Raw genomic sequence first — 55735 nt, 5'->3', positions numbered from 1 at the left:
CTGATCAGGAGTCATAGGGGTATAGCTCAATTGGCAGAGCGTCGGTCTCCAAAACCGAAGGTTGTAGGTTCGATTCCTACTGCCCCTGCCAGTCACCTGGCATAAAAAAAGCCCGCCAGACCTCTGGCGGGCTTCCGTGTCTTGTGAAGGCACAAGTTGCAACCGGAATGTGAAGAATGGCAGCGTCTCCGCAAATTGAAACTGTGAGCACAGGGGCAGACAAGGCCAAGCTGGCGCTGGTGGTCGCCCTGCTGGTGGCGGGCATTGCCGGCTTCTACCTGCTGGCCAAGCAGGGCGTGCTGGTCCAGTGGGCGATCCTCATCGTCGCGATCATCGCCGCTGCCGCCGTGTTCGCAGTGTCCGAGTCGGGCCGCCGCTTCACGGGCTTCGCGAAGGACGCCTGGAAGGAAGTCAAGAAGGTCGTCTGGCCCACCCGCAAGGAAACGCTGCAGATGACCGCCTATGTCTTCGCGTTCGTGCTGGTGATGGCCCTCTTCCTGTGGTTCACCGACAAGACGCTGGAGTGGGTTCTGTACGATCTGATTCTGGGCTGGAGGAAATAACATGAGTGACGCCGTCGACCACAACCTGTCTCCCGCACCGGCCCCCACGTCCTCTGCCAACCCGGACCTCCGCTGGTACATCGTCCATGCCTATTCGGGCATGGAGAAGGCCGTGGAGCGCAACATCACGGAGCGCATCCACCGCGCGGGCATGCAGGACAAGTTCGGCCGCATCCTCGTCCCGACCGAAGAGGTCGTGGAAATGAAGAACGGCCAGCGCAAGACGACCGAGCGGCGCCTGTTCCCCGGCTACGTCTTCGTCGAGATGGTGATGGACGACGACACCTGGCACCTGGTGAAGCACACCAGCAAGGTGACGGGTTTCGTGGGCGGTGCCAAGAACCGTCCCGCGCCTATCTCCGAGGACGAGGTCCAGAAGATCGTCAACCAGATCCAGGAAGGCACGGACAAGCCGCGCCACAAGGTCGAATTCATGGTGGGCGAGCTGGTCCGCGTGAAGGAAGGCCCGTTCGCCGACTTCAACGGCTCGGTCGAGGAAGTCAACTACGAAAAGAGCCGCGTGCGCGTCTCCGTCATGATTTTCGGCCGCTCCACCCCGGTGGAGCTCGAATTCGGTCAGGTCGAAAAAACCTGATCCGCACCCCAGGGTGCATCCTGCGCTTTTCCTGACTCGGCGCACAGAAGTGGAGTCATCAACCCCGGGGAGCCTGTTTCCAAGGCGCTATCACCCGTAAGGAGTCGCTATGGCGAAGAAAATCGTCGGCTTTATCAAGCTGCAAGTGCCGGCAGGGAAGGCCAATCCTTCTCCTCCGATCGGTCCCGCGCTGGGTCAGCGTGGTCTGAACATCATGGAGTTCTGCAAGGCGTTCAACGCCCAGACCCAGGGCGTCGAGCCCGGTCTGCCGCTGCCCGTGGTCATCACGGCCTTCGCGGACAAGAGCTTCACGTTCATCATCAAGACGCCCCCGGCGACGACCCTGATCAAGAAGGCCATCAAGCTGGAAAAGGGTTCCGCCAACGCCTTGAGCACGAAAGTCGGCAAGATCACCCGCGCACAGCTGGAAGAGATCGCCAAGACCAAGCTGAAGGACATGAACGCCGCCGACGTGGACGCTGCCGTCCGCACGCTGGCTGGCTCTGCCCGTTCCATGGGCGTTACGGTGGAGGGTCTGTAAATGGCTAAGCTGACCAAGAAGCAAAAGGCCCTGCAAGGCAAGATCGACAGCACGAAGCTGTACCCCTTCGCCGACGCCGTGGTGCTGGTGAAGGAAGCGGCTACCGCCAAGTTCGATGAGTCCATCGACGTGGCCGTGCAGCTGGGCATCGATGCGAAGAAGTCGGACCAGGTGGTGCGTGGCGCCGTGGTGCTGCCGAACGGCACCGGCAAGACGACCCGCGTGGCCGTGTTCGCCCAGGGCGCCAAGGCGGAAGAAGCCAAGGCCGCCGGCGCGGACATCGTCGGCATGGACGACCTGGCTGCCCAAGTGAAGGCCGGCGACATGCCGTTCGACGTGGTGATCGCCGCTCCCGATGCCATGCGCGTCGTGGGTACGCTGGGCCAGATCCTCGGCCCGCGCGGCCTGATGCCGAACCCCAAGGTGGGTACGGTGACGCCCGACGTCGCCACGGCCGTCAAGAACGCCAAGGCCGGCCAGGTGCAGTTCCGTGTCGACAAGGCCGGGATCATCCACAGCACGATCGGTCGCCGTTCGTTCGACAACGAGAAGCTCCAGGGCAACCTGGTGGCGCTGATCGAAGCCCTGAACAAGGCGAAGCCCGCCACCAGCAAGGGCCAGTACCTGCGCAAGGTGGCCGTGTCCTCGACGATGGGCGTCGGCGTCCGCGTCGATACCCAATCCATCTCGGCGGCCTGACGCCAACACGAGATCTTGAGGCGCCGCAAGGTGCCTCGGTGGTGGGCCGGCACAGCGATGTGCCGGGCCATCCAAGACCGCTGGTGTGCAGCCCCGGCTGCATTTAAATCCACGGAGCCAGCGCAGATGGCGATCCCGCTGCAGATGGAATTCAGTTCCGAAACAGTTGGTCGCTGCAACAAGAGCGCGCACGAGGGGTTCCCCGAGTGCGCATATGAAGGAGTAGACCTTGAGTCTTAATCGCAGTGAGAAAGAAGCGGTCATCAACGAAGTGACCAGCCTCGCCGCAAAAGCTCAAACGCTCGTGATCGCGGAATACCGTGGCATCACGGTGGCCGACATGACCAAACTGCGCGTTGACGCCCGCAGCAAGGGCGTGAGCCTGAGTGTTCTGAAGAACACCCTGGCCCGCCGTGCTGTGGCTGGCAGCCAGTTCGACGTGGTGGCTGACCAGATGACCGGTCCTCTGATCTATGGCTTCTCCGAAGACGCTGTGGCCGCCGCCAAGGTGGTGGCCGATTTCGCGAAAACCAACGACAAGCTGGTGATTCGCGGCGGCGCCTTCGCAGGCAAGGCCCTGGACGTGAACGGCGTGAAGCAACTGGCCAACATCCCTTCCAAGGAAGTGCTGCTGGCCCAGCTGTGTGGCTTGCTGATGTCGCCGATCTCCCGCACCGCCGTGGTGCTGGGCGCTCTGGCCGCAAAGAAAGGCGAAGGCGAAGCTGCAGCCGCTTGAGGTTTGCAGAATCGTCCCCCTCTTTACAACCAATTGTTAGGAAAAATTATGGCATTCGATAAAGACGCATTCTTGACCGCCCTGGACGGCATGTCCGTGATGGAACTCAATGACCTGGTGAAGGCCATTGAAGAGAAGTTCGGCGTGAGCGCTGCCGCCATGGCCGCTCCCGCTGCTGCCGGCGGCGCTGCCGGCGGCGCTGCTGCTGCCGAAGAGAAGACCGAGTTCAACGTCGTGCTGACCGAAGCCGGCGCCAACAAGGTGTCCGTCATCAAGGCCGTGCGCGAAATCACCGGCCTGGGCCTCAAGGAAGCCAAGGACCTGGTGGACGGCGCTCCCAAGAACGTCAAGGAAGGCATCGCCAAGGCCGACGCCGAAGCCGCTGTCAAGAAGCTGGTGGAAGCCGGCGCCAAGGCCGAACTCAAGTAATTCGGCTGCTTTGGCAAGGCTGGAGGCTCCGAAAAGGGCCTCCAGCCTTTCCGCGCTTCTGAGAGGCGCAATCTCGACAGAGCGCACCAGAAAGCAGGAGCGGCCCCCGGCCGCCCGATCCGCCTGCTTTCTAGTGTCTTCTGACAACCCGACAACAGAAGACGCCTTGGTTCGGGCGATGTGCAACGCATCGCCGTCCGCCATGGTTGGTAGTGGCCAACCGCCAAGCCCGCAAGGCAACGCCCCTTGTGGGGCACTCGTCGAAGACCCAGGACTCATGTCTTTGCCCGGAGATCTCATGGCCCCAACATCCACGTACAGCTATACCGAACGCAAGCGCATCCGCAAGAGCTTCGGTAGCCGCGACAGCGTGCTCGAAGTGCCGTACCTGCTGCAGATGCAGAAGGACGCGTACACCGCTTTCCTCCAAGCGGACCGGGCACCCCAGAAACGCACCAATGAAGGCCTGCAGGCCGCTTTCGACGCCGCATTCCCGATCGTCTCGCACAACGGCTTCGTCGAGATGAAGTTCGTGGAGTACAACCTGGCCAAGCCGGCGTTCGACGTGCGCGAATGCCAGACCCGCGGCCTGACCTTCGCCTCGGCCGTGCGTGCCAAGGTGCAGCTCATCATCTACGACCGCGAGTCCTCGACGTCGCAGTCCAAGGTGGTGAAGGAAGTGAAGGAGCAGGAGGTCTACATGGGCGAGGTGCCCCTGATGACCGACAAGGGCTCGTTCATCATCAACGGCACCGAGCGCGTGATCGTCTCGCAGCTGCACCGCTCGCCCGGCGTGTTCTTCGAGCACGACAAGGGCAAGACCCACAGCTCGGGCAAGCTGCTGTTCTCGGCACGGATCATCCCCTACCGCGGCTCGTGGCTGGACTTCGAGTTCGATCCGAAGGACATCCTCTACTTCCGCGTGGACCGCCGCCGCAAGATGCCGGTCACGATCCTGCTGAAGGCCATCGGCCTGAACCCCGAGTCCATCCTGGCGAACTTCTTCGTCAACGACAACTTCCGCCTGATGGACAGCGGCGCGCAGATGGAATTCGTGGCCGACCGCCTGAAGGGCGAAGTGGCGCGTTTCGACATCACCGACAAGGCCGGCAAGGTCGTCGTCGCCAAGGACAAGCGCATCACGGCCCGCCACACGCGCGAGCTGGAGCAGTCGGGCACGACGCACGTCAGCGTGCCGGAAGACTTCCTGATCGGCCGCGTGGTGGCACGCAACGTGGTGGACGGCGACACGGGCGAGATCGTGGCCAAGGCCAACGAAGAGCTGACCGAAGCGCTGCTGAAGAAGCTGCGCTCCGCCGGCATCAAGGACCTGCAGGTCATCTACACGAACGAACTCGACCAGGGCGCGTACATCTCGCAGACGCTGCGCATCGACGAAACGGTGGACGAGTTCGCCGCGCGCGTGGCCATCTACCGCATGATGCGCCCCGGCGAGCCGCCGACGGAAGACGCGGTGCAGGCCCTGTTCCAGCGCCTGTTCTACAACCCGGACACGTACGACCTGTCGCGCGTGGGCCGCATGAAGTTCAACGCCAAGATCGGCCGCGACGAATCGACCGGCCCGATGGTGCTGTCGAACGAGGACATCCTCGCCGTGGTGAAGATCCTGGTGGACCTGCGCAACGGCAAGGGCGAAGTCGACGACATCGACCACCTGGGCAACCGCCGCGTGCGCTGCGTGGGCGAGCTGGCCGAGAACCAGTACCGCACGGGCCTGGCACGGATCGAGAAGGCCGTGAAGGAACGTCTGGGCCAGGCCGAGCAGGAGCCGCTGATGCCCCACGACCTGATCAACTCCAAGCCGATTTCCGCGGCCCTGAAGGAGTTCTTCGGTGCGTCGCAGCTGTCGCAGTTCATGGACCAGACGAACCCGCTGGCCGAGATCACCCACAAGCGCCGCGTGTCCGCACTCGGCCCGGGCGGTCTGACGCGCGAGCGCGCCGGCTTCGAAGTGCGCGACGTGCACGTGACCCACTATGGCCGCGTCTGCCCCATCGAAACGCCCGAAGGTCCGAACATCGGCCTGATCAACTCGCTGGCCCTGTATGCCCGCCTGAACGAGTACGGCTTCATCGAGACGCCGTACCGCCGCGTGGTGGACGGCAAGGTGACGGACCAGATCGACTACCTGTCGGCCATCGAGGAAGGCAAGTACGTCATCGCCCAGGCGAATGCGACGCTGGATGCCGAAGGCCGCCTGACCGGCGACCTGGTGTCGGCCCGCGAAAAGGGTGAATCCACGCTGCTGTCCGCCGAGCGCGTGCAGTACATGGACGTGTCGCCCGCGCAGATCGTGTCGGTGGCCGCCTCGCTCGTGCCGTTCCTGGAGCACGATGACGCGAACCGCGCACTGATGGGCGCCAACATGTCGCGCCAGGCCGTGCCCGTGCTGCGTCCGGAAAAGCCCATGGTGGGCACCGGCATCGAGCGCGTGGCGGCCGTGGACTCCGGCACGGTGGTGACGGCGAACCGCGGCGGTATCGTGGACTACGTGGATGCGACCCGCATCGTGGTGCGCGTGAACGACGCGGAGGCCGTGGCCGGTGAAGTGGGTGTGGACATCTACAACCTCATCAAGTACCAGCGTTCCAACCAGAACACGAACATCCACCAGCGCCCCATCGTGAAGAAGGGCGACGTGCTGGCCAAGGGCGACGTGATCGCGGACGGTGCCTCCACCGACCTGGGCGAGATCGCCATCGGCCAGAACATGCTGATCGCGTTCATGCCCTGGAACGGCTACAACTTCGAGGATTCGATCCTGATCTCCGAACGCGTGGTGGCCGAAGACCGCTACACCTCGATCCACATCGAGGAACTGGTGGTGATGGCCCGCGACACGAAGCTGGGCGCGGAAGAAATCACGCGCGACATCCCGAACCTGTCGGAGCAGCAGCTGAACCGCCTGGACGAGTCCGGCATCATCTACGTGGGTGCGGAAGTGCAGCCCGGCGACACGCTGGTGGGCAAGGTCACGCCGAAGGGCGAGACCACGCTGACGCCGGAAGAGAAGCTGCTGCGCGCGATCTTCGGCGAGAAGGCTTCCGACGTGAAGGACACCTCGCTGCGCGTGGACCAGGGCTCCTCGGGCACCGTGATCGACGTGCAGGTGTTCACGCGCGAAGGCATCCAGCGCGACAAGCGCGCCCAGCAGATCATCGACGATGAACTCAAGCGCTTCCGCCTGGACCTGAACGACCAGCTGCGCATCGTGGAGGCCGACGCGTTCGACCGTATCGAGAAGCTGCTGAACGGCCGCGTGGCCAACGGCGGCCCGCAGAAGCTGGCCAAGGGCACGAAGCTGGACAAGGCCTACCTGGCCTCCGTCGAGAAGTTCCACTGGTTCGACATCCGTCCCGCCGAGGACGAGGTGGCCGCGCAGCTGGAGTCGATCAAGAACGCGCTGGAGCAGACCCGCCACAGCTTCGACCTGGCCTTCGAAGAGAAGCGCAAGAAGCTCACGCAGGGCGACGAGCTGCCGGCCGGCGTGCTGAAGATGGTCAAGGTGTACCTGGCCGTCAAGCGCCGCCTGCAGCCCGGCGACAAGATGGCCGGCCGCCACGGCAACAAGGGTGTGGTGTCGAAGATCGTTCCGGTCGAGGACATGCCCTACATGGCCGACGGCACGCCTGCCGACATCGTCCTGAACCCGCTGGGCGTGCCTTCGCGGATGAACATCGGGCAGGTGCTGGAAGTCCACCTGGGCTGGGCCGGCAAGGGCATCGGCCAGCGCATCGGCGACATGCTGCGCGACCAGGCCAAGGCGGCCGAAATGCGCACGTTCCTCGAAGAGGTCTACAACTCGCGCGGCCGCAAGGAAGACCTGTCGAAGCTGAGCGACGACGAGGTGATGGCCATGGCCGACAACCTGACCAACGGCGTGCCGTACGCGACGCCGGTGTTCGATGGCGCGTCGGAAGCCGAGATCAAGGACATGCTGAAGCTGGCCTATCCGGACGACATCAAGGAGCGCAAGGGCCTCACGGACAGCCGTACCCAGGCGTACCTGTACGACGGCCGCACGGGCGAGCGTTTCGAGCGCCCGACGACCATCGGCTACATGCACTACCTGAAGCTGCACCACTTGGTGGACGACAAGATGCACGCCCGTTCCACCGGTCCGTACTCGCTCGTCACGCAGCAGCCGCTGGGCGGCAAGGCCCAGTTCGGCGGCCAGCGTTTCGGGGAAATGGAAGTGTGGGCGCTGGAAGCGTATGGCGCTTCGTACGTGCTGCAGGAAATGCTCACCGTGAAGTCCGACGACGTGCAGGGCCGTACCAAGGTGTACGAGTCCATCGTCAAGGGTGAACACGCGATCGAGGCAGGCATGCCCGAGTCGTTCAATGTGCTGGTCAAGGAAATCCGTTCCCTGGGCCTGGACATCGAACTGGAACGTTCTTAAGTACTAGGAGATAGGGTTTATGAAGTCTCTACTCGACCTGTTCAAGCAATTCACGCCGGACGAGCATTTCGATGCCATCCGCATCGGCATGGCGTCGCCCGAGAAGATCCGTTCCTGGTCCTTCGGCGAGGTGAAGAAGCCCGAGACGATCAACTACCGCACGTTCAAGCCCGAGCGCGACGGCCTGTTCTGCGCCAAGATCTTCGGCCCGATCAAGGACTACGAGTGCCTGTGCGGCAAGTACAAGCGCCTGAAGCACCGCGGCGTGATCTGCGAGAAGTGCGGCGTGGAAGTGACCCAGACCAAGGTGCGCCGCGAGCGCATGGGCCACATCGACCTGGCCGCGCCCTGCGCGCACATCTGGTTCCTGAAGTCGCTGCCGTCGCGCCTGGGCCTGGTGCTCGACATGACGCTGCGCGACATCGAGCGCGTGCTGTATTTCGAAGCCTACGTGGTGACCGACCCCGGCATGACCCCGCTGAAGAAGTTCGGGATCATGTCCGAGGACGACCATGACGCGAAGCGCAAGGAATACGGCGACGAGTTCATCGCCAAGATGGGCGCCGAAGGCATCAAGGACCTGCTCGAAGGCATCGACATCGATCTGGAGATCGAGAAGCTGCGCGGCGACCTGACCGGCTCCGAAGTCAAGGTGAAGAAGAACGCCAAGCGCCTGAAGGTGCTGGAGGCGTTCAAGAAGTCGGGCATCAAGCCCGAGTGGATGGTGCTGGACGTGCTGCCCGTGCTGCCGCCGGACCTGCGTCCGCTGGTGCCGCTGGACGGCGGCCGCTTCGCGACCTCCGACCTGAACGACCTGTACCGCCGCGTCATCAACCGCAACTCGCGCCTGCGCCGCCTGCTGGAGCTGAAGGCTCCGGAGATCATCGCGCGCAACGAGAAGCGGATGCTGCAGGAGGCCGTCGATTCGCTGCTGGACAACGGCCGCCGCGGCAAGGCGATGACGGGCGCGAACAAGCGCGCGCTGAAGTCGCTGGCCGACATGATCAAGGGCAAGTCCGGCCGCTTCCGCCAGAACCTGCTGGGCAAGCGCGTCGACTACTCCGGCCGTTCCGTGATCACCGTGGGCCCGACGCTCAAGCTGCACCAGTGCGGCCTGCCGAAGCTGATGGCCCTGGAGCTGTTCAAGCCCTTCATCTTCTCGCGCCTCGAGCAGATGGGCATCGCCACGACCATCAAGGCCGCGAAGAAGGAAGTCGAATCCGGCACGCCGGTGGTCTGGGACATCCTGGAAGAGGTCATCAAGGAGCACCCGGTCATGCTGAACCGGGCTCCGACGCTGCACCGCCTGGGCATCCAGGCCTTCGAGCCGATCCTGATCGAAGGCAAGGCCATCCAGCTGCACCCGCTCGTCTGCGCGGCCTTCAACGCCGACTTCGACGGTGACCAGATGGCCGTCCACGTGCCGCTGTCGGTGGAAGCGCAGATGGAAGCCCGCACGCTGATGCTGGCCTCCAACAACGTGCTGTTCCCCGCATCGGGCGAACCCTCCATCGTGCCTTCGCAGGACGTGGTGCTGGGTCTCTACCACGCGACCCGCGACAAGATCAACGGCAAGGGCGAGGGCCTGATCTTCTCCGACACGGGCGAAGTCCAGCGCGCGCTGGATGCCGGCCAGACGGAGCTGCATGCCCGCATCAGCGTGCGCCTGACCGAATGGACCAAGGACAAGGCCACCGGCGAATTCGTGCCCTCGACCTCGCTGGTCGACACGACCGTCGGCCGTGCGCTGCTGTCCGAGATCCTGCCCAAGGGCCTGCCCTTCAGCAACATCAACAAGTCGCTGAAGAAGAAGGAAATCTCCAAGCTCATCAACGTGAGCTTCCGCAAGTGCGGCCTGAAGGAAACCGTGGTGTTCGCGGACAAGCTGCTGCAGAACGGCTTCCGCCTGGCGACGCGCGCCGGCTTCTCGGTGGCGATCGACGACATGCTGGTGCCCCCGCAGAAGGCGGACATCCTGGCACGCGCCGAAGCCGAGGTGAAGGAGATCGAGCAGCAGTACGTCTCCGGTCTGGTGACCTCCGGCGAGCGCTACAACAAGGTGGTGGACATCTGGGGCAAGGCCGGCGACGACGTGTCCAAGGTGATGATGGACCAGCTCAAGGTCGAGAAGACCACCGACCGCCACGGCAAGGAAGTGAACCAGGAGTCGTTCAACGCCATCTACATGATGGCCGACTCGGGCGCACGTGGCTCCGCCGCGCAGATCCGCCAGCTGGCCGGCATGCGTGGCCTGATGGCGAAGCCGGACGGCTCGATCATCGAGACCCCCATCACGGCGAACTTCCGTGAAGGCCTGAACGTGCTGCAGTACTTCATCTCCACCCACGGTGCCCGTAAGGGCCTGGCGGATACGGCGCTGAAGACGGCCAACTCCGGTTACCTGACGCGCCGCCTGGTGGACGTGACGCAGGACCTGGTGGTGACCGAAGAGGATTGCGGCACCGTGAACGGTTCGGTGATGCGCGCCATCGTTGAAGGCGGCGAGGTGATCGAGTCCCTGCGCGACCGCGTGCTGGGCCGCACCACGGCGGACGACATCCTGCACCCCGAAACGCGCGCCGTGCTTGCCAAGGCCGGCCAGATGCTCGACGAGGATGCCCTCGAGGAGCTGGAATCCGCGGGCGTGGACGAGGTGAAGGTGCGCACCGCGCTGACCTGCGAGACCCGCTACGGCCTGTGCGCGAAGTGCTACGGGCGCGATCTGGGCCGCGGCGGCCTGATCAACCTCGGCGAGGCCGTGGGTGTGATCGCCGCGCAGTCGATCGGCGAGCCCGGCACGCAGCTGACGATGCGTACCTTCCACATCGGTGGTGCCGCTTCGCGCGCTGCCATCGCCTCGACCGTGGAAGCCAAGTCCAACGGCGTGATCGGCTTCAACGCCACGATGCGCTACGTGACCAACAGCAAGGGCGAGCTGGTCGTCATCGCGCGTTCGGGTGAAGTCATCATCCAGGACGAGCATGGCCGCGAGCGCGAGCGCCACAAGGTGCCGTACGGCGCCACGCTGACGGTGAAGGCCGACCAGACGGTCAAGGCCGGCACGATCCTGGCCAACTGGGATCCGCTGACGCGACCGATCATCACGGAATTCGCCGGCCAGGTGAAGTTCGAGAACGTCGAGGAAGGCCTCACGGTCGCCAAGCAGGTCGATGACGTGACGGGTCTGTCCACGCTGGTGGTGATCGATCCGAAGCGCCGCGGCTCCGCGAAGGTGGTGCGTCCGCAGGTGAAGCTGATCGATGCGCAGAACCAGGAAGTGAAGATCCCCGGCACCGACCACTCGGTGACGATCGGCTTCCAGGTGGGCGCGCTGATCCAGGTGCGCGACGGCCAGGACGTGGGCCCCGGCGAAGTGCTGGCCCGTATCCCGGTCGAAGGCCAGAAGACCCGTGACATTACCGGCGGTCTGCCGCGCGTGGCCGAGCTGTTCGAAGCCCGTTCGCCCAAGGACAAGGGCATGCTGGCCGAGATCACCGGCACGGTGTCCTTCGGCAAGGAAACGAAGGGCAAGGTGCGCCTGCAGATCACCGATCCGGACGGCAAGGTCTGGGACGAGCTGGTGCCCAAGGAAAAGAACGTGCTGGTCCACGAAGGCCAGGTGGTGAACAAGGGCGAACTGATCGTCGACGGCCCGGCCGATCCGCAGGACATCCTGCGCCTGCTGGGCATCGAGGAGCTGTCGCGCTACATCGTCGACGAAGTGCAGGACGTGTACCGCCTGCAGGGTGTGAAGATCAACGACAAGCACATCGAGGTGATCGTTCGCCAGATGCTGCGCCGCGTCGTGGTCGAGAACCCGGGCGAGTCGGGCTACATCGCCGGCGAGCAGGTCGAGCGTTCGGAGATCCTCAACACCAACGAGCAGCTGCAGTCCGAGGACAAGATCCCCGCGACCTACAGCAACGTGCTGCTGGGGATCACGAAGGCGTCGCTGTCCACCGATTCGTTCATTTCGGCCGCGTCGTTCCAGGAAACGACCCGCGTGCTCACCGAGGCTGCGATCATGGGCAAGCGCGACGAGCTGCGTGGCCTGAAGGAAAACGTGATCGTGGGCCGCCTGATCCCGGCGGGTACGGGTCTGGCCTACCACCAGGCGCGCAAGGCCAAGGAAGCCATGGACGACGCCGAGCGCCGCGCCATCGCCGAAGCCGAAGCCGCCGAGATGGAGACCACGGTGCCGGAAGAGGCTTCGGAAGTCGAGAACTCCGGCGTGGACAACGGCTCGGCCGAGTAATCCCGGTGCTCCGGCGGGCCTCCCCGGGCCCGCTGCCACGCTCCCGCTCTGCCGGCACGGCAGGCCGGGAGCGTTTTTTCACATGGACCGGCCAGGGGTATCCCCTGGCCTTCTTTTTTCCTTCGACCTTTTTCCTTTTTTCTTTTTTTCACGTTCCCGCGCGGCCATGGCCGTGGCCGCCGCAGGGGACGTGGATACGGTGGGCCATGCTGACGACCTGGATTCTTCTGGCGGTGCTGCTGTTCTGGGCGGTGGGCGCATACAACCGGCTCGTGCGGTTGCGCTCGGCCGCCATCCAGGCCTTCGGTGGCCTGGACGTGCATTTCGTGCGCGTGATGGGCATGATGGGCGAATACGAGGCCGCGCAGAGCCCGGCGCCGCCCGGCCAGTCGGAAGCCCGCACGGCGCTGTGGGCGGCGACGACGCAGTTCGGCGCCTGCCTGGCCGTGGCGCGTGCCCGGCCGCTCGATGCCGGGGGCGCGGCCGCGCTGAGCGCGGGGCGCGAGGTGCTGCGCACGGCCTGGACGACGATGGTGCGTGCCGCACGGGAGCCGCGGGAAGCGCCCGGCAGGGCCCCGCGGGGCAGGAAGGGGCCCCGGGCCCCCGTGGGAGTGCCGGCGCCAGCGCCGGACGACGACGCGCTGGCGCTGTGGGAGCAGCGCTGGCAGGAGCTGTGGGCGCAGAGCGCGCTGGCCACGGGGCAGTTCAACGATGCCGTGGCCGCCTACAACACCGCGATACGGCAGTTCCCGGCGCGGCTGCTGGCCTGGCTGTTCGGCTTCCACGCGGCGCAGGCGCTCTGAGAGCGGCGCACGCGGTCCTTCCCCTTCGCTGGCCCGTGTGAACCGCTCCGAGGGTTCACGTTCTTTCCGGTTCACTTCCATTCCTTTATGACCCCATCTCGTCCGCCCCCTCCCGCCCGCCGCCCGGATTCCGCGGGCGCGATTCCGCTGTGGCGGCAGCTCGATGGCGTCGTGGACGCACTGATGGCCGTGCGTGCGGGGCAGTCGGGCACGGCGGCGCTGGCCGCGGTGGAGCCGTCGCTGCGTGCGGGCGTGCAGGCGCTGTTCTTCACCGTGCTGCGGTACCTCGGCCGCGCCGAGGCGCTGCGTGCGCAACTCGCTCCGCGGCGACCGAAGCCGCGCGTGGATGCGCTGCTGTGCGCGACGCTGGCGCTGGGCTGGCAGCCGGACGGCGCGGCCTATGAACCCTTCACGCTCGTGAACCAGGCCGTGGAGGCCGCCAAGCGCCATGCCGCGACGCGCGGGCAGGCCGCCTTCGTGAACGCCTGCCTGCGCCGGTTCCTGCGCGAGCGCGATGCACTGGTCGCCGCGACCGACGGCGACCCCGTCGCGCGATGGAACCATCCGGCCTGGTGGATCGAGCGGTTGCGCCGGGACCACCCTGCCGATTGGGAGCGCATCCTGCGGGCCAACAACAGCCACGCGCCGATGGCCCTGCGCATCAACCGCCGGAAGGTGGACATGCCCACGTATGCGGCGGCGCTGGAGGCCGAGGGGCTGGCGGCCACGGTGGTGACGGACGTGGGGCTGGTGCTGGATGCGCCGCAGCCGGTGCAGCGCCTGCCGGGGTTCGGGCAGGGGTGGGTGTCCGTGCAGGATCTGGCGGCCCAGCAGGCGGCGCCGCTGTTGCTGGAAGGGCTCGACACGGCGCGGCCGCTGCGCGTGCTGGACGCCTGCGCGGCGCCGGGCGGCAAGACGGCCCACCTGCTGGAGCAGGCGGGGGCTGCATCGCCGGTGCAGGTGACGGCGCTGGAGATCGATCCCGTGCGCAGTGCCCGGATCGGCGAGACGCTCGAACGGCTGGGCCTGCAGGCGCAGGTGCTGGTGGCCGATGCGGGGCGGCCGGAGGCATGGTGGCAGCAGGCCAGCGGGGGAGAGCCGTTCGATGCGATCCTGCTGGACGCGCCGTGCACGGCCTCGGGCATCGTGCGCCGGCATCCGGACGTGCGGTGGCTGCGCCGGCCCGCGGACATCGCGCAGCTGGCCGCCCAGCAGGCCCGCCTGCTGGCCACCCTGTGGCCGCTGCTGCGCCCGGGCGGGCGGCTGCTCTACTGCACCTGCTCGGTCTTCCGCGCGGAGGGCGACGAGCAGGTGCAGGCGTTTCTTGCGAACAACAGCGATGCCGTTTTGATGCCGTCTCCGGGGCATTTGCTGCCGGGCGATGCCGGCGAAGGCGGCGGCGTCCGCGAGAATCCCTCCGGTGAGCACGACGGATTCTTCTACGCACTGCTGGGCAAGCGGCCCGGCTGAGGTCGCCATGGCGGCAGGGGGGCGCCCGCGCGCGCGTTCGGCAGGGCAGGCGGTGCGGCAGGGCGTGGGCCGGCTGTGGCTGCTTCTGTGCGTGTGCCTGTGCGGGTGGCTCTGCGCGCCGGGGCTGGCGGCCGCCCAGGCCGGCACGGCCGCGGGCGACGGGATCTCGGACCTGCGGCTGGAGGCGTCGGAGGGCGGGCTGTACCTGTCGGCGGCGCTGCGCTTCGAACTTCCGCCCCTGGCCGAGGATGCGCTGCTCAAGGGCATTTCGATCCATTTCGTCGAAGAGGCCGAGGTGCTGCGGGAGCGCTGGTACTGGACGGACAAGGCCGTGGCCCGGGCCACCCGCTATCTGCGGCTGAGCTACCAGCCGCTCACGCGCCGGTGGCGCCTCAGCCAGGCGGCGGTACCGTTCTCCGCGAGCGGCCTGGGCCTGGGCTCGGCGCTGGGCCAGACCTATGACGAGCTGGGCGATGCGCTGGCTGCGATGCAGCGCATCGCGCGCTGGAAGATCGCCGACATCGACGACATCGACCGGAATGCCGCGCACCTGGTGCATCTGCGCTTCCGGCTCGACATGTCGCAGCTGCCGCGCCCCTTCCAGATCGGGGCCATGGGGCGTTCCGGCTGGGATCTCGTGCTGTCGCGCACCGAGCGCCTGTCCATCGAGCCGCAGCCATGAGCCCGTCCCCGCCCCCGTCCGATCCCGCATCCGTGACCGAAGCCGCGGCGGCGCGCAGCGGGCGGCAGACCCGCGCGGCCCGCTGGGCGCTGGGCGTCGCGGCCGCCGTGATGAGCGCCATCGGCCTCGTGCTGCTGTTCCTGCTCACGGTATCGACGAACAACCGCGCGATGTACGAGCGCAACTACGCCTGGCTTTTCGGGCTCAACGTGCTGGTGGCGCTGCTGCTGTTCGCCGTGCTGGTCTGGGTGACCGCACGCCTGGTGGCGCGCCTGCGGGGAGGGCGCTTCGGCAGCCGCCTGCTGGTCAAGCTGGCCGGCATCTTCGCGGTGGTGGGGCTGCTGCCCGGGCTGCTGATCTACGTGGTGTCGTACCAGTTCGTTTCGCGGTCGATCGAGAGCTGGTTCGACGTCAAGGTGGAGGGCGCGCTGTCCGCCGGGGTGAGCCTGGCGCGCGCCACGCTGGACACGCTCGCGAGCGACATGGCCGCGCAGACGCGCACGGCCAGCCTGCAGCTGGCGCAGGTGCCGGATGCGGCGGCGGGGCTGGTGCTGGAGCGCATCCGCGACCAGCTCGCGGCGACGGACGTGGTGCTGTTCAACGCGGCGGGCCAGCCCGTGGCGAGCGCGGGGCAGTCGCGTTTCGACCTCAACCCCGAGCGGCCCGCGCCGCAGTTGCTGCGCAACGCCCGGCAGCAGCGGTCCGCCTTCCAGATCGAGGGGCTGGACGACGCCACCGACCCGCAGCAGGCCGTGCAGAACGCGCGCGTGAAGACGCTGGTGGCCGTCGGCACGTCGAGCGTCGGCCTGCTGGCGGAGCCGCGCTTCCTGCAGGCGACCATGCGCATGCCGCAGGTGGTGGTGGCCAACGCGCTGGCGGTGCAGGAGGCGAACCGCGAATACCAGGAACGCGCCCTGGCGCGTGGGGGCTTGCGAAGGATGTACATCGGCACGCTCACGCTGAGCCTGTTCCTCGCAGTGTTCGGAGCGGTGCTGCTGGCGGTGCTGCTGGGGCGCCAGCTCGCGCGGCCGCTGCTGCTGCTCGCCGAAGGGGTGCGGGAGGTGGCGTCCGGCAACCTGAGCCCCAAGGCCGTGATGCAGACCGGCGACGAACTGGGCGGGCTGACGCGCTCCTTCGCGGTGATGACGCAGCAGCTGGCGGATGCACGCTCCGCGGTGGAGCACAGCATGGGCGAGGTGGATGCCGCCCGCGACCGGCTGCAGACCATCCTGGACAACCTGACGTCCGGCGTGATCGTGCTGGACGCCCGGGGCCGCATCCAGTCCACCAACCCCGGCGCGACCCGCATCCTGCGCGCGCCCATGGCGGCCTTCGAAGGCCGGCCACTGGCGGAGGTTCCGGGGCTCGCGGCCTTCGCCGCCGCGGTGCAGGCGCATTTCGATGCGTTCCTCGGCGACCGCGAGCAGCACGGGCTCGACCACTGGCAGCATCCATTCGAGCTTCATCCGGCGGACGGCTCCGGCAGCGGGAGCGACAGCCTGCACGCTGGGCCGGCGAACAACCGCACCAGCCTGGTGGCGCGGGGCGCGGAGCTGCCCGATGGGCTGCGGCTCCTGGTGTTCGACGACATCTCCGAGATCGTCTCGGCCCAGCGGGCCCAGGCCTGGGGCGAGGTGGCGCGCCGCTTGGCACATGAGATCAAGAATCCGCTCACGCCGATCCAGCTCTCGGCCGAGCGGCTGGAGATGAAGCTGACCGGCAAGCTCGGCAGCGCGGAGGAAGCGGTGCTGGCCAAGTCGGTGAAGACGATCGTGGACCAGGTGGACGCCATGAAGCGCCTCGTCAACGAGTTCCGCGACTACGCGCGCCTGCCGGCCGCGGAGCTGCAGCGGCTGGACGTGAATGCGCTGGTGACCGACGTGCTGCACCTGTACGGTGCCGAGAACGCCACGGTGCCGGTCGAGTCCGAACTCGATCCGCGCTGCCCCGCGATCGCCGGCGATGCGCAGCAACTGCGGCAGGTGATCCACAACCTGCTGCAGAACGCCCAGGACGCGAGCGAGCAGCGGGCGCGCGAACAGGGCGTGGCGGCGGCCCCGGTGCGCATCGCCACGCGCTGGAGCGAGACCTCGCGCCGCGTGCGCCTGACGGTGAGCGACGCGGGGACGGGCTTCCCGGCACACATCCTGCAAAGGGCCTTCGAGCCCTACGTCACCACCAAGCCGCGCGGCACGGGCCTGGGGCTCGCCGTGGTGAAGAAGATCGCCGACGAACACGGGGCGCGGATCGATCTTTCCAATCGCGTGGAGGACGGCGTGGTGAAGGGCGCGCAAGTGTCGCTATCATTCGCGCCTGAGCCCTCCGTGGTTTATTAACAACAAGTTACACGCACCCGCTGCATCCCGTACATGGCAAACATCTTGGTGGTCGACGACGAACTCGGTATCCGCGACCTGCTGTCCGAAATCCTGAACGACGAAGGGCACAGCGTGGATCTGGCGGAGAACGCCACCCAGGCCCGGGCGGCGCGGGCGGCCCACGCCTACGACCTGATCCTGCTCGATATCTGGATGCCCGACACCGACGGCGTGTCGCTGCTCAAGGAGTGGGCCACGGCCGGCACGCTCACCATGCCCGTGATCATGATGAGCGGCCACGCGACCATCGACACCGCCGTCGAGGCCACGCGCATCGGCGCCTTCTCGTTCCTGGAAAAGCCCATCACGCTGCAGAAGCTGCTGAAGGCGGTGGAGCAGGGCCTGGCGCGCACCGCGGCGCCCGCGCCGGCGGCGGCTGTTGCAGCCGCCGCTGCTGCGCCCACGGCTTCTGCGATGGCGTCCGGCCATGCCGCCCAGGGCGCGAATGCATCGGCCCCGGCAACGGACATGCCGCATGCCGTGCCGCCCGCCGGCATGGCACCCGCGGCGCTTCCGGCCAGCGGCCCCAGCGCCCACCAGGGGTTCGACCTGGACCGGCCGCTGCGGGAGGCGCGCGACGGCTTCGAGAAGGCGTACTTCGAATTCCACCTGGCCCGCGAAGGCGGCTCGATGACGCGCGTGGCCGAGAAGACCGGCCTGGAGCGCACCCACCTGTACCGCAAGCTGCGCCAGCTGGGCGTGGACCTGGGGCGTGCGAAGCGGAACCAGTGAGGGTGATGGTGGCGGCTACGGCGGTGGTGGCAGTCGAGGCGGACGTTTTTTCAGAAATTTTGCGATCCTTGCGTGCAGCCCGTTTTTTCTGGCTATAATTCAAGGCTCAGGCCCGGTAGCTCAGTTGGTAGAGCAGCGGATTGAAAATCCGCGTGTCGATGGTTCGATTCCGTCCCAGGCCACCAATCACTGTTCTGCGGAAGTTGAAGAACTTCGCGGATGTATGAAAAAGCCCTTGCGTGAAAACACGTTAGGGCTTTTTTTTGTCCAGGGAGATCCAGAATCTTCCAGTCTAAACCAGTCGTCCTGCAAGTTCTGCTGCGATAGCAGGGGGAACAACTGGTGCTGTTACTGCAGAGCTGCTGCGGGCATCGAAACGCGTGCGCGCTACTTGGCGGAAGCTGGACAACAGAGCAGCTTGACTGATGACGAACGAATAAGTCTAGTCTTCAAGGGTCCTGCACCAAGGCAGTTGGTTGCGTAACGGCAACGCAGACTGCCAACCTTCATGAAGAAACGCCAAGGTTCGGCTTATGGCCTTGAGACGGTACAGCCAGTTCGATGGCACGCATGTCGGCTGACTGCAGAAGCGTAGCGCCGGCGTTTAGCTTGGCTGACTACATTGACTTCGCGTCACATCGTTAGGTCCGTATGCAAGGTATGCACCAGATCATCGGTCTCGTATAGCGCTCATGACGCTAGTTTCGAGACGATCAGTATGGCTCATCGGATAAAATGAAAGGCTGGTGATCAAGCAATGAAGATGCTAAGGCTATTCAAATCGGACCCCCTGAGGCGATAGCCCCTCATATAAAAAAGCAGAACTGATGGCTCAGCGCGGAGTGATTCCGGTGATCGATCTGTTCGCCGGACCGGGAGGGCTGTGCGAAGGGTTTTCTTCTGTCTTGGATGTGGCCGGCGAGCGGCGCTTCGCCGTCAAAGTCTCCATCGAGAAGGATCCCATCGCCCATCGGACATTGCTGCTGCGGGCGATCTTCCGCAAGTTCCCCAAGGGTAAGGTCCCGAACTGTTACTACGACTATGTCCGCGGCAAGATCGACCGTCAGCAGTTTCTCGCTCACCCCGCTATTAAGGACGCCGCGGAGCACGCGAGCGAGGAGGCGCGATGCGCTGAGCTGGGTGTCACCCCGGCCGAGGAGGTCGACGGGTGGATCCGTGAGGCCCTTGGTGACCAGACGGATTGGGTGCTGATCGGAGGCCCGCCGTGCCAAGCCTACTCGCTCGCAGGTCGATCGCGGCTGCGCAGCAAGGACGTGAAGAAGTTCGAGGCCGACGCCAAGCACTTCCTTTATATCGAATACCTGCGGATCATCCAGCAATTCGCCCCAGCGGTCTTCGTGATGGAGAACGTCAAAGGGATGCTTAACTCGACCAATTCCGGTAAGCGCATCTTCGAGCAAATACTCGCGGACCTGAAAGCGCCCAAGGCAGGCTTGAGCTACGAGGTCCGCTCGCTGGTGGTCCACAAGGCAAAGGGCGAGCTAGATCCTAATGACTATGTGATTGAAGCCGACAATCATGGCATCCCGCAGAGTCGGCATCGTGTGATACTGTTCGGCATCCGATCGGATGTTGCTGCGGCGATCCAGGCTCTCAGAGACCACCCCGAGGACTTTCTCCTTCGCAAACTGACCAAGAAGGTCGGCGTCAGTGCCGCATTGGCCGGCTTGCCGGAGCTCCGCAGTCGCCTGTCAAAAGAGCCTGATTCGCAAGAGGCATGGATCAAGGCCATCAAAGAATCTCCAAGCGCGTTGGTGGGCTGGCGTGTGCCGTTGCGTGCTGTTATCGAGACGGCCATGGAGAAATTTATTAAGAAGGCCGAGAAGCAATCGACTTTTGGCGGCGCTTTTATCGAGGCCGTTGTCGACCCGGGTAATTACATGCCCAAGGATCTGCAGGATTGGTACCTGGATCCAGCGCTCGGTGGCGTGCTGCACCACGAAACCCGCAGCCATATGCGCTCGGATCTGCACCGCTACATGTTCGCTTCCTGTTTCGCCGCGACGCAGAAATACGCGCCGGACCTCCGCGACTTCCCGCCCAAACTGCTGCCCGACCATGTCAATGTGGACGAGGAGACGATCCCCTTCAAGGATCGCTTCCGGGTCCAGATGGGCAAGGATCCGTCGTCGACAGTGGTGGCCCACATCAAGAAGGATGGACACTACTACATACACCCGGATCCGGGCCAGTGCCGCAGCCTGACCGCGCGCGAGGCCGCCCGCTTACAGACCTTCCCGGATAACTACTTTTTTGAGGGAAGCCGCACGGATCAATACGGCCAGATTGGAAACGCCGTCCCTCCACTGCTGGCTAAGCAAATCGGAGAGATCATTTCCGAACTAATGGCCTCTCCGCGCAAGCGGTGAAGCTTGCACTCCTCAGCGGTCAGCTGGCGATTCGGCACTCGCAACTTGGACATATCCATTTACACCGCAGAAGTCGTGCCAGTGGACATGCTCCGGGAGGTGTTGCGGCTGGAGTGAGCTCGGCGACGGCCTGCATTGCTCTTCACTCAGGTAGGCGTGCAAGCCTTCGCTGAATTCACGGGCGGTCGACGAGGTGGTATGGCAGCTTGTTTTTTCAGGTGATGGTGCGCTATGACGCACAATCCATCTCACGCCTGCCGGGGCGCCGCCAAGCTCTGAGCGCTGATCTCGCCGGTAGATTCGCCGCTGTCGACCCAAGCCTGGAGGGCATCGGGCAGGTTTTCGGCGGCTGCCGGATCGCGTGTGGAGCATTCCCAGACGGTGAGTACCCGCCAGCCCATCTCTAAGAGCTTGGCAACGGCGCGGTGGTCACGATCAACATTGCCCTGCAGCTTGGCCGTCCAGAATTCTGTTCGCGTGGATGGCGTTTTGGCGTATTTGCATTCCTTGTGGGCGTGCCAGAAGCAACCATGCACAAAAATCGCGATCGTGCGGCCCGGCATTGCAATGTCCGGCGTCCCTGGAAGATCGCGCCGGTGCAACCGGAAGCGATAGCCCAATGCAAACAGCGCTTTGCGGACCAGCATCTCGGGCAGGGAGTTCTTGCCTTTGATACCGGACATCATCTGGCTGCGTTTGTTGGGGCTGACGACATCGGCCATAGTGCGTCACGATACGCTAGGCACTGCCCGCCCGCAATCAGTTTGACTTGACTTCGGGGATGCCGTTGGCCGGCTCCGAATAGCTCGCGCCCATCACCGCTTCCTTGCACTCCGGTCGCTTGGCCCACTCCGACACCATGCGCCCGCCGGAGGTGGCGTGCAGCGTGTCATTGACCTCTCTGGCCCACGTTGCGATCTGCTCCATGAGCTCTGGCGAAACCGCCTGCCTCTCCCAGATGCGGCTTAGTTCGATGCGCGAGCCCAGCTTCTCCGCGAGGACAGAGATCGTGTAGGCCGTGACGTTGGCCTGGAATGCTTGGAACATCGGCCGCAGCAGCTTTTGGGCGTCGCGGTAGAGCTTGGCCTTGGCGATCATGGCCTTGTAGTCAGCCACGTTGGGCAGCGGCGCCTCTTGGCCCTCAGTCGACGCGAGCGCGGCCATGAAGCGGTCGAAGTTCTTCTGCGAGCCCATGCTCACGATGTCGGGCTTGCAGGCCCATGCGTTGAGGTATTTCGCTAGGTCTGTCTTGGTCACGCGCCGCGCGGTGGGGATGGCGTCCTTCAAGGCTTTGAGACGGGCTGGCGTGTTTCCCTCGCGGGTGAGCAGCGTGTTGTAGCTCCCGGCGGCGCGCTCGTAGAACCATTGGCCGACGCCGTCGGGGCAGTAGACCGAGCGCGAGAGCTTCTCGATCTCGACATGGAAGGGCTTGTTGGCCGAAAGGTCGGACTGGCGGACCGCGTTCTGGCTGTTCGCATAGCGCGAGATGTCCGACACCAGAGCCTCTTCCTTGGTTGGGTCCTGCGCCTTCATGACGATGATCTTCGCGGGCACGCGGACGCGGCTCAGGTCGGTGTCGGGATACTTCTTCTTGGTGAAGTAGAGCGAGGCCGTGGTCTGCCCGCCGTTTACGATCTGCAAGCCTTTCAGCCAAGCGATGCCTTGCTCGCCCTCGGAGGTCTTGCCCAGCACCATTTCGTCGGCCACGATCACGATGCCGTTGTTGTAGGCCATGAAACGCTCTGGGCTGCCCCTTAACGTCGCCTGGATGCCGGCGTTGACGCCTTTGCCCTTGACGCTCAAGAACGACCGGACGTTGGCTTCCAAGAGTCGCGCGCCAAACTTCTCGTAGAGCAGCCGCAGCGCTTCGCCGGGGACCGCCGTCATGGCGTAGTCGTAGTCGTCGCTTTCGCCAGGCACGTAGACGCAGGGCAAGGCAGAGCCAGACACCTCTTTGAAGTCCACCACCAACTCGTCGCGCGGCTTGCCTTCGGATGTGTGCCGGTGCAGCCGCTCGATATCCATCACTTCCAGGCGTACGGCCTTGCCGCCGATGTCGCGCGTCTTGAAGCTCTTGGACTTGGCGACCCGGTCGGTAATGACGTAGACGCGGATTTGTTCGAGGTCGTTGTAGATGGCTTGCAGCGTCTCGGCCAGCGAGCGCACGTCCCGCGAGGGATCGAGCTTCTGCGCCATCTTGCCTTCGGCGCAAAGCGTGAGAAAGCGCAGGCAGCGCTCGGCAGCCACCTTCGTCTCCGAGTCGGGGATGGGCGTGGGCTCATCGACTCCAGCATACAGGCTCACGAACAAGTCGAGCTGGTCGCTGTCGTCGGAGATCGAGTAGCCGCTCAGACGCAGCATGGCGTTGCCCACCGTGCCCTCGTAATGGCACTCGACAGGCTCGAAGGTCATGCCGATCTCCGACATGTGATCCATCGCGATGCCGGCGAAGACCAGCTCCTCATAGAGCGCGCCTTCGAGCATTTGAGATTTGACGGCGGACTGCGTCTCGCGCAGGAAGTCCGGCAGGGTTGAACTCATATCGCTCCCAATTTCTTCAATGCTTCGGCGGCCGGGATGCTTTGCCCCGCGGCCTTGTCCAGATCGATCTCGTAAGTGGCTTTCGTGACGCCCAGCGGGACGCTGCCTGGCGTGAGGCGGGGAAAGCCTTCTTTGACTTCGACGACGCGGGTGTCGGCCAGCGTGAATCGACGAATGTAGCGGTCCGCGTGGGCGTCGAAGTAGCCCGCGGCGATCAGCCGCTCGCTCAGCAGGCGCACGGACTCGGGTTCGCCCGCGGCGACATCGCGCATCTCCGCAACCAGGTCCGGCAGGCTCTGCCCCGTGTCGGTCTGGCGCAGCCGCGCTCCGGCGAGGAAGAGCGGTTGACGCGCGGAATCGTCGAGCTGTTCGAGCGAGCCGATCTTGGCGGGGAAGCCCGCCGCCGATAGCGTGGCCTTCACCTCCAAAGAGCCGGTGCCGATCTCGAAGTCGCGGACGCCGTCGAGCGGTCCCACCCACGATTCAATGGCGGAGGCCAGAGGGAGGCCCGCGTCGATGATCGCCCGCAGCAGCGTGAGCTCGCCCATCAAGCCAATCTCTGATTCCGGACCCAGGGCCTGCGCCCCCTTGCGCATGAATTCCTGCCAAGCGCGGATGCGCCCGAGGAAGACCCGCAGCAGCCGCTTCTCGTCGGCGCTGGACTCGGCATCCATCGCGTGGGCCACGTCCGCCACCATGGCGGCGAAGAGCTCCAGGCTGCCGTGCGCGCTGCGGGTGAGCGCGAGCCAAGTCAGCCCGTCGCCATTGGGCTCGACGCGCGACACCGCGAAGCCTTGGCCGTCGGGAAGCTTCTCGGCGTCGGGGATCGCCGAGGATGAAAAGCTCGTGAGGAGGGCTTCGCTCTTGTCGGGAAAGCTCAGGCCGGCCAGTAAGGAGCATGGGCCGATCGTGGCGACGGAGATGCTGCGCCAGCCGGAGGCGTCCGCGCTGTCCCGGAGCGAGCGCCAAGCAAGCTCGATGTCGTCAATCAGCAGGGCCATATTGTTGTGTCCAAAGCAGGTGGTCCACCGCGTATTCAACTTTCACGCCGGAGTCGCTCGATGGGAAGCTGACGCCGAACGCCATGACCGGATCCTTCCGGTCCGCCAGCGCCTCGCTGCCCGTTTGCTGGGGGTCGAGCGGGTAGAGCAGCAGGAGGCCGCGTTGCGGCGCAGGGGCGACGCCATTGGCCTCGGATCCCTTGCCGCGGATGAAGCGGATCGACGGGCCGTTGGGCGTGTCGGGTTCGCTGGGCTTGACGCCGTTTTTCTGGCGGCCCGCGTCAGGGTTGAACATCTTCTGGGTGCGCGCCAGCGCCGCGCTCCACGCTGCGTCGTCCAAGTCGATCGCCTCGTCTCGGGGCGAAAGCAGCCGGCCGATCGCATATCTGTCCGCGATGTCCTTGTCGGCTGTGCGCTTGGTCATCTTGTCAATGGTCAAGCCGCCAGCGAATGTGTGCTTGCCGCCCGATCCGCCGCCGAGGAGGGCGACGGTCCACGAGGTCAGCTCGTTCGTCGCCGCCATGGAGCGGACGAAGTCGCGGAGCAAAGCGCTGTTGACCTTGCGGGCCTTTGGATGGGTGATGAAGGACTCGAAGAAGTCGGCGATTTGTTCGGCCGGCACGTCGTTCCAGAGGAAGCCCTCCCACCGCTGCTCCTGGGATCCGCGCATGCGCTTGGGATTGGTTTCATTGGGAGATCCGCAGGCGGCGATGAGCTTGTTGGCCGTGTTGAGGTTCTGATCGAGGATCTTGCCGTCGTTGTGCATCGACACGGTTTCGAGCAGATCACCACTGAACGACAGTTGCAGGTTCTTGGCCGTGCGCATCTTCAAGGGCGAAGTCACCAGCAGCACGGGATGGGATTGCACGCGCAGGCCGTAGTCGCGGGGGATCGCTCCGCTCTCGGCCATCGTGTCGAACTCCTCGCGCAGCTCCTCGGAGGCGTCGGCGATGTGGCCGAACCATTCGACGAGCTCTTCGGTCGTGTAGAGGCGGCACAGGTCGATGTAGCCAGGGCGGTAGCCAAACCAGCGGCCCATCTGCATCAGCGTGTCATACATCTTCGTGGTACGCACGAAGTAGCTGGTGCAGAGCCCTTCAAGCGTCAGGCCCCGCGCGAGCTTGTCGCCGCCGATGGCGATGACTTTGAGCCCCTTGGCGCCTTCTTCGGCGTAGTCGAGCGCGTCCTTGGCCTTGCCGTTCACCATGCGCACGTCGATGTCCGAGAGGACATCGGGCAGCTTGGCGAGGACTTCGGCCCAAGGGAGGACGGATGGCTTCTCCTCCGATTCGGTGAGCTTGGAGGCGATCGCTTCGGTGGTGGGGACGAAGTCAGATTCCCAAAGCGCGCGCAACTCATCGAGCAGCGCCTCATGGTCGATACCGCGGGTGATCCGAAGCTTCATCTTCTGGACGAAGTCTTCGACTTGGCGATGCACTTCCTTTTGGACGAGCGTGAAGCGGGTGACGTGGACAAGCATCGAGGAGTGCTGGGCCCCTCGGCCGCGGGACTCCCGGGCCGCGCAAGCCAAGACGAACGACTGGACGGCCTCTTGCAGCGAAGGCGGCAGGATGTCTTGCCCCATGTGGGACGGAGCGTGGTCCTTTTGATGCTTTGGCGGCATCCAGCCTTCGCGGCCGTCTTCGCTGGCGTGGTCCTGGAAGACGCGGGTCAGCGGCAGGCCGCTGCGCCCTTCCGGCGTTTGCAGGCCGAAGACGCGCGCCGGGCCGACGTAGTTCGAGGGCGCGGCCAGATTGACGATGAACGATTGGGGGAAGAGGTCAGGGCCTTCCTCGGGCGTCTCGTTCTGGCGGTGGATGAAGATGTTCGCGAAAGGTGTGGCCGTGTAGCCGACGTAAGCTTTCTTGACGAAGGTGTTGAGGATTTTGCGGATCCGGCTGTTGATGGCCTTGGGCTCGTGGTCCTCGTCGGGCTTGCCGTCAGCGCCGATGTGCTGTTCGCCGGTGTCGACCGAGGCGTGGTCGGCCTCGTCGTCGATCAGCAGCAGAGGGAGGTTCGACACGAAGCGCCTGCCGCGCTCGTCGGTGGCGTCGGCCACATGGCCCCGGATCCATTTCAGCAGGCGCTCCAGCACGACCTTGTGTTTCTTGACGACGAAGAGCCAAGGGCGCTGCTCCGGCGTGATTGCCAAGTGCTTGGCGATCTTGGTGTTGAAGTCGCCGGTGTTGGTGCGGTTGGTCGCGCAGTTGGGCTTGATCTCGAAATCGCGGCCATGCTCGCCGACGCCGATCAGCTTGACGATGTCGCCAGTGGCCGAGGTCTCGTAGCCAAGGAAGCCCTCTTCGAGGCGAATCTGCGTCTGCGAGCGCAGGTTGTTGTGCAGGCCCGCCAGGATGATGATGATCTTGTAGCCGGAGTCGGCCGCTTTGCAGATCAGGCCCGAATAGTTAGCGGTTTTGCCGGACTGCACGTGCCCTACGACCAAACCGCGCCGATCCCATGCCCCCGCGCGGCCGGGGTCTTCCATCCAGCCCAGGATGCGGTCGGTGGACTTATCCAAGGCATCGACGGCCGTCAAGGACATTTTGCGTTCCAGCATGTCGCGGTAGCGCGGCCAATATCGCCAATCCTTCTTGCGGGTCGCGTTGAGCCAGGCCTCATGGTCCGTTGTGTCCGACATGCCGGTTTCGCGGCCGATCCACTGGCTGTATCGCCGGATCAGCTCGGCGATGGCAGCGTCTTTGTCCACGGCGCCTTCATTGCCCGGCGCGACGACCGAGGCTGCGATGTTCACTTTCTCGGTGATCAAGGCCGCGGTGATCGGCCCCTTGTCCTGATCGGCGACGAGCAGGCTCTGCGCGATGCTGAGCGCCGTCGCGGTCGAGGTAATGAACTCTGGCATTCGATCCTCCCTTCTGTCTATTCTTGGGCCTAGGCTGAGCCGGGGCCGCCAAGCCCCGCGATCAGCCCTGGATAGTTCTGGAATGGCTCGGTCGACAGCAGCGAGCGCTTGGCTGCATCGACGGACATGCCGCGGCGCCCGATCATGTCGGCGAAGAGCGTGCGAAGCACCGTCGCGACGGCCTCGGGTGGTTCGCCCGAGAAGCCGGTCTTGGGCGTGTCCTTGTTTTCCGCGGTGTCCAGCCAAATGCGTTGGACAGGCACCGATTCTTCGATCACCCGTAGCATGGCCTTGACCAGCGGCGCGAGATCGCCCGCGCTATCCAGCACGGCCGCTACCGCCGGATGGTTCGGCTCGATGCGATAGCGGATTCCATCCTTCACGCGGTCGACCCGCCACGCTTGCTCGATCGGCGTGTTGCGCTGGGTGGGCATCGGCGTCCCGCGGTAGGCGAACACCCGGCGGGCGCGTTCACGCGTGTCCTCGGCCAACCGGGTCAGCCATCCCCGCAGCGCCACCGGCGGGCGGGCCGTCGACTTGCGCACGTCGATCTTCCAGTCTGCGTCGGCGGTGTTGGGAATGTCGAGCTGAATGCGCGCGAGGCGGTGCGCCTCTTCGCGGTTCCAGGCCTTCGAGTTGCCAAGGCCGAGCCAGCCGCCAGCGACCAGCAGCCGCTCGTTGCGGTAGACGTAGAAGCCTTGCTGCGCGGTCCAACCTGCCGGCCCCTCGTTCGTCTTGAACTCGTCCTTGGTCAGCTTGTCGTTGTGGGGCAGGACGTGGCACTGCGCCACCACCAGCCCGCTGTCGGACCGCATCGGGGCGGGTGGCGAGGTCCACGGTTTGGCGGGATGCCCCGACATGAACGGGTCCCAGGGCTCGACGGCCCGCCCATTGAGAAGCAGTTTGATCCGTGCGCGAGGGCCTTCCAGCAGTCGATGGAAAACCATTGCAAGGTGCGCTTCGACCAACACCGTCAACGCCAGGAAATCGTCGACCGTGTAGCCGGCGGTGACGATGCGGTCGAGCATTTCCCACAGCACCAGCGTGCCGGACGCTTTGCCGTCGAGGCTGGCGAGATGACGTTCTGAACCCTCGGCGGGACCTTCGAAGAGCAGCCAATCGCTCTGCGGGTCGGCCGCCAACTCATCGAGATCCCAACGAAGGCAGCTCCGCTCATCACCCTTGGCGCTGGCGACTGTCAGGCGGCGGCACTGCGAGAGCGACGCGGTTTTCAAGCCCACGCCAAAGCGGCCTAGATCATGGGCCTCGCGCGTCGCCAAGGGGTTCTTGTCCCCGAGCCGCATCGCGCCTTCGAGCTCTGGGTCGCTCATGCCGCGCCCGTTGTCCAGGATCAGCACGCGGCTGTCGGACCCATTCCATTGGAAATCAATACGGATCTCGCCCGCGTCGGCGGAGATGCTGTTGTCCACGATGTCGGCTAAGGCCGCCGCTGTCGAGTAGCCTAAGCCCCGCAAGGATTCGAGCATCGCCATCGCGCGCGGCGGCGCCTTGCGGGTCTTCGCGGTCATTTCCAATAGCCTTTCCCTGGCCAGAACGCGAAGCCGAAATCTAGGAGCCTGCGGATCAGCCGGCGGTGCGTGTTGTCGCGGGGCTCCAGAAGCTCTACCCAGATGCCTCCGGCGCTCTGTCGCTCGTCATTGACGGGGATGCCAAGTTCAAGGGCCTTCGCGAGCAGCTGGTCCAGGGCGGATGGCGTCGAGGCGCCAGCCGGATGCGAGGGCTCGCGTGGCGGCCGAGGCGCCGCCTGCCGCTTCGGCTTCGCCGGCTGCGGAATGGGGTCGGCGGCGTCGGGCGCGTCGTCGCCCGCGGGCTCGGGCGCGCTTTGGGCTAGGGGGTTCTCTTCGGGTTCTAGGCCCAGCACTAAGCGGGCGAAAGATTCAGAGCGAGCGGGGTGCTGGAGTTTCTTGATCGCCTTGGCTTCAATCTGCCGGATTCGCTCCCGCGTGACCTCGAAGCGCATGCCGATCTCGTCCAGTGTTAACGCTTCATCGACCCCGATGCCGAAGCGCATCCGCAAGATGATCTCTTCCTTGCGGTCCTTGGTCGATAGCGACGAGATGTAGCGGTCTACCTCTTGATTTAATTGAATCTCGTTGACAACGTCTGCGGGATCTGGCGAGACGTAAGCGTCTCGGGCGTCGATCGCGATCATCCCATCGACAGCCTCGTCATTGATAGCGGATGGCTCGGTCCCGACGCGCAGCAGCACCGCGAGTTTGTGGGATGGCATTTCCACAAGCTCTGCCAGCTCGACAAGTGTCGGTTCGCGGTAAGAGGCTGTTTCGAAGGCCTGCGCAGCCCGTTCCGCACGCTGGAGCTTCTCGAAGATGTGGACTGGCAAGCGGATGGTTCTGGCTTTGTCTGCGACGTGCCGGCTGATCTGTTGTCGCACCCACCACGTAGCGTACGTCGAGAAGCGGAAACCGCGGCGCCAGTCGTAGCGATCAACGGCTTTGAGCAATCCGATATTCCCTTCCTGCGCCAGATCGTCTAGCGGCTCGCCGCTATACAGGTATTTCTTGGCGTGGAAGAAGGCCAGCTTGAGATTTGCCGTCGTCATCCGGTCGCGATGCTGCAGGAAGCCGGCCATGGCGCGGGCAAACGTGGGGCAGGGTGCCGAACCAGACGCGGCATCAATAAGTTCCAGCAAAAAGCGGCGGTTGAGGCGCAGGCCTGCCAGTGCTTGGCGAAGCTCTTGTGGCGACGCCGTCGGAACATCTCCTACTTCGGTTAACGCAGCTAAGCGACGAAGTGCACTGACAAAGCCAGCGTCAGCAAGCTCTGCGTTTCTCGATTTGACATCATCCTCCTCGGCGTCTTGGGAGTTCTCCATGCCAAGCTCGCCTGCTTCCAAGCCTTCGGCCGAGTCAGGCTCGCCACCAATCCAGATGGAGGAGAGCTGGCGCGATCCGGCGATGGCATCCGCGCCTGCGGCCAAGGTCCGTGTAATGCCATCAGGCCAACTCGCCAGCGCGTCGAGCGCCGAGTCAAGGGCATCTTCCATACCTTTTGCAAGCCAGACTTCCTCTTCGGCCGTGAGTAATCGGAGGCGTTGAAACTCGCGCTGATAGATGCGTAGGGGTTCATGGCGGGGTGACGCAGCACTATCGATCGCGACAAGGGCTTCGTCGAGTGCGGCCTCTTGGTCGGGCGTCTCCTCCGGATCCACGAACACCTCGAAGCTTTCGTCTGCGCTGGAGTATTCAAAGCGTTCGTCGACTTCTGCGCCAAGGTCGTTAATGACCATGGCCAAGTAAGCTTCGGCCTCAGAGTTGGCCGAGCGGTCCTCGTTGGTGGACTGGGCCTGGACATCCAGCTTTGGGACGCTGCCTTCCCGGAGCGCCCGCAACAAAAGAAGCCTAAGCCGCGCGCGGCCCTCCGCATCGTCCGACCGAGCCAGAGGCAAAGCCACTTCCGGCAGGAAGGCGTCGATGTCGTTCCACTCGGCAGAGGAGTCGATCGGCTCGTGGGCCGTAATGGTCATCTGGACCGCGCTTGCCGAATCCACAACTACGAAGTCTGCTTCGGGCCGCGTCGGCTCCTCTTCGACCTCCCAGCCCGAAAGGTCGAATCCTCCATCGTCTAACTCGTCGAAGACAGGCGACAAGAGGGGAGAAGCGGCCTCCTTCGCAGGAGGCTCGGCTATCGTTTCTGGCTTGATTGACTCCGAACCTGTAGCCGGCTCGGCCGGTGCCGCTGCTTCGGCTGCGGGATGAGTTGAGAGAACAGGTTCAGAATCAGGAGGCAGCTCGAGGACGACTTCATTCTCCGACAGCGAGAAACAGGAAGGCGTCGCGCGGACGGCGTCCAGGATCGCGGCCGTGGCTTCCGAACCGGCCACAATTGCGATCTGTAAGGCGGTTCTGCCTATGGGATCTAGTAGGTCGTGATCAGCCCCAGCGCTCAGAAGCAGCTTGCAGATGGCTGGCCTGTTGCGGACGGCGGAGAGCATGAGGGGCGTCATGCCGCTGGCGTCGCGGGCGTTAAGGTCATCGCCTCTGTCAATATGGATTTGAACGGCGCTTTCAACGCCGGCCATCACGGCCATCCGCAAGAACTGGCTCAAGGGCCGGCCGCCTGCGACGTTTGCTTCGACCACCAAGACGCGCCTTTTCTGCCCGGTCAATCTGCGGACTCCCTCTGTTTATCTTTCAGCGCACTGCCACGAGCTGTCGTACGGCGCTGGTCTTCTCCCTTCACTCGCTTCCCCCCGGGCCCATGAGGCCGTTTTGAGCGCTTTAATGATTAAAAATTCTACAGGGGTGGCTAGGGAACGTCCAGATTCCCACTAAACAAGAGGGGGGCGCTGCGTCAACCAGAACGTTTGCTACAAACCGAAAGGATAGAAATAGGCCGCGGCGATTATCCGCAACGCGTTGAGGAAAAAGTGATGGGAGACCCAGGCAAGCCCTCAGTCGACGAATGATTGGTAGGGTATTTACTGATGTGTGTCCTGTAAGCAGCATGAAAAGCGCGATGGCTCTCCCGTCGGGTAGAGGGTATTACTAGTCTTAGTATCCGATCGCATTTTCGATGTGGATGGAGAGTTCTCAGGTTAGATGACTGGCGAGAAGGAGCACCAGAACATAAAGGCCTTCGTCTTTCATCAAATCGGGGTGCTGAGCAACGCTTTCGTTTGCAAGTCTCAAGCTGCTCTTGAAGCTTGCCTGCTTCCTTGCCCGTCTTCACGCTGCCCCGCGCTGCGGCAGCAACGGCGACCGCGGTAGCAACCTGAACGCCGTCGACGCCACCGCCAGCATCCCCGCAATGCACAGCATCACCGCCCGATAAGGGTCATGCCCATGGTGCTGCGCCCAGGCGGCGAGCAGCCCGGTCAGCCACTGCATCAGCGCCACGCCGAGGAACATCGACATGGTGTAGAGCGAGAGGGCGCGGCCCGTCATCTGGGCGGGGTAGGAGGAGCGCACGTCGGCGTACTGCAGCACGCCGTAGCCCGACAGCAGGCCCATCGCGAAGATCAGCACGACGGTGGCCGCGGCATGGTGCAGGAAGGCCATCAGCAGGAACAGGCCGCCCATGAGCAGCGAGAAGAAGGTGATCCACCGGCGGCGGCGCTGGGCCCCCGGGTCGAGCCGGCCGAAGAGCGCCGGCACGAAGAGGGCGATCAGCGAGAGCACGAGGGCCACGTTGCCGCTTTCGACCAGCGAGAAGCCGAATCGGCCCATGAGCAGCGGCCCCAGCCACAGGCCACGCAGGGTCAGGAAGGCGGCATAGCAGCACATGCCGAGGATGAGGATGCCCCAGGTGTGCGGCATGCGGAACAGGTCTGCGAAACGGGCTGCCGCCTGTCCCCAGGTTTCCTTCGGCCGGCCGCTAGCGCTGGACTCCGGCAGTTCCGGTTCGTGCACGCGCAGGTAGATCAATACCCACGACAGCAGCGAGAGCGCCGCCAGCACGCCGAAGCCCAGGCGCCAGCCGCCGTGCTGCACCAGCCAGGCCAGGGGCGTGCCCGTGAAGATCAGGCCCAGGCCGCCTACGCCCATGCCCACTCCCGAAAAGAACGCGAAGCGCTGGGCGGGAAAGTGCCGGGCAATGAAGACCGTGCAGGCCAGGAAGGCCGGCGAGCAGCCCACGCCGATCAGCATCTGCCCCAGCATCAGCCAGCCGTAGCTCGGCGCGGCGGCGGAGACGGCCGCGCCGATCACCGCCAGGGGAAACGCCGTCAGCACCGTGCGGCGCAGGCCGTACAGGTCCATGCCGATGCCCATGAGCAGCTGGGTCACGCCGAAGGACAGGCCGAACAGCCCGGCGAACGCGCCGAGCGAATCGGGCGAGATGCCGAAGTCCGCCTGCAGGCCGGTGGCGATGATGCTGGTGACCGTGCGGAAGGCCTGGCTCAGCGCGAAGCCGGACAGCAGGCAGAGGAACATGGCCCACAGGGCGCGGGAGGGCGGGGCGGGGTCTGCCGCGGGTTCTGCAGGACGCGTGGAGGGCTCGGGCACGGCGAAGGGGGATGGGCGGACGGCGGCGGAGGCGGGCCGGCCTCCTTGACGGGATTCTCGCCGGCTTGCGCAGAGTTTGCAGGCCGGGGGGAAGGTACGAGCCTAGCGAATCCGCGGCCGGTTGACGGTCACGGTGCGGACATGCGTGGGTACGGGCAGCTGATCCGCCGTGTACCGTCAGTCCGCGCATACCACCTTCAGGCGGTATGCCGAATTTACGCAATATAGGCAGTAAGTTGGTTTTACAGCTTTTGAGCTGTAACCCGTCACCTCACTCCGCGGTGGACTTGCCTTCCCCCTCGCCCCGGATCTCCCCCGCATTGAACGCCTGCCGGTACCGCGCCGCTGCCGGGTAGGCCGCGCGGCGCACCCGCATGATCGAGCCGAGGGGGCGGTGCGCGGCGAGACCGCGCCAGGGGCTGAAGGAGAGGCGGTCGTCTTCCAGCGGGCTGTGCGCCGGGTCCCAGGTTTCCTGCGCGGGCACGTGGACGCGCGCGACGGCGACGTAGGGCGACAGGTCCTGCGGCCATTCCACGGAGGCGTCTTCGAGCGGCATTTTCTCGATGTCCACGCACAGCTGCACGCGCAGCTCCCAGGTGCCGCCGTGCGTGCGCAGGGTGCCCGATACGGCATCGCGCAGGGCCTGCGGGCTGGCGGACAAATCCACGGGGGCTTCCTTCAGGGCGGCGATTTCCGGCGAGACGGGGGCGAGGCAGAACTTCGCCATGTAGGGGCCGAACAGCAGCGGGACCTGCGTGAAATAGGTTTCGCCCAGCGGATGGGTGGCCGGGTGCCCGCCCATGGCCTTGAGGGTCGCGCTTTCGCCGCCGGCTTTCTCGACGAGGCTCTCGAGCCCGCGCAGGGCGGCAGAGAGGATCTTCTTGGCCTGCGGGGCCTTGTCGGTAGTGGCGGCCAGGAGCTTGAGGCTGCGCAGGAACTGCTTCGCGGTGGCCGCGGTGAAGACCGGGCCGTTGACCATGAGGAAGTCCTGCTCGGCGAGTCCGTCGGCCGGGTCCAGCCGGGGGCCGTCCGCGCCCAGCACCTTGAGCGCCAGGCCGCGGGGGGTGGAGACGGCGTCGTCCAGCAGATCGCCCGGCGTGCTGGAAATGCGCATCACGACGTCGTGCGTGCCGGGTTGCGCGAACAGGCCCTGCGCGAGCGGCGGCAGCAGCGGCAGCACCTCCAGGGTGCCGTGCAGGATGCCGTGGGACTTGGCGTGCACGCTGCGGTAGGCACGGCCTTCATCCTTGGCGACGATCTCGCTGATGCGGCGCATGGCCGCGAGCAGTTCCGCGTTGGTCTGCTCCTCGTCCTCTTCGGGGACTTCGTAGTCCGGGCGGTAGGGCAGGGGATGGGGCGGCGGGGTGGGGGTGGAGTGGGGCATGGCGGCGCGCGGAAAAAGGGGGGTGGGGAAGAATGGGGGTGTTCAGGCGTCGGCCGGAGACATGGGGGCGCTCGCCATGGCACGCTCGACGCGGACCGGAATGCATTTGGAGGCGGGAACGTGGCTCTTGTCCGCGTGGTGGCCGAGCGGCACGAGGGGGTTGCATTCGGGGAAGTAGCCCGCCACGGAGCCGGCCGGCAGGTCGAAGGGCACCGCTTTCAGGCCCGAGAGCCGGCGCGCATGGCCGTCATCCACGGCGGTGTCCACGTGCACGGTGTCGCCCTGTGCGATGCCGCGGCGGGCCATGTCGTCGGGGTGCATCAGCAAGACGTTGCGCGTGCCGTGGATGTTGCGGAAGCGGTCGGTCAGGCTGTAGACGGTGGTGTTGAACTGGTCCTCGCTGCGCAGGGTCATGAGGTTCAGCACGTCGGCGTCCTGCGCGGCGCCGGCATCGGCAGGTGGCACCACGAAGCAGGCCTTGCCGCTGGGGGTCTTCCAGTTCCGCTCGCGGGCGGCGTTGGGCTTGGGAAGGCCGCCGGGCTCGCGCAGCCGGTGGTGGAAGTTCCGGAAGATGTCCGGCCAGGTGGCTTCGATGGCGGTGCGCACGAGCGTGTAGTCGCCCGTCCAGGCCTCCCAGGGCACGTGCGGATCGTCCGGCAGCGTGGCCCGGGCGATGCCGGCGACGATCGCGGCTTCGGAGCGCAGCGTGGGCGCGGCGGGGTCGGCGACGCCGTGGGATGGGTGGATCACGCCCATGGAGTCCTCGATCGACACAGTCTGCGGGCCGGAGGCCTGCGCGTCGATCTCGATGCGGCCGAGGCAGGGCAGCAGGTAGGTGTCCTGCGCGGGCACGGTGTGGGTGTGGTTCAGGCGCGTGGCCACATGCACGGCGAGCCGCAGGCGGCTCCAGCCCGCTTCCAGCCGGCGCGTGTCGGGTGCGGCGCGCACGAAGTTGCCGCCCAGGCCGATGAAGGCGCGCACCGAGCCGTCGATGATGCCTTCGCAGGTGGCGATCGTGTCACGGCCCTTGTGGCGCGGGGGCTCGAAGCGGTAGAGCTCGGCGAGGCGGTCGAGCGGCGCGAGTTCGGGCTTTTCCGTGATGCCGACGGTGCGCTGGCCCTGCACGTTGGAGTGGCCGCGCACCGGGCAGATGCCCGCGCCCGGCTTGCCGATGTTGCCGCGCAGCAGCAGCAGGTTGCTCACCATCTGCACGTTGGCGACGCCGTGGCGGTGCTGGGTCAGGCCCATGCCGTAGACGGCGATCACGGTGCCGGCCTGCGCATAGGTCTGCGCGGCCTGGGAGAGCGCGGCGCGCGAGAGGCCGCTGTCCCGTTCGATGTCGCTCCAATGGCTCGCGCGCATCGCGGCCGCGAACGCGTCGATGCCGTGCGTGTGCTGCGCGATGAAGTCCACGTCCAGCACGCGGATGGCGCCGTGCATCTGCGCCTCGTCGTCGGCCTCGATGAGCCATTTGCACAGGCCCGTGAGCGCGGCGAGGTCGCCCCCGTTGCGCACCTGCAGGTACTGGGTGCTGATCGCCGTGTCTTTCGGCGTGAGCATGTCCACCGGCGACTGCGGGTTGGCGAAGTGCAGGAGCCCAGGTTCCTTGATGGGGTTGAACGTCACCACGGGCACGCCGCGCTCCCGCGCTTCCTGCAGCGGATGGAGCATGCGCGGGCTGTTGGTGCCGACGTTCTGGCCGAAGAAGAAGATGGCCTCGGCGTGTTCGAAATCCTCCAGGCGCACCGTGCCCACCGGCACGCCGATGGTGTCCGGCAGCGCGACCGAGGTGCTCTCGTGGCACATGTTGGAGCTGTCGGGCAGGTTGTTGTTGCCGTACAGCCGGGCCAGCAACTGGTACATGTAGCTGGTTTCGAGCGATGCACGGCCGGAGGCGTAGAAGATGGCAGTTTGAGGGTCTTCGGCGCGCAGTTCCTTGAGCGCAAGGCCGATGCCGGCGAAGGCCTCGTCCCAGGTGACGGTGACGTACCGGTCCTGCGCGGCGTCGTAGCGCAGGGGCTCGGTGAGGCGGCCTGCGCTTTCGAGATCGAGGTCGGACCATTGACGCAGTTCGGCGAGCGTGTGGCGCGCGAAGAAGTCGGGGCCCGCGCGCTTGTCCGTGAGTTCCCACGCGGTCGCCTTGGCGCCGTTGTCGCAGAACTCCGCGGCGCGTGGCTTGGCCGGCTTGCCCCAGGCACAGCCCGTGCAGGCGAAGCCGTCGGCCTTGTTCTGGTGCCGCAGAGCGTTGATCGTGGTGAGCGGTGCGCCTTCCTTGAGGACGCTGACCGCGACGGATTTCAGCGAACCCCAGCCGCCGGATGCGTGCGGATACGGCGGGATCGGATCGGCAGGGGGAGCAGTGCGGGAACTCATCGCGCCTCCCTGGCCGGAGCGCCGGCCACCAGGCGGCAGGCGAAAAAGGAGGGGGCGTGATGGAAGCGCATGCGGGCCACGGCAGGGTGAAGGGGTGCTCCACTGTGCGCGTGGCCACCCTGCCGCATGCGTCAGCCGGACCGTGGCGGCGGCGTAGGAGGCCACGCCGAGCTCGGCAGGTGCTCTGCCGGAAGCCGGCCCCCTCACCGTGCTGGCCCAGCGCGGAACCGCACAGGCGTGCGGTCCGGGCCCTTTGCCTGGCAGGCTTCAGCGCGGCAGGGCGATGCGCAGCACGTCGAAGGGCAACTGCGGAGGCGGCGCCTTCTGCTTGTCGAGCTGTCCGTTCACCACCAGCAGCGCGGTACCGTGCAGGGCCGCGGTGGTGGGGTACTTCAGGCGCGGATCGCGCAGGCGCTGCACGATGCGGCCGCTGCCCCAGTCGCTGGCGAGGGCGACGCGCACCAGCTCGTTGCTGGCGTTGCGCATCACGTAGAGATCGCCCGGGCCTGCGAGCACGAGCCCGTCGCCGTTGCGCAGGTCGCCGCCTTCGAGCCGCACTTCGGCCACGTCGCGCGTGGCGGTGTCGATGCGCCAGAGCTGGCCGGTCGCATGCTGCACGGCGAGCAGGCGGCGGCCGTCTTCGGACGCCACGATGCCGTTCAGGTTCATCTGGTTCGGCTGGTAGCGGATCGGCGTGTTGCGCAGGTCGATCCAGGGCTCCAGCGCGGCGGGGGCGCCGGGTGCCGTGGCGATGCGCCAGAGCACGGGGCGGAAGGAGTCGGTGACGTACGCATGCTGCGGCGCGAGCGCGATGTCGTTGAGGAAGGCCTGTCCGTCTTTCGGCCCCTCGATCACGGCGAGCGTCGCGGCGCTCTGCAGATCGATGACTGCCACGGTGTCGGTGGCGCCGCCCGCCACCCACAGGCGTCCGTTGCCATCCACCTTCATGCCGAGGGCGGCCTGGCGGCCCGGCGAGCCGCCGAGCTGGAAGCGCTCGGCCTTCTGCGTGCCCCGGGCGATGCGGTAGATGTGGCCTTCGGTGCTGGAGCCGACGTAGGCGATGCCGGTGCGCGGATCGACGGCGATGCCTTCGGGATAGGCGTTGGCGCCTTCGATGGTGGCGCGGCCCTGCACCATGCTGGGCGCGGCCGGCTCGATCAGGCCGCAGGCCAGGCGGCCGCCGGAGTTGCCGGCCGGGTCGCTGGCGTAATCGTCCTGTTTATCGTGGACGACCAGGGTGCGGCCGAGCACCGAGGTCTTGCCCGCGAGCAGCGTCACGTGGGGGTTGGTGAACCGCAGCGAACCCTTGCCATCGGCGCCCACCTGGATGTTGGGCGCCTCTCCCGCGTGTGCCTCGTGCGGCGACTGGCCCGGGCGGCCGTGGTTGCGCGTCATGTAGGGATCGAAATGGCCACCCGCGGCGCCGAAGTCGACGACGCGGCCCGTGGCGGCGTCGGGCCCGGGTGCGCATTCGCCGTTCGCGTGGATGTGGAAGCCGTGCAGGCCCGGCGCCATGTCCTGCACCTCGATCGCGATCTCCACGCCGCCGCCCTGCGGCAGCTGCGTGAGCAGGGCACGGCCGGCCGGGGCGCCCGCGGCGGTCTTCAACGCCACGACGGCCGAGGTCGCGTCGGGCGCGCCCATGTCGGTCGCCGTGCCGGCGCTGCCGGGGATGCCGATGGCGTTCTGCGCTGGGGGCATGTCGTAGTTCTGCAGGGCGGCGCAGCCACCGAGCAGCAGGGCGGCGGCGCCCGTGGCGCAGGCACCGGCGAGGGAGGTGAGTCGGAAGGAATGGTTCATGGCGGCACGCGGAAAGGATGGGGGAGGGGCGGGGCGACGGTCAGCGGCCGCCGTGGCTGATGCGGTAGATCACGCCGTTCTGGTCTTCGGCGAGCAGCAGTGCGCCGTCGCGCGCCTGGGCGAGGCCCGCGAGGCGGCCGAACTGCGCCGGTCGGCGTGCCTTGTCCTGCTCCGCGGGTGCGGCCGCCGGGCCGGGCTGCGATGCCACGGCGGCGGGCGCGGACATGAGCCAGCCCGCGGCGAATTCCTCCGTGCCGTTGGGGCGGCCTTCGGCATCGAAGCGCACCCGCACCACGTTGTAGCCGCTGGGCTGCGAGCGGTTCCACGAGCCGCGGAAGGCGACGAAGGCATCGCCGCGGTACTGCTGCGGGAACTGCTCTCCCGTGTAGAAGACGAAGCCGATCGGCGCGGCGTGCGCGGTGTACTGCAGCAGCGGTGCCTCGGTGGTCGGGCAGAAGTCCGCCTTGGTGGTGTTGGGCGGTTCGTTGACCTGGAACTTCGTCACCTGCCGGTCGCCCCAGCAGTAGGGCCAGCCGTAGTGCTTGTTCGGCAGGATGGCGTTGAGCTCTTCGGGCGGCGTGTCGTCGCCCTGGAAATCGGAGCCGTGGTCGAAGCCGTAGAGCACGCCGGTGCGCGGATGCCAGCCGAAGCCGATGGTGTTGCGCAGCCCCTGCGCCACCACTTCGCGGCCCGAGCCGTCCGGGCGCATGCGCAGCATCGTGGCCGATTCGCCGTTGGTCTCGCGGCAGTTGTTGCAGGTGGAGCCCACGGTGAGGTAGAGCCAGCCGTCGGGCCCGAAGGCGATCGTGCGGTTGGGGTGCTGGCCCGCATCGGGCAGGTCGTCGGCGAGGATGCGCGGCGCCGAGAGCGTGCCGTCCGGCTGCACGTCGGCCACGAGCAGTTTCTTGTCGGTGACGAGGTAGAGCTTGCCGTCGCGCAGCGCGAGGCCGTGCGCGTACTTCGCGTTCTGCAGCACCACCTTCTGCTGGTCCGCGCGGCCGTCGCCGTCGCTGTCGCGCAGCCACAGCACGTCTCCCTGCTCGCGGCGGCTGGCGTACACGTCGCCATTGGGCGCGACGGCCAGCCAGCGCACGTTGTTCAGGTCCTTGGCGAACACCGAGACCTTGAAGCCGGCGGGCACGCGCAATTGGCCGAGCAGCGATTCCTCGAAACGCACGGGCGTGGGTTCGAGCACGCCGCCCGTCACGGTGGTGGGGCCGTCGCCGGGCGGGAGCTGCGCCTGCGCGGCGAGGCTGCAGGCAGCAAGGGCCAGGGCGGCGGCGCCTGTGCGGCGCTGGAGGATTCTTGAGGGCATGGATCGGCTCGCTGGTGGGCCCACCGATCGGTGGGCTGGTGGCTGCGGGGTGCCTGCTGGCCCACACATTCTTCGAGCCGTTGCCGGGTGCGCCGGGTCAGCGGTGAGCCCCCTGCGGTGTAGGAACAACCGCGCTTGCCGCGCGGTGTCGTAACCATCGGTGAGCGATAGGAGGCAGACGTGCTGATGGTCTGGCAGGGCAGTAAACGTGCTCAGTAGGGCCCCGCGGGCGGGCTGGCCGGTGCTGGCGCGGGCGATGGCGGCGGAGCGGGCGGAAGGTCGCCGGGCGGGCGCGGCAGCTCGTCGGGCACCTGGTGCAGGGGATGTTCGGCGGGATCGGTGGCCATGGGGACTCCTCGGGTGATGCTGGGGGCGTGGGGGCGTGGGGGCGTGGGGGCGGGCGGGTGCGCAGGACCACTATGCGCGCTGGCGGTGAAGCGCCCGCGTAGGATCGCAGCGCGATGCGCCGGCGGCAGGGAAGGCGGCGCATCGCGTACGCGTGGCCGCAGGCGGTGCATGGGGCGGCCGGCCGGAGGGCCACCTGGCACGCCCGGGACACGCACGTTCACGCGGCGTGCACACGGCTCGCATACAGTGTCGCCATGGACGATGCGACCTATTCCCGATCCCTCAACCTCTCCGGTGCCACCAACTTCCGCGACCTCGGCGGCTATGCGGGTCAGGACGGGCGGCGCGTGCGCTGGCGGCGCATCTTCCGCTCCGACCACCTGGCAGGGCTGACCCCGGAAGACGCGAAGGCGATCGCGGAACTGGGGCTGCGCCGCGCGGTGGACTTCCGCGGCGCGCACGAGCGCGCCACGCTGCCGTATGCCTTGCCCGATGTCGCCTACCACGCGCTCTCGATCGAGCCGACGGTGGTGCAGCGCGCGAAGGACATGGCGCTGTCGGGGCATGAGATCACGCCCGCCATCGCGGTGGCGCTGATGCAGGACACCTACCGCGATTTCGTGGCGCACAACGCGCCGGAGTTCGCGGCGCTGTTCGCGCACCTGCTGGAGAGCGACGTGCCGCTCGTCTTCCACTGCACTGCCGGCAAGGACCGCACGGGCTTCGCGGCCGCGATGATCCTGCTGGCCCTGGGCGTGCCGCGCGACGTGGTGATGCAGGACTATCTGCTCACCAACGGTCTTTACCGTCGCCCCGCGCTGCTGCACGGCACGGCGCCCGACGAGGTGCTCAACGTGCTGTGGCGCGTGCAGGAGGACTTCCTGGAGGCGGCGCTGGACGCGGTGGAGGCCGACCACGGCGGCGTGGACCGCTACCTCGAGCGCTGCCTCGGCGTGGGGGCCGCGGAGCGCGAACGGCTCGCGCAGCTCTACCTGCAGCCGCCCGGCTGACGCGGGGCTCGATGCGCGTCAGCCCGGCGCGCGCGGGCAAAGAAAAAGCCGGTGCAGTGCACCGGCTTTTTCGTTCGAAGCGCCTGGCAGCCGCGGCTGCAGGGCTTTCTTTCACGCAGCGATCAGAGCGTTGCGTCCTTGAGCTTCTTCAGCGCGCGGGTCTTGATCTTGACCGAAGCGGGCTTGGCGGGGAACCAGCGCTCTTCGCCCGTGAACGGGTCCTTGCCGAAGCGCTTCTTCTTGGCGGGCACTTGCTGCAGGCCGATCTTCATCAGGCCGGGCAGCGTGAATTCGCCGGAGCCCTTCTTGTGCACGGAGCCGAGGATCGCGGATTCCAGCGCGGCCATCACGGCCTTGGCGGCCTTGGGCTCGACACCGGCCTGCTCGGCCAGGTGGGCGATCAGCGAGGTCTTGGTGAACGTGCCCTTCAGGGGCTTGAGCGCTGCGGGCGCGGCGGCGGTCTTGGCGGCAGCGGCCTTGGGGGCAGCGGCCTTGGGGGTTGCAGCAGCCTTCTTCGCGGGAGCGGCCTTCTTGGCCGGTGCCGATGCCGGAGCCGCGGCCTTCTTCACCGCGGGAGTGGCCGCCTTCTTGGCCGGGGCGGAAGCGGTTTTCTTTGCAGTTGCCATGGTGTCGGTTTTCTCGTGTTGAGTATTGAAGTTCCAGACGGGCTGGTCGGCGGATTCTAGGGCGTTTGCCGGCCCGTGGCGCGGGTTGCACGCGCTTTTGCCGCTGCGCAGGGCCTGCAGCCTCGTTTTCGATGTGGCTCGCGCCGCTGCGCGGTGCCCGCGCGCAATGCCTGAGAAACCCGCGTGGATGCCGGGGATGGCCGCGTTGGAGGGGCCGCGCAATCGCGTTAAGCTGCCGCTACGCACACGCCACGCGTACCCACCCCTTCTTTCGCATCCGCACCGAACGAGGAGCCATGCCATGAGCACCAGCCACACCAGCCCGCCCGCCGGCGACACGTCCCCTTTCGGCTTCGGCCGCTTCGTGCCGGGCTTCGATTTCCTCCAGAACCTGGCCAAGGGCGCCACGGCCGGCATGCCGCAGATGCCCTCGCTCTCGGGCTGGGTGGCGCCCACGATCAGCGTGGAAGAGCTGGAGAAACGCATCGAGGAATTGAAGGCGGTGCAGTTCTGGCTGGACCAGAACTCCCGCGCCCTGAGCGCCACCGTGCAGGCGCTGGAAGTGCAGAAGATGACGCTGGCCACGCTGCAGGGCATGAACGTGGCGATGGGCGATCTCGCCAAGGCGTTCACGCCGCAGCCGCCGTCGCCATCGCAGGACCACCGCGCGCAGGCCGCGCCCGCGCCTGCTCCGGCCCCTGCCGCACAGGCACCCCGGCCCGATCCGTTCGCGCGCCCGCAGGCGGCGCAGGCGCCCTCCGCCGCGCCGTCCGCTCCGGGTGGCGAGCCGGCGGGTGCGCCGGCACAGGGTGCCGCGGGTGCGGGCACCGCCTCCGCGCCCGGCGTGGTGGACCCGATGCAGTGGTGGACCGCGCTCACCAGCCAGTTCCAGCAGATCGCGGCCAATGCGATGAGCGACGTGTCGAAACTGCCCGCGATGGACGCGACGCGCGGCATGGCGGCCGAAGCGCTGAAGACGGCCACCGACATGGCGACGCAGTTCGCGGCGCAGGGCATGCAGGGCATGCAGGAGGCCGCGCGCAAGACCTCCGGTGTGCCGGCCGACTCCGCGCAAGGGAGCCGGGGAGCGGCGGCGCGCGGCGCGAAACGCGCGGCCCCGGAAGGCACGCAGGCCGAGCCGGACGCGCCGCCGGCCACCAAGCCGCGCGCGAAGAAAACGCCGGCCGCGGATGCACCGCCTGCGGCCGGTGCGCGCCGTGCCGCCGGCCCCAGGAACCGTTCCTGAAGGCGCGGCGCATCCGCCCATCTCCCGTCCACGGCCCAATTCCTTTTCCTTCCCCATGAAGCTCTTCCCGAACGGCCACGCCACCCATCCGCAATGGCGCATGGCCGCCGCGCTGGTGCTGGCGCAGCTGCGCGCGCAGATGGCCCTGCCGCACTACGCCAGCGCCCCTGCGCTGGGGCTGGTCTACATCACCGACCATTACGCGGACGAGGCCGAGCCGCTGCTCGACTTCCTGTCCGCCGAACTGCCCGAGGTGACCGACTGGAGCGGCACGGTGGGCGTGGGCGTGGCCGCGAACAACGCGGAGTATTTCGACGAGCCGGCGCTGTCCGTGATGCTGCTGGACCTGCCGGCGGACCGGTTTCGCGTGTTCTCCGGCGTGGCGCCGCTGTCGCGCGGCGGTGCGGCGGGCGGTGGTTTCGTGCCGCACACCGCGCTGGTGCACGCCGACGGCGACACGCCGGACCTCGCCGAACTGATCGCGGAGATGTCGGACCGCACGGAGTCGGGCTACCTGTTCGGCGGCATCGCGGCGAGCCGCGGGCGCAGCGTGCAGTTCGCGGTGGGCGGCGACGGCAACATCGCGGGACAGGGCGCCGCGCGGGGCGTGTTCGGCGGCGGTCTCTCGGGGGTGGCGTTCAGCCGCAACGTGGGCATGCTGTCGCGCGTGACGCAGGGCTGCCAGCCGGTGGCGCCGTTCGCGCGCATCACGCGCGCGCAGGACAACGTGGTGCTCGAACTGGACGGCGAGCCCGCGCTCGACGTGCTGCTGCGCACGCTCGGCATCACGCTGGAGGGCGATCCGCAGCCCGCGCTGCGGGCGCTGCGCGCGACGCTGGCGGGGCTGGTGGACGAGGGCGCGCGGCCCACGGGTCGCACGGGCCACTTCGGGACGGACGTGCGCGTGCGGCACCTCGTGGGGCTCGATCCGATGCGCCAGGGCGTGGCGCTCGCCGACAAGGTGGAAGAGGGCATGCAGCTCGCGTTCTGCCAGCGCAACGTGGCGGCGGCGCGCGCCGACCTGATGCGCATCTGCGCGGAGATCCGCGAAGAGCTGGCGCCGGAGGCGGAGCCGGCCGCGCCGCCGCCGCTGGCCGGCAGCGAGCGCGCGGCGCTCATGCAGGCGCTGGCGAATGCCACCGACGGCATGCCCGAGCGCACGATCGCGGGCGCGATCTACGTGAGCTGCTCGGGCCGCGGCGGCCCGCATTTCGGCGGGCCGGGGGCCGAGCTGCAGATCGTGCGGCACGCCCTGGGCGACGTGCCGCTGGTGGGGTTCTTCGCCGGCGGCGAGATCGCCCACCACCGGCTCTACGGCTACACGGGCGTGCTCACCGTGTTCACCTGCGACGGCCTGCCCGCCAGCCGCTGACCCGCCGGCCCCTCAGGCCAGCGCCGGCACGGCGGCGGTGCCGCGCGGCATGCCGGTGAAGGCGAAATCGACCTCGGGCACGAGGCCGCTCACGATGTCGGCGATCGCGCGGCCGGAACCGCAGGCATGCGTCCAGCCGAGCGTGCCGTGGCCGGTGTTGAGAAACAGGTTGGGCAGCTTGGTGCGTCCGATCAGCGGCACGTTGCTCGGCGTCGCAGGGCGCAGGCCGGACCAGAACCGCGCCTGCGCGGTGTCGCCCGCGCCGGGGAAGAGCTGCTCCACGCGCCGCACGATGGCCTCGCAGCGCACCGGGTTCAGGTCGCGGCCGTAGCCGTTCAGTTCGGCCGTCCCGGCGATGCGCATCACGTCGCGCGCCGGCTGGCCATCCTGCGCGGGGCGCGTGTAGCGCGAGAAGACCAGCTTGTATTCGTCGTCCGTCAGGCTCACCTCGTAGGCCGCGGCGGGGTCGCGCACCGGGATCGTGGCCGAATAGCCCTTGGCCGGGTAGATCGGCAGGCGCAGGCCCAGCGGCTCCGCCAGCAGCGGGCTGAACGAGCCCATGGCGAGCACGTAGGCGTCGCTGCGCACGCGCTCGTAGCGGCCTTCTGCGTCGGTGATCTCGACATGGTCGATGGCGCCGCCCGCGGTGCGCAGCGCGGTGACGTGGCAGCCCATGCGGAAGCGCACGCCATGGGCTTCGGCGACCTGCGCCAGCGCGCGCGTGAAGGCATTGGCGTCGCCCGATTCGTCCTCGGCCGTGTAGGTGGCGCCGGCCAGCCGGGGGCGGATGGCGGCGAGGGCCGGCTCCAGCCGCACGGCCTCGTCGGCGCTGACCACGCGGCGCTCGCAGCCGAGCGCGCGCATCTGCTCTGCGGGTGCGAGGGCGGCGTCGAACTCTTTCTGGCTGGTGTAGAAGTGCAGGATACCCTGCGTGCGCTGGTCGTACTGCAGGCCCATGTCGCGGCGCAGCTGCTGCAGCGTGGCGCGGCTGTAGGTGCCCAGGCGCACGATCTGCTCGATGTTGTGGCGCGTGCGCGCCGGCGTGCATTCGCGCAGGAACTGCAGGCCCCAGAGCCACTGTCGTGCATCCGCGCGCAGGCGGAACAGCAGCGGGGCATCTTCCTTGCCCAGCCACTGCAGCAGCTTCAGCGGAGCGCCGGGATTGGCCCAGGGCTCGGCGTGGCTCACCGAGATCTGCCCGCCGTTGGCGAAGCTGGTTTCCGCGCCGGGCGTGGCTTGGCGGTCGATGACGGTCACTTCGTGGCCGAGCTGGCGCAGGAAATGGGCGGAGGTGGTGCCGAGCAGGCCGGCGCCGAGGACGGTAACGCGCATGGTTCGAATGCCTTTCCATGCGGACCGGACCACGGCGGCAGGAACACGCCGCACGGCGATGCCGCGCGAGGCTCCCATGCCGCGGGCGGGCCCGCATCGGGGGGCCGGGCCCTGCGGCGGCGGGTGCTGGGGTGCGTGCCATCGGATGGCGAACAGCAACCTATGGCCGCAAGGCCTGGCTGCCGCTCCCCCTGTCCTCGGTACCTGAGAGATTCACCCTGCGCGACCGCCGCGCGGGGTTTGCTCCTTCGGTGCGCCACGTGGCGTGGCGGCTCTCCAGACGGCTGTGTGGTGGTGCAGTACGGGACCTGAGCGTGTATGGGAGTTTGCGCCTTCGGTGGAACGTCGGCGGTGCCGGCCGTTCGCTCTCCTGCGGGGCGGATCGTAACAGCGAAGCCGCGCGGCGCAAAGCAAAAGCGCCTGGACGCCGCGGCGGCGGGCCGTCAGCCGGCGGATGGGAAGACGGCTTCGCCGAGGTTCAGCATCAGCCGGTTGGCCCAGGCGAACAGCGCGGCGGCGTGCAGCGCGTCGAGGATTTCCAGGTCCGACAGGCCCGCGGCGCGCAGCGGGGCCAGGTGCTGCGGACCGAAGCCGCCGGGCGTGCGCGTGAGCGCGGCGCTGGCCTGCACGATGGCGCGCTCGCGCGGGTTCGTGCCGGCGGTGTCGGGGTCTTCGAAGATCTGCGCCATCACGTCGTTGCGCTTGGCCAGTTGCTCGAAGCGCTGCGCATGCACCGAGGCGCAGTACACGCAGCCGTTCACGCGCGACACCACGGTGCTGGCCACCTCGCGCTCCGCGCGGTTCAGGCCGCCGGGCGCGTACATGATCGCGTTGAAGGCCTGCGAGCGCTCGGACAGCACCTGGGGCTGGTGCACCAGCAGCAGGTAGAAATCCGATGTGCGGGCCTTGGGGTGGCTGAGGTCGAGTACCGCCTGTTGTTCGGTGCTGGCCTGCTGCGGATCGACCACGGGCAGCCAGGCCTTCCAGTCCAGCGTCTCGCTCGTGTAGCCCGCCACGCGCAGCGGCTGGCCGGGCGGGGGCAGGTTGGCGGGATGGACGAAGGGGGCGTCGCTGGCGAACGGCGCGGACGTCGACGTGCCCGGGTCGCCGCTCGCCTCGGGGGCGTGCAGGGCATCGAGGGCGGCCACGCCGGCCACCACGCGCAGCTGGTAGGTCACGAAGCCCACGAGCTGCGCGATGAGGACGGCATCCGGCGTGGAGAGGCCCGCGGCCGGCAGCGCGAGCAGTGCATCGCGGTCGCTGCGTGCGGGCTCCAGAGCCAGCGTGCGTGCGAAGCGCGCGGCGGCCTGCAGGCGCGGCTCTGCATCGCCGAAGCCCGGGATGCCGGCCACGTCGCTGGCTTCGCCGGTGTCGTCCAGCAGGGCCTGCAGCGCGGGTGGCACGGGGGCGCCGGCCGTTTCCAGGCGGGTGCGGTAGTGCGCGGCCAGGGCCGGCACGCCGCTCACGCGCGCCACGTCGTGCGCGATCGCCAGCCGCTCGGCCGGAGTGAAGGCGCCGGGCAGGGTGCCGGCGAAGAGCGCTTCCTCGCAGGCCTGCGTGGCCGTGGCGACTTTGTCGCGCTCGTGGCGTACCGCATAGGCGGAGCGGCCCGGCGCCAGGCCGGCGGCCTGGTCGATGGTGTCGTGGGAGGGTGGGGGTGCAATAGTGCTCGGCGTGGTCATGTCGTGGGAGGGGGAATGCGGTCGTTGAGGAAGGCACCGCGCTCGCGGTGCCGCGTCGGGCCCGGGTGTCAGCGGGCGGGGGCGGCAGTGGAGCCGGAAGGCGCTGGCGCGGAAGAGGAGGGCGCAGCCGCGCCCGCCGGCGCGATGACGCGCTGCGCGGTGTCCGCGGGCGTCCACTCGTCGCCCAGCAGTTCGGGCTCGGCATAGGCCTGCAGCGCCGCGAAATGGTGCTCCACGTCCTCGCGGTAGAACAGGCCTGCGAGCCCGCCGGCCAGGCGCCGTGCGCCGTCGCTGATGGCGGGGATGTCGCCCGAGATGGTGCCGTGCGAGAGCGCGGCGGGGTAGCAGAAGCAGTGGATGCGGTCCAGGCCCGGGCAGTCGCCGGGCACCTTCTCCTGGAACTCGAACAGCGGCCCCAGGTCCGGCGAGTCGCGCAGTTCCGCGTCCTCCTCGCCGGGCGGCGGCGTGTAGCGCGTGCCCCAGGTGCGCACGTGCGGCGCGATGGCAGTGAACTCGGGCTTTTGCTGCCAGTCGATCGCGAAGCCGGTGGAGAGGATCAGGAAGTCGAACGCGAAGGTGCCGCGCGCGGTGTCCACGTGCAGCGCCTCGGGCGTGTCGTGCACGCGCTGCACGGCGCAGCCGAAGTGGAAGAAGGCATTCGGATGCCGCGACACGCGCAGCGTGCTGCCGTGCGGCGGCGGCACCTGCTGGGCGCCGATGTAGTGGCGCAGCCGCCATTTCCAGACGTCGGGCAGCAGGGAATGGCCGTGCACGAGGCCGGGCACGCCGGAGCCCTTGGACTTGTTGATGCGCGGCATTTCGGCGCGGCGCGCGATCAGGTCCACGCTGGCCGCGCCGTTCTCGAGCGCGGTGGCGGCGCTGTCCATGGCCGAGGAGCCCATGCCGATCACGCCCACGCGCAGGCCCTGCAGCGTGCGGTAATCGAGCACGTCGGACGAGTGCGCCCAGCGCGTGCGCGGCACGCCCTCCATGAAGGCCGGAATCTGCGGACCGCCGAGGCCGTCGCGCCCGGTGGCCAGCACCACGCGGCGCGCGAACCAGGTCGTGGCGGTGTCGGCGCCATCCGCGCGCACGTCCACCTCGACCAGCCCGTCGGCCCGCGGGCGCAGTGCGGTCACGGCATGGCCGTTGCGCACGTCGGCCCGCGTCACGCGGCGGTACCAGCGCAGGTAGTCCATCCACTGCAGGCGCGGGATCTTGTCGAGCGCGGACCAGGCCGCGTCGCCCCACTGCGCCTCGAACCACGCGCGGAAGGTGAGCGACGGCACGCCCAGCGCCGGGCCGGTGAGCTCCTTGGGCGAGCGCAGCGTCTCCATGCGCGCCGTGGTGGCCCAGGGGCCTTCGTGGTCCGCCGGCGCACGGTCCAGCAGCACCGCCGCGATGCCCTGCTGCGCCAGCGCCATGCTCGCGGCCAGGCCCGCCTGGCCCGCGCCGATGATGAGCACGTCCACCACCGGCCGCCCGCCGTGCATGCGCTGCGGCAGCCACGGCTTCGCGTGCCAGTTCAGGGTCAGCAGATCGTGCTGCAGCCGTTGTTCCAGCGCGGCCAGCCCGGCCGCGCCCAGAGAAGAAGAAAGAGCCATGGGAAAGATTGTTGCAGGAGGCAGCGAGGCGTTGAGGCCGCGCGATGGAATGCCATGACAACGCAAGCGCCTCGTCAAGGCATTGAAAACCGGCGCGGCCCAAGACCAGTAACCCCCGCGGAACTGGCTCCGCCAGGCCGCAGGGGGTGCCCCCCTTCCCGAGGCGCGCAGCGCCACGAGAGAAGGGGGGAGCGGCAAAGCCGCTCAGGGGGTTGATCCCTAGTCAACGCTGATCTTCGCGTCCTTCACCACCTGCGCCCATTTCGCGCGGTCCTGGTGCACCGTCCGGGCGAATTGTTCCGGCGTCTCGATGCGCACGGTGTTGCCCTGCGATTCGAAGCGCTGGCGCACCTCGGGCTGCTCCAGCACCTCGCGCAGGGCGGTGTTCAGCTTGTGCACGATGGCCGGGTCGGTGCCCTTGGGCGCGAAGATGCCGAACCAGATCGAGCTGTCGAAGCCCTGGGTGCCGGGCAGGCCGCTCGCGGCGATCGGCGGCACCTCCTTCACCGCGGCCACCGGCTTCGCGGTGGTCACGCCCAGCAGGCGCACCTTGCCGGCCTTGTAGTGCGGCAGCACGGTCTGCACCTGGTTCATGATGCAGCAGGTCTCTCCGCGCACCACCGACGTGATGGCTTCCGGGCCGCCCTTGTAGGGCACGTGCACCATGTTCAGGCCCAGGCGCGCGTTGAATTCGGCGAACGCCATGTGCGTGCCGGCGCCGTTGCCGGTCGAGGCGTAGTTGTACTTGCCGGGGTTCGCCTTCACGATGTCGACGAATTCCTTCAGCGTCTTCGCGTCGATCACGTTCGGGTTGATGGTGAGCACGTTCGAGACGTCGATGAGCGTGCCCACGGGCGCGAAGTCGGCCTCCACGTCGAACGGCAGCTTCTTGTAGAGCGCGGCATTGCTGCCGTGCGTGGCCGCCGTGCCGAAGGCGAGGGTGTAGCCGTCGGGTTTGGCGCGGGCGACGTACTCGCTGGCGATGTTGCCGGCCGCGCCGGACTTGTAGTCGATGATGACCGGCTGGCCCAGCTTCTGGCTGAGCGGCTCCTGCACGGAGCGCGCCACCACGTCCACGCCCGAGCCGGCCGGGAAGCCCATGATGAGCGTGACGGGCTGGCGCGGCCAGTCGGCGGCGCCGTGCGGATCGGCGGCCAGGGCCGGGGAGGCAGCGGTCCAGGCCGCGGCGGCGAGCGCGGCGGCACCCAGCCAGGAGAAGGAATCGGAAAGACGGCGCATGTGCGAAGGGTTCCAGATAAGCAACAGGAGCCCTGCCTCGGCAGGACCGCCCGGGTGGGCCGGCCTGCTGCCAAGCAAGGAATGCGCCATTGTGGGCAAGCCTTCATGCCCGCCCGCCTATATGGTTATGGGGTCCGGCGCGCCTCCGGGGCCTGTCGCAGGGGCCGCGCGAGGCCCCCGTGCGGGGCGTCCTTCGCTCAGTAGCGGTAGGGATCGTTCGGGCGGCGGTCCTGGCGGTTCGGCACGCCGTCGCCGTCGCGGTCCCAGCCGCCGCGGCGCATCTCCCAGCCGCCGCGGCGCATCTCCCAGCGGTTGCCGTGCTGCTGCCAGCCGGGCTGCCGGTAGGCGTAGCCCGGCCGTGCGCGCAGCCACTGGCCCGGCACCCAGACGTGGCCGTGGCCGCGCCATTCCCAGTGGCCCTGTTCCCAGACCATGCCGCGGCGCGGCGGCGGCACGCGTTCGTGGCGCGGCGGGGGAGGCGGGGACCAGCGCTGCACCGCCACCGGCAGGGGCGGAACGTACTGCGGCCCGGATTGCACGATCACGGTGGCGCTGGTGGCGGCCTGCGCGGTGGCGGTCACCGCGCCCATGGACGCGGCCAGCGCGAGCGAGGCGGCGGAGAGGGAAAGGGCCTTGCGGGTGGTCATGGGAGGTCTCCTGGTAGCTGCGAAGGGGCTTGTCCTCAAGCCCATGGAGACATCGTCGCGGCCCTGCGTCAAGGCCATGTCGCTCCCGTGTCGCCGCCGTGCGAAGCTGTGTGTGCAGGTGTGTCGCGCCGGCCTCCACGGCCACGGGTGCCCTCAGCGCCGCATCGCGGTGAACGCCTCGAACTCCCAGCGGCGCATGGCCAGGAGCACGGTGTAGCCCTCGCGCTCGCCTTCGGGCATGCGCTGGTCGGCCAAATGCTGCTGCGCGAAGTCGTGCGCCACCCGCTGCAGCCGCTCCTGGAAGGCCGGTGCGAGGCTGCGGCCGATCGCGCCATGCACCATGAGCACGCCTTCGCCGGGCCCGTCGAAGCCGCCCGCGAAGTAGTCGAGCAGGGCATGGTCGCGGAAGTAGTGCATCACCGGGCCGTGCGCGCGCCAGCGGAAGGTCTTGGCGAGCTTGAGCCGGTAGCGGTTGAGCGGGCGCAGCTCGATGATGCCGATGCGGTCGAGCTGCGCCAGGTATTTCACGCCTTCCGCGTCCGAGAGCCGGTAGGTGCCGAGGATCTGCTCCAGCGTCCACTGGCTCAGCACGCAGATCGCCATGAGCAGCAGCTTCTTGTCGGCCACCACGGCGCGTTCCTGCTCCAGCGAGAGCTGGTCGAGCAGCGGCTGGCTGTCGGCCACGCGGCGCGCGAGGTCCGCGAAATCCAGCCGCAGCGCGCGGCAGATGGCGTCGATGCGCGACAGCGGCATGTCGCCGCGCGCCAGCATGCGCTTGACGCTGGACTCGGCCATGCCGAGGGCCTGCGCGAGGTCGGCATACGTCATGTGCGCGGCCTTGAGTTCCTTCTTCAAGGCGACGACGAGATCGGCGGTGGTGCTCATGGTATCGATTATGGATACTGGAAGTGGCCGTGGGGAGGCTTGGTGGCATTGCGCGATGCTGCTGGAGGGGCGCGGCATGAGACTGCCGCCCAAGGCCCGCAGCTGCCGGCCCGGCCCTTTCCACCTACCCTGCTGATCGCCATGGAACACCTTTCAGACACCCCGCCCCGGGCCTTCCGCCTGCGCCCCTCGCGGCCCGAAGCCGCGCTCTGCGCCGCGCTGCTGGCCTGCCTGGCCCTCGCGCTGGCGGGCCCCACCGTGCTGCCCGGGCCGCAGGCCCATGCCTATGCGGACCAGCGCACGCTCTGGGGCCTGCCGCACGCCCTGGACGTGCTCACCAACCTGCCATTCGCGGTGCTGGGAGGCTGCGGGCTGGCACGGCTGGCGGCGCGGTGGCGGGAGGGTGCGCTGCGTGCGGCCACCGCCCGGGCCGCGGGCACGTTCTTCGCGGGGCTGCTGCTCACCGCCGCGGGCTCGGCCCTCTACCACTGGCAGCCGCACGGCATCACGCTGCTGGCGGACCGCGCGGGCATGCTCGTGGCCTTCGCCGGCATGCTGGCGCTCGCGGTGGACGAGCGCATCGGCGCCCGGGCCGCGGCGCTCGCCGCCGTGGCGGTGCTGGCTGGCGGCTGGGCGGCGCTGCGCACCTGGGGCATCACGGGCGACCAGTGGCCCTGGGCGGTGCTGCAGGGCGGCGGCATGCTGCTCCTGCTCGCGCTGGCCGCCGATGCAGGGCGGAGCCGGCGTGCCGGCCACGCGCCGCTGCCGGGGCGCCTGGGCGTCTCGCTGGCCGCGGTGACCGGCTGGTATGCATTGGCCAAGCTGCTGGAGGCGGGCGACGCGGCGGTGTTCACGGCCACCGGCCACCTCGTGTCCGGCCACAGCCTCAAGCACCTGGCCGCGGCGATGTCGGCCTGGCCGGTGCTGTCGGCGCTGGCGCCCGGGCGCTATTTCGCGCGCTGCGAACGCGGCACGCCCTGGCGCCGCGGCCGCGAAGGCACAATGCCCGCCGGTACGAAGACGCAATGAACCGATTCGACACATCCCAGGAGCAGGGCATGAGCCAGGAGCAGATCCGCAGGGCGGCGACGACAGAGGTTCCCACGGCCGCAGACGGCGGACACGGAGACCATCCCAACCAGTTCGCGCTGCTGCGCCAGCGGCGGTTCGCACCGTTCTTCTGGACGCAGTTCGCGGGCGCGGCGAACGACAACCTCTTCAAGTTCGCCTTCACCGTGATGGTGACCTACCAGCTGAGCGTGTCGTGGATGCCGCCGTCCATGGCGGGGCTGGTGATCGGCGCGCTGTTCATCCTGCCGTTCCTGCTGTTCTCGGCCACGTCCGGCCAGCTCACCGACAAGATCGACAAGACGCGGATGATCCGCTTCGTGAAGAACCTCGAGATCGCCATCATGCTGGTGGCGGCCTGGGGCTTCGTGGCGTCGAGCCCCGTGGTGCTGCTGGCCTGCACCTTCCTGATGGGGCTGCACTCCACGCTGTTCGGCCCGGTGAAGTTCGCCTACCTGCCCCAGGTGCTGTCCGAACGCGAGCTGACGGGCGGCAACGGCATGGTGGAGATGGGCACCTTCGTCGCGATCCTGCTCGGGCAGGTGGCGGGCGGGCTGCTGGTGGCGGTGCCCGGCGTGGGCCATGCCTGGGTGGCGGCCTGCTGCGTGCTGCTCGCGCTCGCGGGCCGGCTGGTGGCGCAGTTCATCCCGAGCGCGCCGGCCACCGATCCGGGCCTGGTCATCCACTGGAACCCCGTCACCGAGACGTGGCGCAACCTGAAGCTCGCGCACGGCAACGTGGTGGTGTTCCGCTCGCTGCTCGGCATCAGCTGGATGTGGTTCTTCGGCGCGGTGTTCCTGTCGCAGTTCCCGAGCTTCGCCAAGGAGGTGCTGCACGGCGACGAACACGTGGCCTCGCTGCTGCTGGTGGTGTTCTCGGTGGGCATCGGCATCGGCTCGCTGCTGTGCGAGGTGCTCTCGCGCCGGCACGTCGAGGTGGGCCTGGTGCCGCTCGGCGCGATCGGCATGAGCGTGTTCGCCGTCGACCTGTACTTCGCCTCGCGCGGCCTGCCGGCGGTGCCCGCGATGGGCCTCTCCGCGTTCCTGGCGCAGCCCGCGCACTGGCGCGTGATGGCCGACCTGCTGCTGCTGTCGCTGTTCGCCGGGCTCTACAGCGTGCCGATGTACGCGCTCATCCAGATGCGCAGCCAGCCCACGCACCGCGCGCGCATCATCGCGGCCAACAACATCCTGAACGCGCTCTTCATGATCGCCAGTTCGGTGATCGCCGGCGCGCTGCTGTCGGCCGGCTGGAGCGTGCCCCAGGTGTTCCTCTTCACCGGCATCGCCAACGCGCTGGTGGCGGGCTACATCTTCCTGATCGTGCCGGAATACCTGCTGCGCTTCGTGGCCTGGGTGCTCTCGCGGCTGGTGTACCGCTTCCGCGTGACGGGCGACGCGCACATTCCCGCGCAGGGCGCGGCGGTGCTCGTCTGCAACCACGTGAGCTTCGTCGATGCGGTGCTGCTCATGGCGGCGAGCCCCCGGCCGATCCGTTTCGTCATGGACCACCGCATCTTCCGCGTCCCCGTGCTGGGCTGGCTGTTCCGGCTCGCCAAGGCGATCCCGATCGCACCGCAGAAGGAGGACCCGGCCGTCTACGAGGCCGCGTTCGAGCGCGCCGCGCAGGTGCTGAAAGAGGGCGACCTGCTCGCGATCTTCCCCGAGGGCGGCATCACGCGCGACGGGCGGCTGCAGCCCTTCAAGGGCGGCATCATGAAGATCCTGGAGCGCGCGGCGGACGACGGCCTGCGGCCTCCGGTGGTGCCCGTGGCGCTCACCAACCTGTGGGGATCGTTCTTCAGCCGGGTGGAGGGCACGGCGATGGCGCGGCCGTTCCGCCGGGGCTTCTTCAACCGCGTGGGCCTGCACGTGGGCGCGCCCATGCAACCCGAGGCGGTGCAGCCCGAGGCGCTGCAGGCGCGCGTGGCGCAACTGCTGGCCCGCTGATGGCCGCCGGGGAGCAACCCATGCACACGGACCCTTCCGCGGACCCGGACCACGCGGCATTGGCGCCGCGCATCATGGACTTCCTGCGCGGCATCGGGCTGCCGGTGCGCGAGGCGCCGCTGCCTGAGGGCTCCTTCCTGCCCGGTGTGCGCATCGAGCGCGGCGGGCTCTGCGTGGACCGTGCGCGGCTGCGGTGGCCCGGCGATCTGCTGCACGAGGCGGGCCATCTGGCGGTGGTGCCCGCCGCGCTGCGCGTGGGGATGGACGATGCGCTGCAGGAACTGCCGGCCGTGGAGCACGGCGGCGAGATCGAGGCCACGGCCTGGGCCTGGGCCGCGTCCTGCCATCTGGGGCTCGATCCCGCCGTGCTGTTCCACGACGGCGGCTACCACGGCCAGGCGCAGAGCCTGCGCTTCACCTTCGGCATGGGCGTCTACCTCGGTCTGGCGGGCCTGGAGGCCTCCGGAATGGCGCTGGGGCCGTCGCAGGCCCAGGCCCTGGGCCGCGAGTCCTATCCGTGCATGCAGGTCTGGCTGCGTCCCTGAGCGGGGCGGGCTTTCAGACGCTCAGAAAGTTTCCCAGTCGTCCTGCGGCCCCTTGCCCGCAGTGGCCGTGGCCGCCAGGCGGGGCGCGGATGGGGATGGGGATGGGGATGGGGATGGGGATGGGGATGGGGATGGGGATGCCGATGCGGCAGTCGCGGTCGCTGGCTTCTTCTGCGGGGCCGGCGCAGGCCGCGGAGCGGGTGGGGCGCTGGAAAGGCCGCGGGC

General features: G+C 67.6%; 39 protein-coding genes, 2 tRNA genes and 2 riboswitches. Of the genes, 22 read left to right on the top strand and 19 right to left on the bottom strand.

Annotation, left to right across the window (positions count from 1 at the left end; genetic code table 11):
• Window positions 1–15: 15 nt before the first annotated feature.
• The 16 genes from Q9R47_RS21480 (at window position 16) to Q9R47_RS21405 (ending at window position 20696) form a co-directional block, all read left to right on the top strand.
• Window positions 16–91, top strand: a tRNA-Trp gene (locus tag Q9R47_RS21480).
• Window positions 92–176: 85 nt separating this feature from the next.
• Window positions 177–563, top strand: coding sequence for a preprotein translocase subunit SecE (gene secE / locus Q9R47_RS21475; protein ID WP_311235151.1), 387 nt, complete (start codon window positions 177–179; stop codon window positions 561–563).
• A 1-nt stretch (window position 564) separates the two neighbouring features.
• Entirely contained in the window at window positions 565–1158 is a 594-nt protein-coding gene (gene nusG, locus Q9R47_RS21470) for a transcription termination/antitermination protein NusG (RefSeq protein WP_311235150.1), read from the top strand.
• A 109-nt stretch (window positions 1159–1267) separates the two neighbouring features.
• Complete coding sequence (rplK, locus tag Q9R47_RS21465; RefSeq protein WP_311235149.1) at window positions 1268–1699, top strand: 50S ribosomal protein L11; 432 nt, start codon at window positions 1268–1270, stop codon at window positions 1697–1699.
• Window positions 1700–2398, top strand: a complete 699-nt coding sequence (gene rplA / locus Q9R47_RS21460) for a 50S ribosomal protein L1 (protein ID WP_311235148.1) — start codon at window positions 1700–1702, stop codon at window positions 2396–2398.
• A gap of 229 nt (window positions 2399–2627) precedes the next feature.
• A complete protein-coding gene (gene rplJ / locus Q9R47_RS21455; protein ID WP_011797539.1) occupies window positions 2628–3134 on the top strand; it encodes a 50S ribosomal protein L10 in 507 nt (168 codons plus the stop codon).
• 48 nt (window positions 3135–3182) lie between these two features.
• Window positions 3183–3563 (top strand): 50S ribosomal protein L7/L12, encoded by a 381-nt coding sequence (gene rplL / locus Q9R47_RS21450; protein WP_311235147.1) that lies wholly within the window; start codon window positions 3183–3185, stop codon window positions 3561–3563.
• Between the two features lie 298 nt (window positions 3564–3861).
• Window positions 3862–7986, top strand: a complete 4125-nt coding sequence (gene rpoB, locus Q9R47_RS21445; RefSeq protein ID WP_311235146.1) for a DNA-directed RNA polymerase subunit beta — start codon at window positions 3862–3864, stop codon at window positions 7984–7986.
• 19 nt (window positions 7987–8005) lie between these two features.
• Entirely contained in the window at window positions 8006–12241 is a 4236-nt protein-coding gene (gene rpoC / locus Q9R47_RS21440; protein ID WP_311235145.1) for a DNA-directed RNA polymerase subunit beta', read from the top strand.
• 206 nt (window positions 12242–12447) lie between these two features.
• Window positions 12448–13044 (top strand): LemA family protein, encoded by a 597-nt coding sequence (locus Q9R47_RS21435; RefSeq protein ID WP_311235144.1) that lies wholly within the window; start codon window positions 12448–12450, stop codon window positions 13042–13044.
• A gap of 87 nt (window positions 13045–13131) precedes the next feature.
• Window positions 13132–14514 carry a 16S rRNA (cytosine(967)-C(5))-methyltransferase RsmB gene (gene rsmB / locus Q9R47_RS21430; RefSeq protein WP_311235143.1) on the top strand — a complete coding sequence of 461 codons (1383 nt, stop codon included), beginning with the start codon at window positions 13132–13134 and terminating at the stop codon, window positions 14512–14514.
• A 7-nt stretch (window positions 14515–14521) separates the two neighbouring features.
• Window positions 14522–15196 carry a DUF4390 domain-containing protein gene (locus Q9R47_RS21425; RefSeq protein WP_311235142.1) on the top strand — a complete coding sequence of 225 codons (675 nt, stop codon included), beginning with the start codon at window positions 14522–14524 and terminating at the stop codon, window positions 15194–15196.
• Entirely contained in the window at window positions 15193–17532 is a 2340-nt protein-coding gene (locus Q9R47_RS21420) for an ATP-binding protein (RefSeq protein WP_311235141.1), read from the top strand. Before Q9R47_RS21425 ends, Q9R47_RS21420 begins: the two co-directional genes overlap by 4 nt.
• Before the next feature lie 33 nt (window positions 17533–17565).
• Window positions 17566–18306: a response regulator gene (locus tag Q9R47_RS21415; protein WP_311235140.1), complete on the top strand. Its 741-nt coding sequence runs from the start codon at window positions 17566–17568 to the stop codon at window positions 18304–18306.
• Window positions 18307–18415: 109 nt separating this feature from the next.
• Window positions 18416–18491 (top strand) — tRNA-Phe (locus tag Q9R47_RS21410).
• A gap of 666 nt (window positions 18492–19157) precedes the next feature.
• A complete protein-coding gene (locus Q9R47_RS21405; RefSeq protein ID WP_311235139.1) occupies window positions 19158–20696 on the top strand; it encodes a DNA cytosine methyltransferase in 1539 nt (512 codons plus the stop codon).
• Between the two features lie 248 nt (window positions 20697–20944).
• On the opposite strand, the gene Q9R47_RS21400 is transcribed toward Q9R47_RS21405, so the two are convergent.
• The 12 genes from Q9R47_RS21400 to Q9R47_RS21345 all read right to left on the bottom strand — a co-directional run bounded on the left by Q9R47_RS21400 (window position 20945) and on the right by Q9R47_RS21345 (window position 40304).
• Entirely contained in the window at window positions 20945–21418 is a 474-nt protein-coding gene (locus Q9R47_RS21400) for a DNA mismatch endonuclease Vsr (protein ID WP_311235138.1), read from the bottom strand.
• A gap of 37 nt (window positions 21419–21455) precedes the next feature.
• Window positions 21456–23237: an AIPR family protein gene (locus tag Q9R47_RS21395; protein ID WP_311235137.1), complete on the bottom strand. Its 1782-nt coding sequence runs from the start codon at window positions 23235–23237 to the stop codon at window positions 21456–21458.
• Window positions 23234–24238, bottom strand: coding sequence for a PD-(D/E)XK motif protein (locus Q9R47_RS21390; protein WP_311235136.1), 1005 nt, complete (start codon window positions 24236–24238; stop codon window positions 23234–23236). The genes Q9R47_RS21395 and Q9R47_RS21390 overlap by 4 nt, the downstream gene beginning before the upstream one ends.
• Window positions 24222–27101: a Z1 domain-containing protein gene (locus Q9R47_RS21385; protein ID WP_311235135.1), complete on the bottom strand. Its 2880-nt coding sequence runs from the start codon at window positions 27099–27101 to the stop codon at window positions 24222–24224. The genes Q9R47_RS21390 and Q9R47_RS21385 overlap by 17 nt, the downstream gene beginning before the upstream one ends.
• Window positions 27102–27130: 29 nt before the next feature.
• Window positions 27131–28630 (bottom strand): ATP-binding protein, encoded by a 1500-nt coding sequence (locus tag Q9R47_RS21380; protein WP_311235134.1) that lies wholly within the window; start codon window positions 28628–28630, stop codon window positions 27131–27133.
• Window positions 28627–31248: a sigma-70 family RNA polymerase sigma factor gene (locus Q9R47_RS21375; RefSeq protein ID WP_311235133.1), complete on the bottom strand. Its 2622-nt coding sequence runs from the start codon at window positions 31246–31248 to the stop codon at window positions 28627–28629. The genes Q9R47_RS21380 and Q9R47_RS21375 overlap by 4 nt, the downstream gene beginning before the upstream one ends.
• A gap of 559 nt (window positions 31249–31807) precedes the next feature.
• Window positions 31808–33013 (bottom strand): MFS transporter, encoded by a 1206-nt coding sequence (locus Q9R47_RS21370; protein WP_404977194.1) that lies wholly within the window; start codon window positions 33011–33013, stop codon window positions 31808–31810.
• 343 nt (window positions 33014–33356) lie between these two features.
• Window positions 33357–34469: a catalase family protein gene (locus Q9R47_RS21365; RefSeq protein WP_311235131.1), complete on the bottom strand. Its 1113-nt coding sequence runs from the start codon at window positions 34467–34469 to the stop codon at window positions 33357–33359.
• A 42-nt stretch (window positions 34470–34511) separates the two neighbouring features.
• The gene (locus Q9R47_RS21360) at window positions 34512–36842 is read right to left on the bottom strand and encodes an FdhF/YdeP family oxidoreductase (protein WP_311235130.1); all 2331 of its coding nucleotides are present in this window, start codon (window positions 36840–36842) and stop codon (window positions 34512–34514) included.
• A 267-nt stretch (window positions 36843–37109) separates the two neighbouring features.
• Window positions 37110–38642, bottom strand: coding sequence for a superoxide dismutase family protein (locus Q9R47_RS21355; RefSeq protein ID WP_311235129.1), 1533 nt, complete (start codon window positions 38640–38642; stop codon window positions 37110–37112).
• Between the two features lie 40 nt (window positions 38643–38682).
• A complete protein-coding gene (locus Q9R47_RS21350; protein ID WP_311235128.1) occupies window positions 38683–39957 on the bottom strand; it encodes a PQQ-dependent sugar dehydrogenase in 1275 nt (424 codons plus the stop codon).
• 212 nt (window positions 39958–40169) lie between these two features.
• Window positions 40170–40304: a hypothetical protein gene (locus Q9R47_RS21345; RefSeq protein WP_311235127.1), complete on the bottom strand. Its 135-nt coding sequence runs from the start codon at window positions 40302–40304 to the stop codon at window positions 40170–40172.
• A 255-nt stretch (window positions 40305–40559) separates the two neighbouring features.
• On the opposite strand from Q9R47_RS21345, the gene Q9R47_RS21340 reads away from it, so the two are divergent.
• Window positions 40560–41315 carry a tyrosine-protein phosphatase gene (locus Q9R47_RS21340; RefSeq protein WP_311235126.1) on the top strand — a complete coding sequence of 252 codons (756 nt, stop codon included), beginning with the start codon at window positions 40560–40562 and terminating at the stop codon, window positions 41313–41315.
• A gap of 122 nt (window positions 41316–41437) precedes the next feature.
• Here the strand turns inward: Q9R47_RS21340 and Q9R47_RS21335 are convergent, their stop codons facing one another.
• On the bottom strand, window positions 41438–41941 hold the full coding sequence (locus Q9R47_RS21335) for an HU family DNA-binding protein (RefSeq protein WP_311235125.1): 504 nt from the start codon (window positions 41939–41941) through the stop codon (window positions 41438–41440).
• 301 nt (window positions 41942–42242) lie between these two features.
• Between Q9R47_RS21335 and Q9R47_RS21330 the strand changes: the two genes are divergently transcribed.
• Together Q9R47_RS21330 and Q9R47_RS21325 are read left to right on the top strand one after the other, a co-directional pair.
• Window positions 42243–43187 carry a PhaM family polyhydroxyalkanoate granule multifunctional regulatory protein gene (locus Q9R47_RS21330; protein WP_311235124.1) on the top strand — a complete coding sequence of 315 codons (945 nt, stop codon included), beginning with the start codon at window positions 42243–42245 and terminating at the stop codon, window positions 43185–43187.
• 55 nt (window positions 43188–43242) lie between these two features.
• Entirely contained in the window at window positions 43243–44559 is a 1317-nt protein-coding gene (locus Q9R47_RS21325) for an FIST N-terminal domain-containing protein (RefSeq protein ID WP_311235123.1), read from the top strand.
• A gap of 12 nt (window positions 44560–44571) precedes the next feature.
• Here Q9R47_RS21325 and Q9R47_RS21320 read toward each other — a convergent pair whose 3' ends face one another.
• The 6 genes from Q9R47_RS21320 to Q9R47_RS21295 all read right to left on the bottom strand — a co-directional run bounded on the left by Q9R47_RS21320 (window position 44572) and on the right by Q9R47_RS21295 (window position 51948).
• The gene (locus Q9R47_RS21320) at window positions 44572–45969 is read right to left on the bottom strand and encodes a D-amino acid dehydrogenase (protein ID WP_404977193.1); all 1398 of its coding nucleotides are present in this window, start codon (window positions 45967–45969) and stop codon (window positions 44572–44574) included.
• 103 nt (window positions 45970–46072) lie between these two features.
• Window positions 46073–46181: riboswitch (glycine riboswitch) on the bottom strand.
• 6 nt (window positions 46182–46187) lie between these two features.
• A riboswitch (glycine riboswitch) is annotated at window positions 46188–46265 on the bottom strand.
• Window positions 46266–46334: 69 nt separating this feature from the next.
• Window positions 46335–47573, bottom strand: coding sequence for a peroxidase-related enzyme (locus Q9R47_RS21315; RefSeq protein ID WP_311235121.1), 1239 nt, complete (start codon window positions 47571–47573; stop codon window positions 46335–46337).
• 68 nt (window positions 47574–47641) lie between these two features.
• Window positions 47642–49177 (bottom strand): NAD(P)/FAD-dependent oxidoreductase, encoded by a 1536-nt coding sequence (locus Q9R47_RS21310; RefSeq protein WP_311235120.1) that lies wholly within the window; start codon window positions 49175–49177, stop codon window positions 47642–47644.
• Between the two features lie 219 nt (window positions 49178–49396).
• Window positions 49397–50416 carry a tripartite tricarboxylate transporter substrate binding protein gene (locus Q9R47_RS21305; RefSeq protein WP_311235119.1) on the bottom strand — a complete coding sequence of 340 codons (1020 nt, stop codon included), beginning with the start codon at window positions 50414–50416 and terminating at the stop codon, window positions 49397–49399.
• Between the two features lie 197 nt (window positions 50417–50613).
• Complete coding sequence (locus Q9R47_RS21300) at window positions 50614–51063, bottom strand: hypothetical protein (protein ID WP_311235118.1); 450 nt, start codon at window positions 51061–51063, stop codon at window positions 50614–50616.
• Window positions 51064–51216: 153 nt separating this feature from the next.
• The gene (locus tag Q9R47_RS21295) at window positions 51217–51948 is read right to left on the bottom strand and encodes a helix-turn-helix transcriptional regulator (protein WP_311235117.1); all 732 of its coding nucleotides are present in this window, start codon (window positions 51946–51948) and stop codon (window positions 51217–51219) included.
• 141 nt (window positions 51949–52089) lie between these two features.
• On the opposite strand from Q9R47_RS21295, the gene Q9R47_RS21290 reads away from it, so the two are divergent.
• The 3 genes from Q9R47_RS21290 to Q9R47_RS21280 are packed head-to-tail and all read left to right on the top strand — an operon-like array spanning window position 52090 to window position 55510.
• Window positions 52090–52977, top strand: a complete 888-nt coding sequence (locus tag Q9R47_RS21290; protein ID WP_311235116.1) for a hypothetical protein — start codon at window positions 52090–52092, stop codon at window positions 52975–52977.
• Between the two features lie 29 nt (window positions 52978–53006).
• Complete coding sequence (locus Q9R47_RS21285; protein WP_311235152.1) at window positions 53007–54965, top strand: MFS transporter; 1959 nt, start codon at window positions 53007–53009, stop codon at window positions 54963–54965.
• Window positions 54966–54985: 20 nt separating this feature from the next.
• On the top strand, window positions 54986–55510 hold the full coding sequence (locus Q9R47_RS21280; protein ID WP_311235115.1) for a hypothetical protein: 525 nt from the start codon (window positions 54986–54988) through the stop codon (window positions 55508–55510).
• Window positions 55511–55735 lie beyond the last annotated feature (225 nt).

This window comes from Acidovorax sp. PRC11 (genome assembly GCF_031844105.1).
In the GTDB taxonomy this organism is placed as follows: Bacteria; Pseudomonadota; Gammaproteobacteria; order Burkholderiales; family Burkholderiaceae_C; genus Paracidovorax.
This window is presented reverse-complemented; position numbering and strand designations above follow the sequence as displayed.

Excerpts from the sequence above, each read along its gene's own strand:
- secE (WP_311235151.1), top strand. The coding sequence starts at position 177 with ATGGCAGCGTCTCCGCAAATTGAAACTGTGAGCACAGGGGCAGACAAG.
- nusG (WP_311235150.1), top strand. The coding sequence starts at position 565 with ATGAGTGACGCCGTCGACCACAACCTGTCTCCCGCACCGGCCCCCACG.
- rplK (WP_311235149.1), top strand. The coding sequence starts at position 1,268 with ATGGCGAAGAAAATCGTCGGCTTTATCAAGCTGCAAGTGCCGGCAGGG.
- rplA (WP_311235148.1), top strand. The coding sequence starts at position 1,700 with ATGGCTAAGCTGACCAAGAAGCAAAAGGCCCTGCAAGGCAAGATCGAC.
- rplL (WP_311235147.1), top strand. The coding sequence starts at position 3,183 with ATGGCATTCGATAAAGACGCATTCTTGACCGCCCTGGACGGCATGTCC.
- rpoB (WP_311235146.1), top strand. The coding sequence starts at position 3,862 with ATGGCCCCAACATCCACGTACAGCTATACCGAACGCAAGCGCATCCGC.
- rpoC (WP_311235145.1), top strand. The coding sequence starts at position 8,006 with ATGAAGTCTCTACTCGACCTGTTCAAGCAATTCACGCCGGACGAGCAT.
- Q9R47_RS21435 (WP_311235144.1), top strand. The coding sequence starts at position 12,448 with ATGCTGACGACCTGGATTCTTCTGGCGGTGCTGCTGTTCTGGGCGGTG.
- rsmB (WP_311235143.1), top strand. The coding sequence starts at position 13,132 with ATGACCCCATCTCGTCCGCCCCCTCCCGCCCGCCGCCCGGATTCCGCG.
- Q9R47_RS21425 (WP_311235142.1), top strand. The coding sequence starts at position 14,522 with ATGGCGGCAGGGGGGCGCCCGCGCGCGCGTTCGGCAGGGCAGGCGGTG.
- Q9R47_RS21420 (WP_311235141.1), top strand. The coding sequence starts at position 15,193 with ATGAGCCCGTCCCCGCCCCCGTCCGATCCCGCATCCGTGACCGAAGCC.
- Q9R47_RS21415 (WP_311235140.1), top strand. The coding sequence starts at position 17,566 with ATGGCAAACATCTTGGTGGTCGACGACGAACTCGGTATCCGCGACCTG.
- Q9R47_RS21400 (WP_311235138.1), bottom strand. The coding sequence starts at position 21,418 with ATGGCCGATGTCGTCAGCCCCAACAAACGCAGCCAGATGATGTCCGGT.
- Q9R47_RS21395 (WP_311235137.1), bottom strand. The coding sequence starts at position 23,237 with ATGAGTTCAACCCTGCCGGACTTCCTGCGCGAGACGCAGTCCGCCGTC.
- Q9R47_RS21390 (WP_311235136.1), bottom strand. The coding sequence starts at position 24,238 with ATGGCCCTGCTGATTGACGACATCGAGCTTGCTTGGCGCTCGCTCCGG.
- Q9R47_RS21385 (WP_311235135.1), bottom strand. The coding sequence starts at position 27,101 with ATGCCAGAGTTCATTACCTCGACCGCGACGGCGCTCAGCATCGCGCAG.
- Q9R47_RS21380 (WP_311235134.1), bottom strand. The coding sequence starts at position 28,630 with ATGACCGCGAAGACCCGCAAGGCGCCGCCGCGCGCGATGGCGATGCTC.
- Q9R47_RS21370 (WP_404977194.1), bottom strand. The coding sequence starts at position 33,013 with ATGTTCCTCTGCCTGCTGTCCGGCTTCGCGCTGAGCCAGGCCTTCCGC.
- Q9R47_RS21365 (WP_311235131.1), bottom strand. The coding sequence starts at position 34,469 with ATGCCCCACTCCACCCCCACCCCGCCGCCCCATCCCCTGCCCTACCGC.
- Q9R47_RS21360 (WP_311235130.1), bottom strand. The coding sequence starts at position 36,842 with ATGAGTTCCCGCACTGCTCCCCCTGCCGATCCGATCCCGCCGTATCCG.
- Q9R47_RS21355 (WP_311235129.1), bottom strand. The coding sequence starts at position 38,642 with ATGAACCATTCCTTCCGACTCACCTCCCTCGCCGGTGCCTGCGCCACG.
- Q9R47_RS21350 (WP_311235128.1), bottom strand. The coding sequence starts at position 39,957 with ATGCCCTCAAGAATCCTCCAGCGCCGCACAGGCGCCGCCGCCCTGGCC.
- Q9R47_RS21345 (WP_311235127.1), bottom strand. The coding sequence starts at position 40,304 with ATGGCCACCGATCCCGCCGAACATCCCCTGCACCAGGTGCCCGACGAG.
- Q9R47_RS21340 (WP_311235126.1), top strand. The coding sequence starts at position 40,560 with ATGGACGATGCGACCTATTCCCGATCCCTCAACCTCTCCGGTGCCACC.
- Q9R47_RS21335 (WP_311235125.1), bottom strand. The coding sequence starts at position 41,941 with ATGGCAACTGCAAAGAAAACCGCTTCCGCCCCGGCCAAGAAGGCGGCC.
- Q9R47_RS21330 (WP_311235124.1), top strand. The coding sequence starts at position 42,243 with ATGAGCACCAGCCACACCAGCCCGCCCGCCGGCGACACGTCCCCTTTC.
- Q9R47_RS21325 (WP_311235123.1), top strand. The coding sequence starts at position 43,243 with ATGAAGCTCTTCCCGAACGGCCACGCCACCCATCCGCAATGGCGCATG.
- Q9R47_RS21320 (WP_404977193.1), bottom strand. The coding sequence starts at position 45,969 with ATGGGAGCCTCGCGCGGCATCGCCGTGCGGCGTGTTCCTGCCGCCGTG.
- Q9R47_RS21315 (WP_311235121.1), bottom strand. The coding sequence starts at position 47,573 with ATGACCACGCCGAGCACTATTGCACCCCCACCCTCCCACGACACCATC.
- Q9R47_RS21310 (WP_311235120.1), bottom strand. The coding sequence starts at position 49,177 with ATGGCTCTTTCTTCTTCTCTGGGCGCGGCCGGGCTGGCCGCGCTGGAA.
- Q9R47_RS21305 (WP_311235119.1), bottom strand. The coding sequence starts at position 50,416 with ATGCGCCGTCTTTCCGATTCCTTCTCCTGGCTGGGTGCCGCCGCGCTC.
- Q9R47_RS21300 (WP_311235118.1), bottom strand. The coding sequence starts at position 51,063 with ATGACCACCCGCAAGGCCCTTTCCCTCTCCGCCGCCTCGCTCGCGCTG.
- Q9R47_RS21295 (WP_311235117.1), bottom strand. The coding sequence starts at position 51,948 with ATGAGCACCACCGCCGATCTCGTCGTCGCCTTGAAGAAGGAACTCAAG.
- Q9R47_RS21290 (WP_311235116.1), top strand. The coding sequence starts at position 52,090 with ATGGAACACCTTTCAGACACCCCGCCCCGGGCCTTCCGCCTGCGCCCC.
- Q9R47_RS21285 (WP_311235152.1), top strand. The coding sequence starts at position 53,007 with ATGAGCCAGGAGCAGATCCGCAGGGCGGCGACGACAGAGGTTCCCACG.
- Q9R47_RS21280 (WP_311235115.1), top strand. The coding sequence starts at position 54,986 with ATGCACACGGACCCTTCCGCGGACCCGGACCACGCGGCATTGGCGCCG.